General features: G+C 40.2%; 42 protein-coding genes and 1 pseudogene. 27 read left to right on the forward strand and 16 right to left on the reverse strand.

Annotated elements, in window-relative coordinates; genetic code table 11:
• Positions 1-544: 544 nt before the first annotated feature.
• From ABDV70_RS11815 to ABDV70_RS11835, 5 genes are all read left to right on the forward strand, one after another.
• Positions 545-1,828 carry an OprD family outer membrane porin gene (locus tag ABDV70_RS11815; protein ID WP_343597982.1) on the forward strand — a complete coding sequence of 428 codons (1,284 nt, stop codon included), beginning with the start codon at positions 545-547 and terminating at the stop codon, positions 1,826-1,828.
• 10 nt (positions 1,829-1,838) lie between these two features.
• Positions 1,839-2,177 carry a RidA family protein gene (locus tag ABDV70_RS11820; RefSeq protein WP_343597983.1) on the forward strand — a complete coding sequence of 113 codons (339 nt, stop codon included), beginning with the start codon at positions 1,839-1,841 and terminating at the stop codon, positions 2,175-2,177.
• A 3-nt stretch (positions 2,178-2,180) separates the two neighbouring features.
• Positions 2,181-3,431 carry an FAD-dependent oxidoreductase gene (locus tag ABDV70_RS11825; protein ID WP_343597985.1) on the forward strand — a complete coding sequence of 417 codons (1,251 nt, stop codon included), beginning with the start codon at positions 2,181-2,183 and terminating at the stop codon, positions 3,429-3,431.
• Positions 3,432-3,446: 15 nt separating this feature from the next.
• Positions 3,447-4,787, forward strand: a complete 1,341-nt coding sequence (dsdA, locus tag ABDV70_RS11830) for a D-serine ammonia-lyase (RefSeq protein WP_343597987.1) — start codon at positions 3,447-3,449, stop codon at positions 4,785-4,787.
• A 61-nt stretch (positions 4,788-4,848) separates the two neighbouring features.
• Positions 4,849-5,781, forward strand: a complete 933-nt coding sequence (locus ABDV70_RS11835; protein WP_343597988.1) for a LysR family transcriptional regulator — start codon at positions 4,849-4,851, stop codon at positions 5,779-5,781.
• Between the two features lie 83 nt (positions 5,782-5,864).
• Here ABDV70_RS11835 and ABDV70_RS11840 read toward each other — a convergent pair whose 3' ends face one another.
• Complete coding sequence (locus ABDV70_RS11840; RefSeq protein ID WP_343597990.1) at positions 5,865-7,391, reverse strand: amidase; 1,527 nt, start codon at positions 7,389-7,391, stop codon at positions 5,865-5,867.
• 317 nt (positions 7,392-7,708) lie between these two features.
• On the opposite strand from ABDV70_RS11840, the gene ABDV70_RS11845 reads away from it, so the two are divergent.
• From ABDV70_RS11845 to ABDV70_RS11890, 10 genes are all read left to right on the forward strand, one after another.
• Positions 7,709-8,929, forward strand: coding sequence for an MFS transporter (locus ABDV70_RS11845; RefSeq protein WP_343597991.1), 1,221 nt, complete (start codon positions 7,709-7,711; stop codon positions 8,927-8,929).
• Positions 8,930-9,077: 148 nt separating this feature from the next.
• The gene (locus ABDV70_RS11850) at positions 9,078-10,178 is read left to right on the forward strand and encodes a BMP family ABC transporter substrate-binding protein (RefSeq protein WP_343597992.1); all 1,101 of its coding nucleotides are present in this window, start codon (positions 9,078-9,080) and stop codon (positions 10,176-10,178) included.
• A 154-nt stretch (positions 10,179-10,332) separates the two neighbouring features.
• Complete coding sequence (locus ABDV70_RS11855) at positions 10,333-11,874, forward strand: ABC transporter ATP-binding protein (protein WP_343597994.1); 1,542 nt, start codon at positions 10,333-10,335, stop codon at positions 11,872-11,874.
• 10 nt (positions 11,875-11,884) lie between these two features.
• Complete coding sequence (locus ABDV70_RS11860; protein ID WP_343597996.1) at positions 11,885-12,976, forward strand: ABC transporter permease; 1,092 nt, start codon at positions 11,885-11,887, stop codon at positions 12,974-12,976.
• A 7-nt stretch (positions 12,977-12,983) separates the two neighbouring features.
• Entirely contained in the window at positions 12,984-13,904 is a 921-nt protein-coding gene (locus ABDV70_RS11865; RefSeq protein ID WP_343598039.1) for an ABC transporter permease, read from the forward strand.
• Between the two features lie 76 nt (positions 13,905-13,980).
• Positions 13,981-14,463: a nucleoside deaminase gene (locus ABDV70_RS11870; RefSeq protein ID WP_343597998.1), complete on the forward strand. Its 483-nt coding sequence runs from the start codon at positions 13,981-13,983 to the stop codon at positions 14,461-14,463.
• Positions 14,464-15,019: 556 nt separating this feature from the next.
• Positions 15,020-16,021, forward strand: a complete 1,002-nt coding sequence (locus ABDV70_RS11875) for a sulfonate ABC transporter substrate-binding protein (protein WP_343598000.1) — start codon at positions 15,020-15,022, stop codon at positions 16,019-16,021.
• A 102-nt stretch (positions 16,022-16,123) separates the two neighbouring features.
• Positions 16,124-17,296, forward strand: coding sequence for an FMNH2-dependent alkanesulfonate monooxygenase (ssuD, locus tag ABDV70_RS11880; protein WP_343598002.1), 1,173 nt, complete (start codon positions 16,124-16,126; stop codon positions 17,294-17,296).
• Positions 17,293-18,102: an aliphatic sulfonate ABC transporter permease SsuC gene (gene ssuC / locus ABDV70_RS11885; protein ID WP_343598003.1), complete on the forward strand. Its 810-nt coding sequence runs from the start codon at positions 17,293-17,295 to the stop codon at positions 18,100-18,102. Before ssuD ends, ssuC begins: the two co-directional genes overlap by 4 nt.
• Before the next feature lie 19 nt (positions 18,103-18,121).
• Entirely contained in the window at positions 18,122-18,922 is an 801-nt protein-coding gene (locus tag ABDV70_RS11890; RefSeq protein ID WP_343598004.1) for an ATP-binding cassette domain-containing protein, read from the forward strand.
• A gap of 301 nt (positions 18,923-19,223) precedes the next feature.
• Here ABDV70_RS11890 and ABDV70_RS11895 read toward each other — a convergent pair whose 3' ends face one another.
• Both ABDV70_RS11895 and ABDV70_RS11900 read right to left on the reverse strand, forming a co-directional pair.
• Positions 19,224-21,320, reverse strand: a complete 2,097-nt coding sequence (locus tag ABDV70_RS11895; protein WP_343598006.1) for a TonB-dependent receptor — start codon at positions 21,318-21,320, stop codon at positions 19,224-19,226.
• Between the two features lie 345 nt (positions 21,321-21,665).
• The gene (locus ABDV70_RS11900; RefSeq protein WP_343598007.1) at positions 21,666-22,529 is read right to left on the reverse strand and encodes a LysR family transcriptional regulator; all 864 of its coding nucleotides are present in this window, start codon (positions 22,527-22,529) and stop codon (positions 21,666-21,668) included.
• Between the two features lie 106 nt (positions 22,530-22,635).
• Here ABDV70_RS11900 and ABDV70_RS11905 point away from each other — a divergent pair, with 106 nt between their 5' ends.
• Positions 22,636-23,265, forward strand: coding sequence for a LysE family translocator (locus ABDV70_RS11905; RefSeq protein WP_343598008.1), 630 nt, complete (start codon positions 22,636-22,638; stop codon positions 23,263-23,265).
• A 145-nt stretch (positions 23,266-23,410) separates the two neighbouring features.
• On the forward strand, positions 23,411-24,835 hold the full coding sequence (locus tag ABDV70_RS11910) for a phosphate--AMP phosphotransferase (protein WP_343598009.1): 1,425 nt from the start codon (positions 23,411-23,413) through the stop codon (positions 24,833-24,835).
• Between the two features lie 29 nt (positions 24,836-24,864).
• On the opposite strand, the gene ABDV70_RS11915 is transcribed toward ABDV70_RS11910, so the two are convergent.
• Positions 24,865-25,383 (reverse strand): hypothetical protein, encoded by a 519-nt coding sequence (locus ABDV70_RS11915; protein WP_343598010.1) that lies wholly within the window; start codon positions 25,381-25,383, stop codon positions 24,865-24,867.
• Between the two features lie 144 nt (positions 25,384-25,527).
• Between ABDV70_RS11915 and ABDV70_RS11920 the strand changes: the two genes are divergently transcribed.
• The 7 genes from ABDV70_RS11920 (at position 25,528) to ABDV70_RS11950 (ending at position 40,562) form a co-directional block, all read left to right on the forward strand.
• Positions 25,528-29,199 (forward strand): exodeoxyribonuclease V subunit gamma, encoded by a 3,672-nt coding sequence (locus ABDV70_RS11920; protein ID WP_343598011.1) that lies wholly within the window; start codon positions 25,528-25,530, stop codon positions 29,197-29,199.
• Complete coding sequence (locus ABDV70_RS11925) at positions 29,196-32,906, forward strand: UvrD-helicase domain-containing protein (RefSeq protein ID WP_343598012.1); 3,711 nt, start codon at positions 29,196-29,198, stop codon at positions 32,904-32,906. The genes ABDV70_RS11920 and ABDV70_RS11925 overlap by 4 nt, the downstream gene beginning before the upstream one ends.
• Positions 32,907-33,071: 165 nt before the next feature.
• A complete protein-coding gene (recD, locus tag ABDV70_RS11930; RefSeq protein WP_343598040.1) occupies positions 33,072-34,754 on the forward strand; it encodes an exodeoxyribonuclease V subunit alpha in 1,683 nt (560 codons plus the stop codon).
• A 946-nt stretch (positions 34,755-35,700) separates the two neighbouring features.
• Positions 35,701-35,970 (forward strand): 30S ribosomal protein S15, encoded by a 270-nt coding sequence (rpsO, locus tag ABDV70_RS11935; RefSeq protein WP_343598014.1) that lies wholly within the window; start codon positions 35,701-35,703, stop codon positions 35,968-35,970.
• 241 nt (positions 35,971-36,211) lie between these two features.
• The gene (pnp, locus tag ABDV70_RS11940) at positions 36,212-38,299 is read left to right on the forward strand and encodes a polyribonucleotide nucleotidyltransferase (protein WP_343598042.1); all 2,088 of its coding nucleotides are present in this window, start codon (positions 36,212-36,214) and stop codon (positions 38,297-38,299) included.
• An 85-nt stretch (positions 38,300-38,384) separates the two neighbouring features.
• Positions 38,385-39,608: a magnesium transporter CorA family protein gene (locus ABDV70_RS11945; protein WP_343598016.1), complete on the forward strand. Its 1,224-nt coding sequence runs from the start codon at positions 38,385-38,387 to the stop codon at positions 39,606-39,608.
• 108 nt (positions 39,609-39,716) lie between these two features.
• Positions 39,717-40,562: a Cof-type HAD-IIB family hydrolase gene (locus ABDV70_RS11950; RefSeq protein ID WP_343598018.1), complete on the forward strand. Its 846-nt coding sequence runs from the start codon at positions 39,717-39,719 to the stop codon at positions 40,560-40,562.
• A 139-nt stretch (positions 40,563-40,701) separates the two neighbouring features.
• On the opposite strand, the gene ABDV70_RS11955 is transcribed toward ABDV70_RS11950, so the two are convergent.
• The 3 genes from ABDV70_RS11955 to ABDV70_RS11965 form a co-directional block, all read right to left on the reverse strand.
• The gene (locus ABDV70_RS11955) at positions 40,702-40,923 is read right to left on the reverse strand and encodes a DUF465 domain-containing protein (RefSeq protein ID WP_343598019.1); all 222 of its coding nucleotides are present in this window, start codon (positions 40,921-40,923) and stop codon (positions 40,702-40,704) included.
• A gap of 189 nt (positions 40,924-41,112) precedes the next feature.
• The gene (locus ABDV70_RS11960) at positions 41,113-41,442 is read right to left on the reverse strand and encodes a chaperone modulator CbpM (protein ID WP_343598020.1); all 330 of its coding nucleotides are present in this window, start codon (positions 41,440-41,442) and stop codon (positions 41,113-41,115) included.
• A gap of 11 nt (positions 41,443-41,453) precedes the next feature.
• On the reverse strand, positions 41,454-42,398 hold the full coding sequence (locus tag ABDV70_RS11965; protein ID WP_343598021.1) for a DnaJ C-terminal domain-containing protein: 945 nt from the start codon (positions 42,396-42,398) through the stop codon (positions 41,454-41,456).
• Between the two features lie 303 nt (positions 42,399-42,701).
• Between ABDV70_RS11965 and ABDV70_RS11970 the strand changes: the two genes are divergently transcribed.
• On the forward strand, positions 42,702-43,610 hold the full coding sequence (locus ABDV70_RS11970; protein WP_343598022.1) for a TIGR01777 family oxidoreductase: 909 nt from the start codon (positions 42,702-42,704) through the stop codon (positions 43,608-43,610).
• Between the two features lie 193 nt (positions 43,611-43,803).
• Here ABDV70_RS11970 and ABDV70_RS11975 read toward each other — a convergent pair whose 3' ends face one another.
• The 3 genes from ABDV70_RS11975 to ABDV70_RS11985 all read right to left on the reverse strand — a co-directional run bounded on the left by ABDV70_RS11975 (position 43,804) and on the right by ABDV70_RS11985 (position 49,032).
• Complete coding sequence (locus tag ABDV70_RS11975) at positions 43,804-44,679, reverse strand: Hsp33 family molecular chaperone HslO (protein ID WP_343598024.1); 876 nt, start codon at positions 44,677-44,679, stop codon at positions 43,804-43,806.
• Between the two features lie 50 nt (positions 44,680-44,729).
• Positions 44,730-46,589, reverse strand: a complete 1,860-nt coding sequence (locus ABDV70_RS11980; RefSeq protein WP_343598025.1) for a monovalent cation:proton antiporter-2 (CPA2) family protein — start codon at positions 46,587-46,589, stop codon at positions 44,730-44,732.
• 223 nt (positions 46,590-46,812) lie between these two features.
• Positions 46,813-49,032, reverse strand: coding sequence for a primosomal protein N' (locus ABDV70_RS11985; protein ID WP_343598026.1), 2,220 nt, complete (start codon positions 49,030-49,032; stop codon positions 46,813-46,815).
• Between the two features lie 390 nt (positions 49,033-49,422).
• On the opposite strand from ABDV70_RS11985, the gene ABDV70_RS11990 reads away from it, so the two are divergent.
• Complete coding sequence (locus ABDV70_RS11990) at positions 49,423-49,767, forward strand: hypothetical protein (RefSeq protein ID WP_343598027.1); 345 nt, start codon at positions 49,423-49,425, stop codon at positions 49,765-49,767.
• A 50-nt stretch (positions 49,768-49,817) separates the two neighbouring features.
• On the opposite strand, the pseudogene lnt reads toward ABDV70_RS11990, so the two are convergent.
• Together lnt and ABDV70_RS12000 are read right to left on the reverse strand one after the other, a co-directional pair.
• Positions 49,818-51,305: pseudogene (lnt, locus tag ABDV70_RS11995) on the reverse strand (apolipoprotein N-acyltransferase); the annotation flags it as partial.
• A 62-nt stretch (positions 51,306-51,367) separates the two neighbouring features.
• Positions 51,368-52,207 carry a CBS domain-containing protein gene (locus tag ABDV70_RS12000; RefSeq protein ID WP_343598028.1) on the reverse strand — a complete coding sequence of 280 codons (840 nt, stop codon included), beginning with the start codon at positions 52,205-52,207 and terminating at the stop codon, positions 51,368-51,370.
• A gap of 173 nt (positions 52,208-52,380) precedes the next feature.
• Here ABDV70_RS12000 and tusA point away from each other — a divergent pair, with 173 nt between their 5' ends.
• Positions 52,381-52,635 carry a sulfurtransferase TusA gene (gene tusA / locus ABDV70_RS12005; RefSeq protein WP_343598029.1) on the forward strand — a complete coding sequence of 85 codons (255 nt, stop codon included), beginning with the start codon at positions 52,381-52,383 and terminating at the stop codon, positions 52,633-52,635.
• Between the two features lie 48 nt (positions 52,636-52,683).
• Here tusA and ABDV70_RS12010 read toward each other — a convergent pair whose 3' ends face one another.
• The 4 genes from ABDV70_RS12010 to ABDV70_RS12025 all read right to left on the reverse strand — a co-directional run bounded on the left by ABDV70_RS12010 (position 52,684) and on the right by ABDV70_RS12025 (position 56,123).
• A complete protein-coding gene (locus tag ABDV70_RS12010; protein ID WP_343598031.1) occupies positions 52,684-53,649 on the reverse strand; it encodes a CsgG/HfaB family protein in 966 nt (321 codons plus the stop codon).
• A gap of 65 nt (positions 53,650-53,714) precedes the next feature.
• On the reverse strand, positions 53,715-54,314 hold the full coding sequence (gene lpoB / locus ABDV70_RS12015; protein WP_343598033.1) for a penicillin-binding protein activator LpoB: 600 nt from the start codon (positions 54,312-54,314) through the stop codon (positions 53,715-53,717).
• 13 nt (positions 54,315-54,327) lie between these two features.
• Positions 54,328-54,726 carry a DUF1425 domain-containing protein gene (locus ABDV70_RS12020; protein ID WP_343598035.1) on the reverse strand — a complete coding sequence of 133 codons (399 nt, stop codon included), beginning with the start codon at positions 54,724-54,726 and terminating at the stop codon, positions 54,328-54,330.
• Between the two features lie 20 nt (positions 54,727-54,746).
• A complete protein-coding gene (locus ABDV70_RS12025) occupies positions 54,747-56,123 on the reverse strand; it encodes a hypothetical protein (RefSeq protein WP_343598037.1) in 1,377 nt (458 codons plus the stop codon).
• Between the last annotated feature and the right edge of the window lie 88 nt (positions 56,124-56,211).

A 56,211-nucleotide genomic window follows, 5' to 3' on the forward strand; every position in this document is an offset into this window, starting at 1 on the left:
CCGCCGTAACGGCCCAGCAGGGCGTCGTGGCCCGGGGCACAGCGCTGCAGCAACGCAGCGAAATGGCGCAGTACCTGGTCGCCTGATTATAATGATTTCATAAATAAGTAATATATTTTCCAGATATATCCATTAAATTACCATCGTTTCTCTATTTTAATTATTTCAATATTTAAAAAACTTCCTTGAAAATTATATATTCATTGTTATGAAAATGGGAGAATAAATATATTGAGGTATATGATTTATAATATAGTTGAAGATTGTTTAAAAATTATTAGATGGTATTGCTCTTATAATCAAATATGATTTTTTTGATTTAATATTTCTTTTTATTAGAATAAGAACGGGGTTCTAGGAAAAAATTATTCACTTAAAATAATGAAATGAAAGATAGAGTGATATTTTTAAATATCTAGGACCATAAGAATAGCCTTGCCAAATCAGCAATGATTTCTTGCGAAAAAAGTGATTGTCGAGAAGGCATGATCCCCCCTATTTTAGTTATAGAAGATGTGAGTTCTAGACAAGTAGGTAATTGTGGATGAAAAAGCAACTGAGTATGACTGTCATGGGAGGTATGGGCGTTTTACTTTCTTCTTATGTACAAGCTGAGTTTTTTAAGGATTCAAGTTCCTCTCTGAAGTTACAGAACTATTATATGGATTCTGATTATCGTGATGAAAAAATAGCTCTACGTCCACAGCAGAGTAAAAAAGAAGAATGGGCTCAAGGGGCGACTTTTAAGTTTAATTCAGGTTTTACCGAGGGGGGAGTAGGTGTTGGTGTAGATGTTATAGCGATGTTAGGTGTTAAATTATATTCTGACCCTGAAACCAGTGGTACAGGTTTATTAGCCGTATCATCTGCCAATATTGCTGGAAAGCCATCCTATGAACATGATGCAAAAGATATTTACTCGAAAGTAGGTGCTGCTGCAAAAATTAAATATGAAAAGAATATTCTAAAATATGGGGCACTTATTCCTGAAGGTGTTCCAGTATTACTTCCTAACGACGCTCGTTTGTTTTCTCAAATATTTCGAGGATGGGATTTTCAATCAACCGAGATTGAAAATCTAAAACTTAAAGCAGGCTGGATAGATCGGGTAAAACAAAGAAACTCGGTAACTTTTGATGACTTAACGATTGATACGACCCGATATAAACAGAATCAGACGAGTGATCATTTCAGTTATGTAGGATTCGATTATCAGTTCAATCCCAATTTGATAGGGACATATTATTTTAGCCAATTAAAAGATAGCTATAATCAGCATTATTTGGGTTTAAAAGCGACTCAGAAATTGGGGGCAGGAAAATTCACGACAGATCTACGCTATTTTAATTCATCTGACTCTGGTGAAGCTTTGGCCGGAAAAATTAATAATCAGATGTATACCTTCAGTTTGAATTATAAATTGAATAGTCATTATTTTAATGCAGGCTATCAAAAAATAGATGGTGGTCAAGCATTACCTTATTTAAATGGCGCAGGGCCATATACACCAACACTTTCAATGGTTAGCTATTTTACGTTGGCGAATGAAAGTACATGGTGGGTCAAATATAGTTATGATTTTTCAAGTTTAGGTTTATCTGGATTATCATTTTCCAATAAATATTTACGTGGTGAAAATGCCAAAGTGAGCAACAGTACCAAGGAACAAAAAGAATGGGAATGGGATAAAGAATTGGCGTATACAGTACAGTCAGGTCGATTAAAAAATCTCTCATTACGCTTGCGCCATGCCACGTTCCGTTCTACGCTCGATCGAGGAATTGATCAAACCCGTGTCATTTTAGCGTATACCTTTCACTTAAAATAGGATGTTAAACATGAAACTCCCTTTTTCAAAAGCAATTGAAAATAATGGTTTTTTATTTCTTTCAGGCGAGGTTCCTATAGATGCTGAGGGTCAAATTCCCGAAGGCATCATGGCACAAACACAACAGGTATTTGAAAATATTAGTCAGACTTTAGCTCGGCATGGTGCACAACTTGCAGATGTTGTCAGTGTTACGGTGTATTTAACCGATAAAACGGACTTTGTCGCATTTAATGAAGCGTATAAAGCACATTTTGTTGAGCCTTATCCAGTACGAACTACAGTGATTGCTGATTTGGTCATTGACGCTAAAGTGGAAATTACTGTCATTGCAAAATTAAAAGGATAAGACATGTCTAAAGAAGTTGTCGTTCTCGGTGCAGGAATGGTGGGCATTTGTACCGCAGTACATTTAAGAAAAAATGGCTATGATGTGACAGTGATCGACCATTCAACGCCGGGGGCTGGAACTTCCTATGGTAATGCTGGAGTCATTCAGCGTGAGGCTGTAGAACCTTATGCTTTTCCACGACAGATACAAAGCCTGATTCGAGTAGGACTAAAACGGGATGCAGCAGTGAATTATCATTTAAGCGCACTGCCTTCTTATGCCTCACCTTTATTTAAATATTGGAAAAACTCCGAGCCTAAAAGTCATCAAGCAATTTCAAAAGATTATGCTGCTTTAATTAGTGTGGCATTGGATGAACATAAGGTACTTATTGCCGAGGCACAAGCCGAGGATTTAATTATTAAGGGAGGGATGGTTCATGCATATCGGACAGAACAGGCATTACAGCAGGGGATTGCCCATGCAGAACATGTTAAACAACGCTATGGTGTAGAAAGTGAGGTTATAAGTCCTCAACAATTTAATGTACTTGAGCCCAATTTAAAAGCGAACCATCCCATTATTGGAGCTGTTCATTGGACACAACCTTGGAGCGTGAATGAGCCGAGTGAATTGGTACAACGTTATGCTCAATTATTGCAAGACTTGGGCGGGCGTATCATTCAAGCAGAAATTTTAGCGTTACAACAGCAGCCATTTTCTTGGAAAGTTTGTACAAATACAGGTGATTTTGATGTGGCTGAAGTCGTAATTGCTTTAGGTCCGTGGTCATCCAAATTTATTTCAGCTTTGGGCTATGAAAATCCAATTCTGATTAAACGTGGTTATCATCAACATTTTACCGATGGTGCAATAATTCATCGCCCAATCTTTGATGCAGAGAGAGGTTATGTGCTTGCACCAATGAAACGAGGTACACGACTGACTACAGGTGCTGAATTTGCCCATTTTTCTGCACCTGCAACGCCAGTACAACTCGAAAAAACACAGCAAGCCGCCTACGACTGGCTTGATTTAGGTCAGGCATTGGATGAGCCAGCATGGTTGGGCGGACGACCATGTAGTGTAGATATGAAGCCTTATATTGGCGCAGCACCACGGCATAAAGGTTTATGGTTTAACTTTGGGCATGGACATCAAGGTTTTACTTTAGGGCCTGCCAGTGGTCGGCTCTTGGCGGAAATTATGATAGATCAGGTTAGATTACTCCCCGATGAGAAAATATTTTCACCTCAACGAATGATGGTTTAATGGAATGTGGATGCGATGCTAAATACTTTAGATAAGAATCAAAATTTAAAAAATGACCCACTGATTGCTGACTTGATTGCATTAAAAGAAACCCATTGGTTTAATCCGCAAAGTGGTTGCTTTGCTGAGGGGCTACCTTATGTTGGGCTGACTGAACAGGATGTTGCTGATGCACACGAACGGCTACAGCGCTTTGCACCTTATTTAATGACAGTATTCCCTGAATTACAGGCTACACAAGGGATTATTGAGTCTAAGTATAAAAATATTTCCGTGATGCAAGCTGTTTTAGAACAACAGTATCAAAGTACGATTTCTGGGCAATTATTAATTAAGTTAGATAGTCATTTGCCAATTTCTGGCTCGATTAAAGCCCGTGGTGGTATTTATGAAGTATTAGCACATGCTGAAAAATTGGCTTTACAAGCAGGTTTACTCAGTCTAGATGAGGATTATCGAAAATTAGCACAGCCTGAGTTATATCAGTTTTTTTCCAAATATAGTATTGCTGTAGGCTCAACTGGTAATTTGGGGCTTTCTATTGGCATCATGAGTGCCAAAATGGGCTTTAAGGTCACGGTTCACATGTCTGCCGATGCACGTCAATGGAAAAAGGACAAACTCCGCGCTAATGGTGTGACAGTCGTAGAATATGCCGAAGATTACGGTGTTGCTGTTGCACAGGGACGGGCATTGGCTGAGCAAGATCCAGATTGTTTCTTTGTTGATGATGAAAATTCAAAAACTTTATTTTTGGGCTATGCAGTTGCAGGGCAGCGCTTAAAACAGCAATTTGAACAAGATGGTGTGATTGTTGATGCGGATCATCCTTTATTTGTCTATTTACCTTGTGGTGTTGGTGGTGGGCCGGGTGGTGTCGCTTTTGGACTCAAGTTGGCTTTTGGTGATGCGGTACATTGTATTTTTGCCGAGCCGACGCATTCGCCATGTATGTTATTAGGCGTATATACAGGATTACATGACGAGATTTGTGTACAAGACTTAGGTATTGATAATTTGACTGCTGCGGATGGCTTGGCTGTTGGTCGGGCCTCGGGCTTTGTTGGTCGGGCGATGCAACGCTTAATAGATGGTTATTACACATTGGATGATCAGCATTTGTATGACATGTTGCGTTGGTTAAATGATGCTGAAGATATTCAATTAGAACCTTCGGCATTAGCAGGAATGTATGGTGCGGTCCTAACATCATCGAATCGGGATTATCATCAGATGCAGGGGCTAACGGAAAAAATGATGAGTCATGCAATCCATTTGGTTTGGGCAACAGGTGGCGGTATGGTTCCTGTAGCAGAATTAGTTCAATACCTTACAAAAGGTACAGTGCAGCAATAGTGTTTACTCTGGGTTGATGAATCACTTATGATGCAAATGAATAGGATTGCTAGAACTTACCATGACTGCCAAAATTCTTCAGGAAACGTCGTTGCGCTACTTTTTAGAGGTGGTTCGTTGTGGTTCTATTGCAGAGGCTTCGGTAAAATTGAATGTTGCATCATCGGCGATTAGTCGGCAGATTGCTCATTTGGAGTCGAATTTAAATGTTTTATTATTTGAACGAAAAACCCGAGGTATGAAACCTACGTCTGCAGGGGAAATTCTGGCAGCCTATGCTTTAAAATTACAACTCGATAGTGAACGTGTTTACAATGAAATTAATGCATTAAAAGGATTAGATAAAGGTAATATTAAAATTTCCTGTTCCACAGGGTTTTCTCTAGATTTTTTACCGACTGTGATTGCTAAATTTCAGAATGACTATTCTGGTATTCAAGTTCTTTTGCATGCAGATAGTGGTAAAAATGTCATTCAGCAACTCAAAGATGGTGTAGCTGATATTGGAGTGACATTTAACCATGTCCCTCAGTCCGATATTTCAGTACTACATCGTTTAAATGCCCCTATTTATTTGATTGTACCTCCACAGCATGAATTGGCTGAAAGAAAGAGTGTTTCCTTACCAATTCTATCAACCATCCGACTGGCTCTACCTCCAAAAGGCATTGTTTTACGTGATGTTTTTGATGTGCGATGTAGTCATCAAGGAGGAGTGATAGAGCCTATCTTTAATTCAAATGCCATGAGTGCCATTTTGTCTTATGTTCTTTCGGGTGGGGCAACACTTTCAACAGAACTGGTTTTAAAGTCGTATTTAAATCGGGGTATTCTCAAGGCAGTGCCATTAAAAGACAATATTCTAAACAATGCTTTGTCAATTGAAGTCTGCAAATTGAGTGGTCGGATCTTACCAGATGCATCTCGTGTATTTTTAGAATATTTATATGATGCCTTGACTGCTGATGATTCTACGATAACAGAACAGTCTTGATGGATATTTCAATATTTTTTGTAAAATAATAATTATAAATAAGTGCTTACATGTTTAAAGGTAAGCACTGTGATGTCTGGAATTTAAACAGCAGAAGCGGTTATCGTATGTGTTTCCTTCGCCAATACACTGTCATTCACAATCCCTGTTTTAAAGTCAGTTGAGGTTTTTAATAGGGCTTCAATATCGACTTTGGGCTGTGCCAAATCATGGTCATATTGGCATTGTTTTTCTAATGCATGGGCGATGCGTAAGAGCTGACAGTCCTGTCTGAAGCCTGCAATCATTTGTAATCCAAAAGGCATATTTAAATGATCTTGCCCTAGTGGAAAGGACAATGCGGGATTGGTCATTAAGGTAACCACATAAGTGAGCGATAACCAGCGATAGTAATTTTCCAGTGGCCGACCATTTACTTCGGTTAGATATAAATCTTTCCATGAAAATGGGCTGACAGGTGTCACGGGGGATAAAATTAGGTCGTATTTTTCATATAATTTTTGGAAGTTTTTAAAATATTGAGTCTGAATTTTATGTGCCCAAACACAATCTGTTAATTTTAGATTTGCACCCATTTCATAATTCATTCGTGGGTTTGGCCCAAGTAAGTTTGGGTCTTTTTCATAAGTGCTCTGTAGACCTGCAACAAATGCTTCTGCACGCAGGACATCAAAACAGCCATGTGCATCAGGTAAATCAAATTGAATTTCTTCGCAGGCGGCAAACATTGGGCCAATTTTTTTAATTTTGTTACGGAACACTTGGCGAATATGATCATCTACTTCGCAGCAGCCAAAATCTTCAGTATAGCCAATACGTAATTGAGATAAATCGATAGGTGGAAGCTGATGGATGTCAGTCGGCATTTGACTGTCATAACTTAGCGGGTCAGTCTTAGAAAGCCCAATTGTCGCAGCCAATTGTAGCCATGTATCCGCTACGGTTCTTCCCATTGGCCCAACAACAGATAGAGCGGTCCAGCCCAATGGCTTACGCTGGCTTGGCACTAATCCAGCAGAAGGGCGCAGACCATAAATTCCACACAGTGCAGCAGGAATTCGTAATGACCCACCAGTATCTGAACCTGTACATAGTGGTGCAAGATCGGCTGCCAATGCAGCAGCAGACCCGCCAGATGAGCCGCCTGCATTTAGTAATGGGTTAAATGGATTACCTGTTGCTCCCCAGACAGGGTTTCGAGTATTGGCACCTGCTCCCATATCAGGCACATTGGTTTTTCCTAAAATAATTGCACCTGCTTGTTTCACTCGTTGCACCAGCTCATTGTCCTGAGTTGGAATGTAATGTTTAAAAGCAAGTGAACCGTAGGTTGTATTTAAGCCTTGAGTATCTTCCAAGTCCTTAATGCCAATCGGTAAGCCGAATAGTAAACCTTGTACTTTTCCTTGCATCATTTGCCGTTCTTGGGTCTTGGCATCTAAAAGTGCTTGCTCATAATTTTTGGCGCAGAACGCATTAATTTTAGGATCAATAGTGATAATTCTATCGATATAGGCCTGTGTAAGTTCAACAGGGGAAATATCTTTATTGGCGATCAGTTGTTTTAGATGGACAGCACTTTGTGTGACCAGTTCACTCATGTTAGCCATGTATGTATCCTAGATTTTACTTAGTTGTTATCTCAGATATTAGTCATTTTATAAATTCTCACAATTAGAATAAATAGAACTTAATGTTGCCAGTTTGGCAATAATTCGGCATGACATTTGCTCTATGAAAAGGTCTATATACAACGGAGTCGTATCTCATGAATTTCTGGAATAAGTACAGAACGGACAGAAATCTGAATTGCCATTTTGGCAATGATATATTGCAGAAAAGACGCTTGAGCAAATAACGAAGCCTACTTATTTTGATGATAGAGAATACAAATTTCACATGAAAAATTGAGTCAATGGAGGTGGGTATGTCGTGGATGAAATCATTAGGTAAACAAAAATATCTGGTTTTTTTACTGCTTTATTTAGGTTGGTGTATTTCGTTTATTGACCGAACTGCCATTAGTATTGGCGCAACGCATATTATTAAGGATTTAAGTATTTCACCTATACAAATTGGTGCCGTGCTCAGTATGTTCTATATCGGTTATACCATCATGCAGATACCTGGTGGTTGGTTGGCAGATAAATTTGGTTCAAAAATTGTGATTTTGATAGCTGTTATTTTATGGTCAGGTTTTACGATGATGACTGGTATGGCTGAATCATTGATGGCACTTTTGATAATTCGTCTGTTGTTTGGTTTAGGCGAAGGAAGTTTTCCACCAGCATCATTTAAAAGTGTTGCAGAAAATTTTGAAGGTAATGGTCGTGCAACGGCATCCAGTGCGATGGTTTCATCCAACTATATTGGCAGTATGATTGCTCCCTTGATTGTTGCTCCGCTCATCATTGCATTTGACTGGCGTAATACCTTTTATATTATTGGTGCAGCTGGGGTGGTTTATGCTGTTTTGTATGCATTATTTACACCATCGACCAAAGCGTTACAACAAAAAGTAGATGTGAGTAAAACAGCCTCTAGTTTAGTGCTCAAAAATAGATATTTATGGACAATCTGTATCATGTGGTTTGGGATCAGTATTGTGAATAAAGGCTTGGATACATGGATGCCAATATATTTAATTCAGGAACGTGGTTTAAACTTAAAAGCTGTAGGTTGGTTATTACCTATACCATTTTTGATAGCAGGTTTAACAACGGCAGCAGGCGGCTGGTTTGTCAATAAGTTCTTTGATGGCAAAGAAAAACGTCTGATTATTCCTTGTTGTATCTTTATGTGTATCGGTCTTTATGAGATGTATTCTGCAACTAGCATTGCTCAAGTAGTGATCGCTCAAGGATTTGTTTACTTCTTTAAATCACTCATTTTTGCTTTGGTGATTGTTTTACCTGCGAAATATTTAGCAAAAGAACAAATGGGGCGAGGTTTGGGAATTATTAATACAGGTGGTATGGCTGCAGGTTTTGTTGCCCCTGTTGTCATTGGTGGATTGGTTAGTTGGTCTGGCTATCAGGCAGTGTTTACCTTCCTCATTTTTGCAGTGTTGTTTTCTCTGGTGATGAGTCTATTTATTAAAAGTCAGGAAAAATTAAATATTACGAGAGAAGTGTTATCTAAAGCATAAAAATACTGAGATATATAAAGTGCTGTCCTTACTAGGCAGCATTTTTATTGGCAGCTGTATGCAAAATTCATTCAGTTTGGAATAGATTTTGCTTTTCTCCTATTCAGCACATCTGATCAAGATGAATTGAGTCCTATAGGAGAAAATAATGCAAAATTGGCGATATACATCAAATAAATTAAAACACCTTGCTCAAGCATGTTTCGCAATTGGAACATTATCTTTGGGCGCAACTCAAGTCAGTCTGGCAGCCGAAAAAGCCGCATTTGTTTATATCGGGCCAACAGGAGATCATGGTTGGACCTATTCGCATGATCAGGGACGAATTAAGGCTGAAAAAGCCCTTGCAGGTAAATTTACCACCTCACATATTGAAAATGTGCCTGAAACTGCCGATGCAGAACGTGTATTTCGTAATTTAGCACAACAAGGAAATAAGGTTATTTTCGGGACATCCTTTGGTTATATGAACCAGATGGAAAAAGTATCACGTCAGTTTCCAAATACGATTTTTATGCATGCAACAGGTTATAAAATCGGTAAAAATTTAGGGACTTATGACGTTCGTACCTATGAAGGTGCATATTTGCTTGGTGTTGTTGCAGGCAGTAAAACGACTAAAAATACATTGGGTGTTGTCGGTTCTTTCCCAATTCCCGAAGTTGTGCGCAATATCAATGCGTTTACTTTAGGGGCGCAAAGTGTTAATCCCAAAATCAGAACTAAAGTGATCTGGGTCAATTCTTGGTTTAATCCTGGCAAAGAACGTGATGCGGCTTTAGCGTTGATTTCACAAGGTGCAGATGTGTTGATGCAAAATACAGACTCTCCCGCAGTGGTTCAGGCAGCACAACAAAAAGGAATTTATGCCTTTGGGTGGGACTCTGATATGAGCAAGTTTGGTGCAAAAGCCCAATTGGCTGCATCAGTGATTCATTGGGAAAAAATCTATGTTCCGTTATTGAATCAGGTTGCCAATAAAACATGGAAACCAAGCAAAATTTGGTGGGGTGTACCACAAGGTGCAATTAATATTGAAAACTTTGGCCCTGCTGTTCCTGCACCGTTAAAAGCGAAAGCACTGGCTGTGCGTGATGCTATTCAAAAAGGTCAGAAACATCCATTTGATGGCCCAATCTATAATCAGTCTGGTACGGTTGTGGTGCCTAAAGGCAAGCGTTTAACCGATGATGTACTCAGTAAAATGAATTTTTATGTAAAAGGTGTTGATGGCGCATTACCAAAATAATCGGCGCGTAATCACTTTTTGAATGCACTCAGAACGCAATGTTTGAGTGCATTTTTTGTGTTTAAAAAAGATGCAATGTGGCACAGAGCTTGCAGTAACAACCCTGAAACAAGATGCATTAAAAAATGTAAAGCAGGTGAGGAGAGGCTGTGTCATGGTCGAAATTCCACGTCTAGAATTAGTTGGAATCAGTAAAAGCTATAACTCATTAAAGGCGAATGATCGTATTAGCCTAACCGTCATGCCGGGTCAAATTCATGCCATTTTGGGTGAAAATGGAGCGGGGAAAAGCACCTTGATGAAGATCATTTATGGCGCAGTAAAAGCGGATCAGGGTGCTTTAATTTGGAATGGAAAAGAGGTTCAGATTGACCGTCCTGCATCTGCCCGAAAGTTGGGCATTGGTATGGTGTATCAGCATTTTTCCTTATTTGAAACACTGACAGTCACTGAAAATATTGCTTTGGGTTTAGATGAGTCGGTGGAACTGAAACAGTTAAGTGAACGAATCAAAACTGTTTCACAGCAATACGGTTTACCGATTGATCCGCGTCGGGAAGTGCATACTTTGTCGGTTGGGGAACGGCAACGGGTTGAAATTATTCGATGTTTATTACAAAACCCATCGCTGCTTATTTTGGATGAGCCGACCTCTGTACTTACACCGCAAGCAGTCAAGCAACTGTTTAAGACTCTCAAACAATTGGCAGCTCGTGGGGTTTCAATTCTTTATATCAGTCATAAATTGCATGAAATTCAGGAACTGTGTGACGAGGCCACGATTATTCGCTCTGGACGTGTCACAGGGACAGTCAATCCAAAAGAAAAAACCACCAATGAGTTGGCAAGTCTGATGATTGGGCGTGCATTACCGACTTATAGTCGTGCGGCATTCACTGGCGAAGCATCTTGTATCTTTCAGGTTGAAGGGTTGAATTTTCATTCTGATGATCCTTTTGCTATGCCTTTAAGTGATATTCGCTTAGCACTGAATCGGGGCGAGATTTTAGGAATTGCGGGGATTTCTGGAAATGGACAAGCGGAATTACTCAGCCTGCTTTCAGGTGAAACCCTGAATAAACATGGCAAAATTATTTTAAAAGGAAAAAATATTGGACAGCTCAATGCAGGGAAACGCCGTGATTTGGGCTTAGGTTTTGTTCCCGAAGAGCGTTTAGGGCGTGGTGCTGTCCCGAATATGACATTGTCGCAAAATGCATTACTTACCGCCTATCGTAAAGGATTAACACATTTCAAACTAATTGATTTTAAAAAAGTAAAAGCATTTACCGAGCAATGTATTGAGCGTTTTAGTGTCAAGGCCAGTGGCGCAGAAGCACAAGCACGGTCACTTTCAGGGGGGAACTTGCAAAAATTTATTGTTGGACGTGAAATTTTGCAACAACCTGAAGTGCTGATTATTTCCCAGCCAACATGGGGTGTTGATATTGGGGCATCCATGTTTATTCGGCAAACTTTAATTGATCTTTCTCGGCAAGGGGTTGCAATTTTAGTGATCTCTGAAGAGTTAGAAGAGTTGTTTGAAATGAGTGACCGTATTGCAGTTTTAGCAGAAGGGAAATTATCAGCACCGATGCGTACAACAGACACCAATGCAGAGCAAATCGGGCTATTAATGTCTGGCCTGAACCATCAGGAAAATACAGTCCACACAACACGAGATGGAAATAGTTAAGGAGTTCGTAATGCATTTATTACAACCACGAGAGCATCCTTCGCGTTTAATGAAATGGCTTTCTCCTGTTATTGCGATTGGTTTGACCTTGATTGCAGGGCTAATTTTGTTTCGCTGTTTAGGATACGCACCGCTTAAAACACTTTATTTATTTTTTATTTCTCCACTCACCAGTATGTATGGCTGGAGTGAACTTGTCGTCAAAGCCAGTCCTCTGATTTTAATTGCGTTGGGGTTATCCATCGGCTTTCGTGCCAAGCTGTTTAACATTGGTGCTGAAGGGCAGTTGACCATGGGTGCTATTTTTGGTGGTGGGGTTGCTGTTTTGTGTTATGGGCACGAAGGCCTGTGGACATTGCCTTTGATGCTGGTGATGGGAGCATTGGGTGGCGCAGTTTGGGGGGCAATTCCTGCTTTACTCAAAACTGTTTTTAATGCAGAAGAAACACTGACTACTTTAATGCTGAATTATGTGGCGAGTTTTGTGCTGTTATATTTGATTAATGGCCCTTGGCGTGACCCAAATGGCATGAACTTCCCACAGTCGGTGATGTTTAGCGATCAAAGTTTATTACCCCTGATGAATGATGCGACACGGATCAATGTTTCCGTTTTTTTAACGCTGTTTCTCGTTATTGTTTTCTGGCTATTTATTAAAAAAAGTATGCAGGCATTCAAATTAGAAGTCAGCGGACAAGCGCCTGATGCAGCAAAATATGCTGGATTTTCCGCAAAAAAAACCGTCTGGTTTAGTTTGGTGTTGTCTGGAATGATGGCGGGGTTGGCTGGTATTTGTGAAGTGGCTGGCCCGATTGGACAGCTCAATCCGAACCTTTCACCGGGATATGGCTATGCAGCGATTATTGTGGCGTATTTGGGGCGGTTAAACCCAATAGGTATTGTTTTATCTGCATTTTTAATGGCACTAATTTATTTAGGTGGTGAAATGGCACAAATGCAGTTGCAACTTCCTGTAGCCATTGCAGGGGTATTTCAGGGTTTATTGCTGATGTTTTTACTGGCGGCAGATGCCTTTATTGAAAACCAGTATCGCTTCAAAAAGAAAAAATCACCCGCTTCTATATTATCCATGCAAGGCTAAGGGGAAAATCATGTTAGAAGTTACCGCAATATTGGCGACCACTGTAGCCGCAGCAACCCCACTTATTTTTGCAGGTTTAGGCGAGTTGGTCGCAGAGCGCACAGGTGTGATTAACCTTGGCGTTGAAGGCATGATGCTGGTTGGGGCGATTGCAGGTTTCGCCTTTTCTACCCAGTTTGAGCTAAGCGTGTTCAGTGCTTTAGGGATAGGTGCTGTTGCAGGCATGTTGATGGCGCTGATTTTTGCGTTTTTTAGTTTATCGCTAAGTACCAATCAGTCTGCCTGTGGTTTGGCACTGACTATTTTTGGAATGGGGATTTCGTCATTTATTGGGCAAAACTATGTCAGTCAGGCTCTACCAGGTTTGGGGGCGATGAATATTCCTGTACTGTCGCAAATTCCTGTTATTGGCCCGATTTTGTTTCAGCAAAACTATGTGGTGTATTTGTCTTTTCTTGCTTTTGTGTTGGTATGGTGGGTGTTGGCCAAAACACGTTTAGGGTTGTTGTTAAAAGCTGTTGGCGAGTCACCAGAAAGCGCACATGCAATGGGCTATAACGTATTGGCAATTCGCTATGCTGCGGTGCTGTTCGGTGGGGCAATGGCAGGTATCGCAGGTGCTTTTTTATCGACGGTTTATACCCCAATGTGGATTGAAAACATGGTGGCAGGGCGCGGCTGGATTGCCATTGCACTGGTGGTTTTTGCGACATGGAAACCTGTACGTTTAATGTTAGGTGCTTATCTGTTTGGTGGCGTTACTATTTTGCAGTTACATGCACAGGCATTGGGTTTAAAAGTGCCGACTGAGTTGTTAGCTGCTTTGCCATATCTCGCAACGATTTTGGTTTTAGTGATGATTTCCCGTGATAAGAAAGTGTTAAAAATGAACTTACCTGCATCGTTAGGGAAAACGTTTTTGCCTTAAGGTTTTCCATTTCGATTTTCTTTGATCTGACGAGAATTAAATAAAAAGTGGTTTTTTGATTAGAAAGGACAATGTGATGAGCAAGCCATCTCAAAAACAAATACTTCATTTTTTGACCAAAGCCAATGATCTTGCAAAACAAACCATGCTTGATGGACATCATCCTTTTGCCGCAATTTTGGTTGCCCCAGACCATGAAACGGTTCTTTTAACCCAAGGGAATATCGATACAGTCAACCATGCCGAAGCGACATTGGCACGTCTTGCTGCAAGCCAATATCCCCCTGAATATTTATGGCAATGCACACTCTATACAACCGTTGAACCGTGTTGCATGTGTTCGGGAACCATTTACTGGGCAAATATTGGCTGTGTGGTCTATGGCATGAGTGAAGCTGCATTGCTTACTTGTACGGGAAACCATGTCGAAAATCCTACGTTGGATATTCCTGCGGCATACGTTTTTGCACACGGTCAAAAATCTGTGGAATTGATTGGCCCTGTAGCAGAGGCTGAATCGGACATTTTAAACGTACATCAACAGTTCTGGAAAATTTAGGATGTGTTGATGTTTCTTTATGGTTTGTGTCGTTGGCTAAAATGACTGAATAAGGAAATTTTAGTCATAATTTTTAAAAATAATGGTTAAAGTTTTATCTAACCCAAACCTTATATACATCCAGCAAGAAAAATATAAGCGACCTTAATAGAATTTTTAGAAAAGTTTAGCCTGAAATTTCAGGATGAATTCAAAGAAAAGAGAAAAATAAGCAAAAATAAATTTTTAAAATATATTTAAATTCAAATTGTTAGATTTTTTCTTATATCAATTTATTGGATAAGTTATCCAGAAAAAGTTTTATCTCTAATTTTCATAATTATTCAAGATTTTCTTGGTTTTGATTGGAATAGAAGTTCTCTATGTTATGGAACACACCTTGTTCAATTTTGTAGAGAGCAGTTTTGTATGAAACATTCTATTTTCTTTTCTTTGTTCGACGCCTTGCCGCAACCAGCTTTTCAAGGCATGGCTCATTTTATGTTTCGTCCTCAACTGATGTGTCGTGCATTCTTTTTCAAAAAAAATTCATTAAAAAATAATTGAGGATGATGGCATGAATACAATTCAACAATGGTCAATTGGAGCTGCAATCGCTTTAAGCTTGGGGTTAAGTGGCTGTGCGAAACAACAATCGACAACGACAACCACAAGTGACACCAAACCTACAAGCAGTAGTTCTGCAAAACTCACGACACTTTCGATTGGGTTTCAGAAGTATGGATTGCTGCCGATTGTTAAAGCCCGTGGTGATTTAGATCAGGCATTAAAAGCGCAGGGAATTCAGGTGAAATGGGTGGAATTTCCTGCAGGGCCTCAATTACTGGAAGGTCTTAATGTTGGTAGTGTTGTTTTTGGCGAGGCTGGTGAAGCACCACCTATTTTTGCACAGGCAGCAAGCCCAAATCTTATTTATGTTGCGAATCAGCCCGCAGCGCCAAAAGCGGAAGCATTGTTGGTTCGTCAGGATTCATCCATTCATTCGGTAAAAGATTTAAAAGGTAAGCGAGTTGTGCTCAATAAAGGCTCAAATGTGCATTATCTTTTATTGAAATTATTACGAGCGAATCATCTATCTTTAAGTGAGATTCATGTCGTTTATTTACCACCAGCCGATGCCCGTGCTGCATTTGAAAAAGGCGCTGTCGATGCTTGGGTTATTTGGGATCCTTTCTTTGCCTCAGCAGAACAACAACTTCACGCCCGTGTTTTAGCAACAGGTCAGAATTTGGTGAGCAACCATCAATTCTATTTATCTGACCGCAATTTTGCACAAAATAACCCACAGGTTTTAAACACGTTAGTCACCGAGTTGAATAAAACGACTGACTGGGTCAAGACCCATCAGGATGATGCCGCCAAACTCTTGGAAAAACAAACAGGATTGGATCTTAATATTCTAAAAACCTCTATTTCTCGGATGGGATTTGGCGTAACACCAATTACCGCACAGGTGGCTCAGGAACAACAAAATGTAGCGGATGCTTTTTATCAGGAAAAGCTGATTCCAAAACAGATCCATATTCAAGACGCCATTTTAAACAACACTGTGAAGTAGCACCAATAAAGCAATCCTGAAAAAGGGAACGTATTCATTACGAAATCTGTTTGGTTAGGCATTCAGGTTTAGACATGATTTAAGAATGAAAGGTAGAACAACATGAAAATTTTTTGGTTTATTCCGACACATGGTGACAGTCGTTATTTGGGAACAAGCAAAGGCGCACGTCAGGTTGATCATGCATATATGAAACAGATTGCGGTTGCAGTTGATAATTTGGGCTATGAAGGCGTACTGATTCCGACAGGGCGTTCATGTGAAGATCCGTGGATCACGGCTGCAAGTCTGATTGATGTGACCAAACACCTAAAATTTTTGGTTGCACTTCGCCCAGGTGTTACAACACCAGCAGTAACAGCACGTATGGCGGCAACCTTTGACCGTTTATCGAATGGTCGTGTATTACTCAACCTTGTGACAGGTGGCGATGAAGATGAGTTACGTGGGGACGGTTTATACGAAGACCATAAAACACGTTATGAAACAGCAAATGAATACGTCACCATTTGGCGGGAGATTTTAAAACGCTCCCATACAGGTGAATCTTTTACCTTTCATGGCAACCGTTTACAGGTGGATGATGCCAAATTGCTTTATCCACCCGTACAAACACCGCATCCGCCACTTTGGTTTGGTGGTTCGTCAGATGTGGCAATTGATTTGGCAGCATCACAAGTCGATACCTATCTGACATGGGGCGAACCACCTGCTGCGGTAAAAGAAAAAATTGAACAAGTCAAAGCAAAAGCAGCAGAAAAAGGTCGGACGCTGAATTATGGGATTCGCTTACATGTGATTGTTCGTGAAACTAATGAAGAAGCATGGGCGGCAGCAAATGCCCTAATTCAACATCTTGATGATGCAACAATTGCAGCAGCACAGAAAAAATTTGCACAAATGGACTCGGTTGGACAGCAGCGCATGGCTGCTTTACATGGTGGGAAACGCGATAAATTAGAAGTTTCACCTAACCTATGGGCGGGTATTGGTCTGGTTCGTGGTGGTGCTGGTACGGCATTGGTTGGTGACCCTGAAACCGTTGCAGCACGTATTCAGGAATACGCTGACCTAGGCATTGGCACTTTTATTTTCTCGGGATATCCGCATCTGGAAGAGTCGATTCGTTTTGCTGAATTGGTATTTCCATTGTTACCACTTGAAACCCGAAAAAAATTGGCACAGCCCAACTTAACAGGGCCTTTTGGAGAAATCATCGCCAATAACTATGTTCCTTCGGATGAAAAAAAAGCATCGCTAGAGGAGGTGGTATGAGTGAAATTGTATTGAAGTCAGCGAGTCGAATCACCCAAGTTTTGAGTGTGATTCGTCAAAGGTTGTTACCGTGGTTAGTGCCGTTGGTGCTCATTGCTGGCTGGCAGTTGGCATCGGTTAGTGGGTTGCTCCAAAGTCGTATTTTACCTGCACCTACTGCTGTAATGAGTGCATTCTGGCATCTGTTGCTCAGTGGTGAGCTTTGGAATGATGTTAAAGTCAGTGCTGGACGGGCTTTGCTTGGTTTACTGGTTGGTGGTGGTTTAGGATTGTTGCTTGGGCTACTTAATGGTTCTTCTAAAGTGGCATCAACGCTATTAGATACGACATTGCAAATGGTGCGTAATATTCCTGCTTTGGCTTTGATTCCACTGGTGATTTTATGGTTTGGAATTGATGAAAGTGCCAAACTTTTTTTGGTGGCGGTTGGGGTGTTTTTCCCGATTTATATCAACACTTACCACGGGATTCGTTCAGTCGATCCGCAGTTGATTGAAATGGGGCAAAGTTATGGGCTAACACGTTGGGAACTATATAAAAATATTATTTTACCGGGTGCAATGCCTTCAATTTTGGTGGGTTTACGCTTTGCATTAGGTCTGGTCTGGGTGCTGCTTATTGTGGCTGAAACGATTTCTGCCCAATCTGGAATTGGTTATATGACCATGAATGCACGTGAATTTTTACAGACAGATGTGGTACTGGTCGGGATATTGCTTTACGCCTTACTTGGAAAACTTGCAGATGTCTTGGCACAACTTTTAGAACGCTATTTATTACGTTGGCATGCAGGCTATCAACAATAATCCGAACAGGAGATTCGCCATGACAAATTTACATATTGCAGCATTGACCCAAGAAAACGAGCAAGCACTTCATTTTTCGCCAGTGCCAGATCAGGAAATACCGCCACAAGGCGCTGAGATTCTGATTCAACAACTGCATAAATATTATGGCAATGTCAGTGTTTTGGAAAACTTAAACTTAAAGATTGCAGCAGGGGAATTTGTTGCTATTGTTGGGCGAAGTGGTTGTGGTAAAAGTACCTTATTACGCCTTATTGCGGGCTTAGAAGAAAGCACACAAGGGCGGGTTGGTTTTCAGGGAACGCACACTTCTCCTATCCAAAACAGTGATATCAGAGTCATGTTTCAAGACCCTCGATTATTACCGTGGAAAAGCATTTTGGACAATGTGCAATTGGGTTTGAAAAAAGACCAGTTGGCTCAGGCAAGTGCATTACTTGAAAAAGTTGGTCTCAAAGAAAAAGCACCGTTATGGCCGAGTCAGCTTTCAGGTGGGCAGCGTCAGCGAACTGCCTTGGCGCGGGCACTCTCGCATCAACCCCGAATATTATTGCTTGATGAGCCTTTAGGTGCGTTAGATGCTTTAACTCGTCTGGATATGCAAAACCTGATTGAAAAATTATGGCGGGAGCAGGGCTTTACAGCATTACTAGTAACCCATGATGTCAGTGAAGCCGTTCAATTGGCAGATCGGATTATTTTGTTGGATAAGGGACATATTGCTGAACAGTTTCAGGTCAACTTACCACGACCAAGACAAAAAGGTGTCGCATTTGCAGCCTTAGAACAACAAGTCCTCTCAGCCGTTTTAGCAACCTGAACAAAAAATTGAACGTGAATAAAATTTGAAAAATAAGTTTGGATAAGCCATGTGATGGTTCTTATTTTTGAAGTACAACGCACGGTTTATTTGTAAGCCAAAACGTACAGTAATTAGAGAAATTGTCGGCTATGCCTGTGTGTTGATCTGACCTAATATGAACTCATCAGGAACAGGAAGTTCCAGAACATAAAACAAAAACGATAAGTTCTTGCATCAGGACGTGAGGGATGACAGGAGTTGACCCTAGTAACCAAATCTAAAGAAGCTCGACAGGATGTCGGGCTTCTTTATTTTCATATTAGAAACGGTATGTAGCGCCAAACTGGAAAGTACGTGGCTCACCCGGATAAGAAAACAACATATAACTGCTTTCATCATAGCGTTTGTTGAAAATATTCTTCACATCCAGATTAAAGCGCAGTTGATCATTGACTTTGTAATACGCTAAAGCATCGGTCACGCTATAGCTTTTGAGTTTAAAGTAATACGTTCCATTTTGCCCATAACGCTGCCCGATATAACGCTGATTGACTCCGAGTCCTAAACCAGAGAATGTCCCGCTTTTAAACTCGTAAACACTTAATACATTGAAACTGTTTTTTGGAATATTCTGCAAAGGGCGACCTTTTAATTGTGGATCTTTGGTCACTTTTGCATCGGTATAACTATAACCGCCTAAGACTTTCCATGAAGGTGTGAATTGACCTGCAAGGTTCAGTTCAAAACCTTTGCTTTCAGCCTCGCCAATGGTTTGATATGAATATCCTAATGCACTGTTGTCTACGACTTGAGATAAAACATCCTTTTTCTTGGTGTAGTAAACTGCACTTTGTAGAGACAATTGATCATCGAACAACTGCCATTTAGAGCCTAATTCATAGACAATGCCTTTTTCAGGATTATTTGCCTGATCCTGACTAAATTCACCCGGAATTGGCAGGAACGAAGTACTGATATTGCCATATACCGACCAATCAGGTGTCATTGCATAACTTAAGCCAAAACGAGGTAAAACAGCATCGGTATTCTTTTTCCAGAACTTTGCGTTTGTCGTATTATCTTGTTTATAGTGCTCAACACGTAAACTCATCAGTGCTTTTAATCGACTGGTTAAATCAACTTGGTCTTGCACAAAAGCCGCATAGCTGGTGAGGTTTTCTCGACCTGTATAGAACGGATTTAGTGTTGGTAATGTCTGGTTCGATGCTGGATTAAAAGGGTTCACCGAAAGATTGGCGTTACCAGCATTACGGTTGATCACGGCCTTATAGTCGTAGTCTTCGTATTCAATTCCTGTCAGTAAAGTATGCTCAAGTCCCCACAGATTAAAATGACCTGTGATATTGGCTTGAATATCTTTATCGATCCAAGATAATTTTCGCCAGCTATACCCCATCGGAATATTGCTGTTACCATCCACATCACTACCACGAGGTTCTAAGGCATAACCATGAACATCGCCATTGATGTATTGCGCCCCAACATTTAACTTCCAGTCATCATTAAGTTGATGTTCGACTCTAAATTGATAGGCATCATTAGCACTATATAAACGATTACGTTCTTTGCCTGTTTGCCAAAAATAGGTTTTTGCATCGAACTGCGGATAATTTTGGTGTGGATAATGGGTAAAACCTTTGTCATAAGGTTGCTGGTTACGTAAAAGATCCGCTTCAAAAGTAATTTTGGTTTGGTCTGTTGGCTGCCATTGCAACACAGGGGCAATGTCATAGCGTTTGACATGAACATCATCACGGAAAGTTTCACCACCTTCGCCCGCCACATTTAAACGATAAGTCAGTGTTTTATCTTGATTGATTGCACCTGTGGTATCGAGTGTCCCGCGATAAGTACCATAATTATTTCCCTGCAAACCGATAGTGGTTTGACGTTCCTTTTCAGGTTGCTTGGTGACGATATTAAAGGTACCACTTGGGTCACTTCGACCATACATGGCAGAAGATGGTCCACGTATCACATCAATACGCTCAATGTTACTGCTGTCGGGAATCGCAGGATATCCACGATTGATCGGGAATCCATTTCTGAAAAATTCACCACTGGAAAAACCACGAGAGGTATATTTTGCTAAGCCTTGTGCACCAAAGTTATTGGATATGCCGACACCCCCCGCCACATTTAAGGCATCCAGTACACGAGAGGCTCCGATATCCTCTAATACGCCTTGACTCACCACTGAAACAGATTGAGGCGTGTCCTGAATGGCAGTTTGAGTCCGTGTTGCCGAGCTTGAGTTTTTTTGTAAATAGGCCTCAGGATTATTCTTTTGTTCAGCAGAGATGGTAATGCTTGGCAGCGTAATCGTATCTTCTGCAACGGCATATTGAGAAAGGACGACTGACAATATGCTCATGGTCAATAAATTGAGTTTCACACAAAAAATCCTTTGTGATGTGATAATGTTTCTCAATATTATTATTGTTTGCATAAAAGATAAATCAATTTATAGTCGTAGATGGATTCATTTTTACCAGTGTGAGGGGATTGCGTAAGCCAAAACGTACATTAATTAGAGAAATTGTCGGCTATGCCTGTGTGTTGATCTGACCTAATATGAATTCATCAGGAACAGGAAGTTCCAGAATATAAAACAAAAACGATAAGTTCTTGCATCAGGACGTGAGGGATGACAGGAGTTGACCCTAGCAACCAAATCTAAAGAAGCTCGACAGGATGTCGGGCTTCTTTGTTTAATAGGAAAACTACTACATATTGAAGATTAAATAGATTGCCTAAAGCACTGCTCCAAAAGCTTATGGATTTTTAAGTCTTTATTAACATGGTGTTGGGAAACAATAATTTCTCTAAATAAATTTTCATCTTCTAAACTGAAATATTTTATATTCTTCTGGTTTTTTAGCCATAAACCAGCTTTGGGAATAATGGATACACCCAAGCCTAATTCAACCATTTTGACAATTGCATCAATTTCGTCTAATTCAAAGGTGATATCGACATTTATTCCCTTTCTAAGCAAAAACTGAAATACTTTCCTACCATCTAGTGAGTTCTGGTCATAACCAATTAATTTGTTATTTAAAAGGCATTCAATGTAATTTTGATAATGAAATTGAGATGAGTAAATAAGTACGAAAGGTTCCTGATATAAGGGATAAGAATAAATCTCTTTGGGCAACAAGAAATTAGGCTTAACTGTGATAGTAAGATCAAGTTCTTTATCTATTAATGATGAAAGTAAAAGTGTTGAAACACCAGGTATAACTTTGATTTCACCATTTTTGTTATACTTTTGGAATAATGAAAATGCTGTAGGAAGTAAGCCAATTTGAATGGTATTAATCACACCTAATTTAACTTTTCCAAAATTAAGTTCTAAATTTGATGAGCCTCTTAGATTGTCATACATTGCAATGATTTTCTTACTTTCATCTACAATATTTTTTCCTGAATCCGTTAGCGTAACGGAATGGGCTGATCGATTGAATAATTTGATATTTAGGTTTTCTTCTAAATTTTTAATTTGTGAACTAACAGCAGAAGTTGTAACTCCAAGATGAATAGCTGCCCGAGCAAAGGAGCCTTGTTTCACAATAAGAATAAAAGTCTTTAGTTCTTTAATCATAGTTTTAGGTTAGAAAAAATTTAATCTAAGATTGGTAATTTTATATCAAGAGTATAAAAAAATTAATCTAAAATTTGTGTTCATATTTTGATTTCTGGAATAAGGCATGGAACATTTATATTCATTTATTACAATTTGCATTGTTCTTGTGATATCACCTGGACCAAATACATTCCTGATTTTTAATACTGCTGCCTCAATTGGAAAAATAGATGCAATAACTAAGATTTTGGGTTTAATTACAGCAACCTATATACATGGTTTGTTATCTTTATTTGGTATATCATTGATTATACTAAAATCATTTTTACTATTTAATATCGTTAAGTTGATAGGCGCATCTTATTTGTTATATCTAGGTATTAGATTTATTCGTTCTATTTTTATCACCAATAATGAAATAATAAGACCTAGCATACTCAAAAAAACAATTTATAAGAATTTTCAGGAAGGTTTTTTGACTCAGATTTTAAATCCCAAAGTATCTATGTTCTATTTAGCTGCTTTTCCACAATTTATTAATTTTAAAAATAAAGATTACATTGATGATGGATTAATACTGATTTCAGTTCATGCAATCACTATCGTAATATGGTTTGTATTCATGACATTTTTTATTGGAATTTTTTTGAGGAAAAAAGGTGATCTGAAATTGATGAAGTCCATAACATTAATGTCTGGATTATTCCTGATGTACTTTTCCTTTTTACTAGTCATGCAGCCATTACCTCACTGAGTAGATTCTAGAGTTATAGGTAGGGTGTTATCTAAAGAAGCTCGACAGGATGTCAGGCTTCTTTGTTTTAGGTAAAACATTGGCAGAAGATACGGATTGTTCTACACTTTAAAAATATATAACTTCGAGAACAATAGGAAAGTGTATGAATGCACAACAAAGAAAGCAAAAAATGAGAAGTGAAGAAGATCAATTATCGCTGGATTTAATTGAAGCTCAGTATGATTTAAAAGACAGTCGAGGAACAGACCACGCCAAAAGCTTATTGATTATTGTCAGTGGAATTGAATTGGCAGGGAAAGGCGAGGCGGTGAAACAATTAAGAGGCTGGGTAGATCCACGACATTTACATGTAAAAGCAAAACCAGCACAACTTCTGGATATGAAACAAACCTTTTGGGAACCCTATGCCAAAGCCATTCCAAGTGAAGGTGAAATGTTTGTCCTGTTTGGAAACTGGTACAACGACCTACTTAAAACAGCAATGCATGTGGCAAAACCCTTAGATGAGACCTTGTTTGAATCTTATATTCAACAGATGCGCCAATACGAACAGGATTTAAAACAAAACGATGTTCATGTGGTCAAAATCTGGTTTGATTTGTCGTGGAAATCGCTACAAAAGCGTTTAGATAATATGAATGCCTCTGAACAACAGTGGCATAAACTGCATGGACTAGATTGGCGCAATAAAAAAGAATATGACACGATTCAAAAACTTCGTCAGCATTTTACTGACGACTGGATTATTATCGATGGTGAAGACCAAAAAGAAAGTAATAAGCAGTTTGCACGGCATGTTTTAGCAGCGTTAAAAGATTTGCCAAAACACAATGGCACCGTTGAACATGAATGGCGACAAGCCGCAATTCCTGAACAACTTTTAAATATTCAAGACATGCCACTAGAGAAGTCAGCATATAAAAAAGAACTTAAAAAACTAACGATTAAAGTTGCCAATGCGATGTTGCAGAACCAGCGCCGTGTCGTTATTGCCTTTGAAGGAATGGATGCTGCGGGGAAAGGTGGGGCAATCAAACGGATTGTTAAAAAATTAGACCCTCGAGAGTATGAAATTAACAGTATTGCCGCACCTGAACCCTTTGAATTACGTCATCCGTATTTATGGCGTTTTTGGACAAAACTTGAGGACAATACCAACTTTATTAATATTTTTGACCGCTCATGGTATGGGCGGGTTCTGGTCGAAAGAATAGAAGGTTTTGCCAAACCTTATGAGTGGCAACGTGCATACGATGAAATCAATCGCTTTGAAAAAGATTTAGTCGACACTCAAACGGTTGTTATTAAAATCTGGCTGGCGATTAGTAAGGATGAACAGGAAAAACGCTTTAAAGCCCGAGAAGAAACACCTCGTAAGCAATATAAAATTACCGATGAGGACTGGCGTAATCGGGCGAAGTGGGATGACTATCTAAATGCCGCAGCAGATATGTTTGAACGAACCAGTACGTCATATGCACCGTGGTATATCATCGCAACAGATAATAAACGCCAAGCACGACTTGAAATTTTACGGGCTATTTTAAAACAGTTAAAAGCCGATTAACTGTTTTAGAGCAGCCCGAGGGTTGATGTTTAGGCTTCTTGAACATCAACCACATGTGCTTTTTGTTTAAGCTGAATTCGTTTTGCCAGTTGATAGCAATCATCCACATGGGCTGCTGCAATCTTTTTAAAGACCACATACCCCAGACCTGCGGCAATGAGTTGTCCACCAAGCGGAATAAATTTAGTGACTTGCTTGGTGAGCATTTTACTAATAAAACCATTGAGCGATTTTTTAACCCCTGTACGTGCCACCATTAAACCTGAAAATTGAATTCCACGTTTGCGAAGTTCGTGCCAATGGATCTCTTTGGTTTTTGGATCAAATACACTGACATGGGCCTCATCAAGGCCAAATTGTTGATTAATTTCGGGAATAAGCTGAGTTAAGATGCCAACATCCACCACAACATCAAAAAAAGGAATAGGTACAATGGCCGCACCTGCTGAAAAATAGGCCCGTTTTTGAATGAGCGCTAAACAGTCACGACGTGCTTGTTCTAGATTAAGATTTGGATCGATAGAATCTGGTATATTATCAATTTTCATTCAGTCAAACCTGAGTCTTGTAATGAGTTGTATTTAAACCTAAAAAATAGGCGCTGTGCAGCATTTCATGTTTTAAAATGTCAATAAATTTGAATCTTAAAAAGATGTTATAAGGTTTGTGCTTAAAAATCACAAGGGAATACTATGGGAATTCATGTTTGTCAAAGTCAACGCCTTGAAATTTTGGCACAGGAATTATTAAATCAATCGAAAATAAATACCGATCATCCTTTTGAGATATTTGAACGTCAGCATTTGATTGTACCTAGTCTTGCGGTAGAGCAATGGCTAAAACAATATATTGCAAAAGATCAGGGCATTAGTGCAAATACCTTATTTCATCAACGCATACAGACTTTTCAATGGTTTGTTTATCAGCAGGTTCTGGAAAACAAGGAGCGGGTTCGTCAAGCCAATATTCCACGGTTGGTGATGAAGTGGCGGATTTATGCTGCATTAGAAGAATATATTCAAGCGCCTCAATTTGAATTAGATACACAACATCCTTTATTTGCCATTGTGCAACGCATTTATGCCAGTGCCGAGCATGTATCGGTTCAAGATCGGCAGCAGAAAAAACAGAGTATGTTGTACTGGGTTGCCGAACAGGTGTCACGATTGTTTAGCCAATATATGGTGTATCGTGGCTATTGCGCACATCGTTTTGAGGAAAATTGTCAATGTCCACAAAACTGGCTGAAACAATGGGGCAAAAATCAGCCGTTAGAGATTGAACAATTACAACCGATTCAGACCACTCACTTTTCAGCAGAACAGCTTTCACAGCTAGAACAATTAGAAGCATGGCAACGCTGGTTATGGCTGGAAATTTTCAATGACGATTTTATTGAAATGCAGCGCATTGATGCGGACTTCTGGAAAATTCTGGATGATCCCGAGCAGCGTGTGGCTGCTTTACGCCACTTACCACAACAGATTTTTATTTTTACCCTTTTAGAACTGGCGCCAAGTCAGCTTAATTTTCTAAGACGACTCGCTCAATATGTGGAGATTCATTTATTCCACTTTAACCCTTCGCAGGAGTACTGGGCGGACAGTGTCGATCCAAACTGGAAAAAACAATACGATGTAAAAGTCAAAGAACGCTTTATCGAAAGCCATCAACGACAAGGTAAAACCGTCACCGATGCTGAAATTGATCAGTTTTTTGAACAGTTTAATTTAAACTTTAATGCACTGGCACGAGAGTCACGACATCCGATTTTAACCCGTTTTGGTAAACAGGCACGTGACCACTTTTCATTATTGGCCAGTTTGTCATCGGGGGAAGAAGGCGAGTGGTTTGACCTGTTCGATGAAGATTATCCTGATACTTTATTAGGTAAAGTCCAGTCAGACATTTTGTACTTGATGGAACCTGAACTGCATCAATATCCATTGGCTGCCGATGACCATTCGATTCAGGTTCATATTTGCCATTCGGCATTGCGTCAGCTTGAAGTGTTAAAAGAGCAGATTTTGCATTGGTTGGCAGATGAAAATAGCCCATCGCCACACCGTTTAGATGACATTCTAATTCTCACACCCGATTTAAAATCACTCGAACCCCATATTCGTACCGTGTTCGCGCCACCGCCACAGTTTCAGGGCAATCAACAGGTCTATTTGCCAATTAAAATTGGGGGTGTTCCACAACTGGATATTTTGCAGGCATGGCAAGCGGTGACGGGGCGATTGTCACTGGTGAGTGGTCGTTTTCAGTTTGAGGATTTTGCAGATTGGTTAAGTTTGCTGGCAACACAGCAGCGTTATGCTTTAGATGTCGATGCTGTTGCACGAATATTGACGCTATTGGCTGAGGCAGGTTTTAAGCGTGGGTTTGATGATGCGCATCTTGCTCGAACGCTGAATCCTGAAGATCAGGATTATCGTTATAGCTTTAAATTTGCACTGGATCGCTTGGCGTTAGGCATCGCAATCCCTGAACATGCGGTATTTGAAAAGACTTTAAGTTTTGCCGATGTTTTCCCCGAAGATTTTAGTTTAATTGCCACTTTAATTCAGATTTATCAGGATATAAAACAGCGTAGCGAATGGCTGCTGGTTGATCAGAACGTGACACATAAAACCATTGAACAATGGCTGTTTTTGCTTAAACAAGAAGTGGTTGAGTTTCAGCAGACAGGTGTGGTGGCGTTGGATAGTGTTGCTGAGTTACTGCAAAAATATATTCGAATGTTGACGCTTTCTGTTTTTACGAAAAAACAGCAGCAACGTGAAGATATCCGATTGGAACGTCTGAGTTTGCCTTTGACGTATTTACTACAGGAAATTCAGCAGCAGCTTGAAAATACGATAGATCAGGCTGAACCAAGCGGGCAAATTACCTTTAGCCAGATTGGTCAGATCCGCCCAATTCCATATAAATTGGTGGTGATGCTGAATTTGGATAGCGGTACATTCCCAAGTCGGCAAACACAAACGCCTTTTGACTTAATTAGGCAGTTACGTCCACAACTTGGAGATCGTTCTCGTATAGAGGATGATCAAGGCGCATTTTTAGATGCTTTATTACTGGCTAAAGAACAACTGTGGTTGTTTTACAATGGTTTTGATGTCAATGATGGCATGGTTCGTCAGCCGTCGAGTGTGTTGCAGGAACTGGTTGATCATTTGGACTATATTGTATTGTCAGAAAACCCTGAACAATTCATGTCCGAACAGGTTCAGATTGAGGGGATTGAACTACCGCAACATTTACAGTCGTTGTTTTCAATTCATCCGTTACAGCCTTTTGACCCGAAAGGTTTTCAGCAAGCACAGATTTCACGTTTTCATGACCAATGGTTTACTGTAGCCCAGCATATTTGGCAAAGTGAAGGCAAACGACAGGGATGGCGTGATGCAGAAATTCCGTTAGAAAATACCAACTCGATGGTACTCAATGGGTCACAGTGGATTAACCAAATGGTGTTCCCTGCACAGCTTTATTTAAAAACATTAGGCGTAGATAACGTCCGTATTGATGTCGATGAAATTGATACTGAGCCATTGTTACTCGATGGTTTGGGACGTTACGCCATTCGTGAGTTTTTGCAGCAGCATCAACAACTACAGCCTGAACTTTTAGCAGATCGCTTGCCTGTCGGTAAAGTGAGCCATGCAGCATGGCAAATGAGCGTTGCCGAATATGAGCTACTGCTAAATCAAGTTCATCAATATGCTGCTGAACCGACCAAAACCACTCAGCAAAGTTTAACGCTAAAAGCCGATTTAAACCTTCGTATCGATGTGCCAGAACAACTTGAACAACAAGACTGGGTGAGTTTAAATCCATCGAGTGCCAGTGCTGAACGTCGTGTGAAAGTCTGGCTTGAATATATACTGTGGCTGGCATATTTAAATCGGGCTGATACCGAAAAAAATCGACGCATTGTGGTGTTTAGTGACTGTACAATTATTTATTCAGGGATTGATTCGGCACAGGCGTGGCACGATGTACAGGCATGGATGGCAGCATGGGATTATGGGCGACAGTACCCATTGGTTTTGCCCGCAGCCTTGTTATTGCATCCTTTGGTCAAAGACAACAAAACACTGACTTGGCAAAGTGATGAATTGGGTCAAATGCAGATTGAAAATATCGAATTGTTGTTGAAACAGTGGCAAGCCGAAAATAATTATAACCGTAGTTTTTCAGTCAAAGATGACCGTTCTACCAAACAACATGCCGACTGGCAGTTTATTTTGCAGGAACAAGATGCCACACAGGCATTACTCAACAGTTGTGCCCAGTTTGCATATGCATTGTATGCGCCAATTTACCAATATCAACAGATGGATAAACATATATGACTGCTGCTGTTTCCCTCTCATATCACCCCATCACCGATATTCACTTTGAAGGGTTACACTGGATTGAGGCATCGGCAGGTTCAGGGAAAACCTATACGCTTTCAAGTTTGATGGTACGGATTTTATTAGAAAAATATTTACCCCGTCAGGTTATCGCAACCACATTTACCCGTGCGGCAGCAGCCGAATTAAAAGGGCGGATCCGTTCACGCTTGGTTGAAACTTATCGTTTTTTTGACGCTCGTCGTAAGGCGACACAACAGGAAAATCAACAATACGCACAACAACTGAAAGACCAAGACCCGCTACAGGCAAAGGTCTTAGAAACATATGCAGGGCAGGTGGCTTATGCCTGTTCTCGGTTAAAACTGGTGATTGATCAGCTCGATGAATTATTTGTCGGCACACTCGACAGTTTTAGCCAAAAGTTATTACGCGAGTTCGCCTTTGAAAGTGGACGAATTGAACGGAGCGACATCACTGACAATGCCAAACAATATACACGGCAACTGATTCATGATGTGTTACGTGAATGGATTCAGGCACAGCCTCAGACCTCAATTGACTGGATGTATGCCAGTGGTGAACTTGAACCTGTTGAAAATTATATTGATGTGGTTGAGTCCAGTTTAAACTTTGGCAATGCGCATCTAGAAGCTGTTGAGCCGCAAGCTTTACAACTTGATGAACTGCTTCAGCAGCGAACACAGATTACAACATTAGATTTAAATCACCTGACTGCTTTTTATTTGCCAACAGGTGAATATTTTAAAGGTGTCAGTGGGACTTATTTTAAAAAAGACAGTTTCACGGTGTTGTTTTGCGACATCATTCCTTGTGCAGTGACGCTGATTTTAAATGACAATGGTCAGGCTTTTTTTGGTAAAAATTTTGCAGGGCAGCGAGCCAAATTATTTAAATTTTTAGAATTATTTGAGCAGCAGAAGATTTTTTCAAAAAAATGTCCAGCCGATGCCGCAGAACAATTTTATCAGGATACTCAGCTCAAGGCATTGTTGGCGGTACTACAGCATTTGTTGACAATGCAGCAGACCCTAGCAGATATGGGCACATTTTTGAAATTTTACCTGTGCCAACAAGTGAAAACTCGTTTGCCGCAACAACTCCAACAAGCAGGCGAAACCACATTTTCACAGCAAATCCGAACTTTAAGTGAAGCCTTACAAGGCACGCAAGGACAACACTTTTCTGCCTTTGTGCATCAGACCTATCCATTAATTTTGGTGGATGAATTTCAGGACACCAACCAAGATCAGGACAACATGCTGGCAAGCATTTGGCGGCACCCAAAGCGTTATGCACGTGGTTGCATGATTATGGTGGGGGATCGTAAACAGGCGATTTATGGTTTTCGTGGCGGTGATATGCTGACCTTTATTCAGGCATATCAGGATGTTATTCAGAAGTCTGGACAGTTTTATCAGTTGCAATATAACCACCGTTCCGTTGCGCCATTGGTGGAAGTGGTTGATGCCTTATTTCAAAAACAACCAGACTTTGGCGAGCAGGTGATTTATCACCCTGTTTTTGCAGGGACACGACCGCATCCCGCTTTGGTCGATCAATCGCAGCAAAACCCATTGCCGTTACGTTGGTTTCATATCGAAGATAAAAGCGAACATCCACAACAAGTGGCATGGAAAATCAGAACATTGCTGAATCAGTCCGCTTTAGGGCAGCTTTATTTTGCAACAGAACCAACCCCTCAAGCATTGGTTGAAGATGATATTGCCGTGTTATCCAAAAATCATGATGGACTGGACAAAGTACAATTTGCCTTGGAACACATGGGCATTCGGGTCAACCGACCTGCCAAGCGTAGCGTGTTTGATCATGTCATTGCTAAAGATATTGGTGCTGTACTCACCGCGATTTTAAATCCATACGATGAAACAAAACTACGTCGGGCATTGCTTAGTCGGTTGTTTAATTTTAATTTACGCCAATTGCTACAACTACAGGCGCAGCCACAGGGTTTTTCTGACTATATTGATGCCTTTAACCATGTTCGTGAATTATGGTTCGAACGTAATTTTTTAAGTGCATGGCAATACTGTTTGCAGCGTTTTGATGTGTGGCAAACGCTGGTTGCCACCCCAAGTCAGGACAACGAGCGGGTTGTGGTTAATGTACGGCATTTAACTGAACTGTTAAGTGAACATAGCCGTTACCATGCAGGGCCACAGCATTTGTACCAGTGGTATTTCAAACAGCTTAATTCACCCAGTAAACGAGAATGGGAATTGGAACGTCAGTTGTCGAATGCGACTGGTGTGAAGTTGATGACCATTCACCAGTCGAAAGGCTTAGAGTTTAAAGTGGTTTTTTTACTCAATGCCGATGGCAGTTTTAAAGAACAAAACAAAAGCCTTAATTTTTCGATGGTGGAACAACTCAATCCCATCACTGCACAGCCTGAACGAAAGCGGGTGATCGCCATTCATCATCAACACTTGTCTGCTGCCCAGATTGAACAACATGAGCAACGTGCCGAAGCTGAGCAGCATCGGCTGTGGTATGTAGCATTGACCCGTGCGAGTCATCGGGTTTATGCCGTGGTTTCAAGCACCAAAGTGATCATGAATGGTTTAGGGTTCTGGAAAAATCAGCAGCCTGAATTTAGCCATCCTTATAGTGGTATCGAACCTGTTTTAACCAGTCGCCCACATATCGAAAAACAGGTGGTTGAAGTACAACAGTCGACACCGTTAATCGCAAAACCATTGCCCGAAAAACGATTTTATCCAAGTTCACGCACCAGTTTTACAGGTCTGGCACAGCATTTAACACGTGCGCAAATGCAGGATATGCTAGCTTCATTGCCTGAAGTAACATTGGCAGCCGCTGATGAAGTTGTTAGCGTAACTATCCCACAAACGACCCAAGGGCAAAAACTGACATGGGTTCGGCAGGCTTTTCCGCAAGGGACACAAGCAGGGACATTTTTACATACCATTTTGGAAAATCTAGACTTTCAGGATCAAACTTTATGGGCGCAAGAACTGCATCGACGGTTTAAAAATGCAGATCAGGGCTTATGGCAGCAGCTACAGGAACGCTATGCACAAGAATATGCTTTGCAAAATCTGGAGACGACGCATACCGACCATGTGATGGCATTATTGCAACAATGGTTGGATGAAATTTTACATACCCCATTGCACCCAAATTTAACGCTGGCACAGCTTCAGCCCAACCAGTATTTGGCAGAGTTTCCATTTTTTATGGCATTGTCAGATCGGGTCTTTGCAACGCAGCGTATTCAGGCTTTATTTTTAGAATATGGCTATCACATGCCGAACCTGAATCATGCTGAATCTGCGCGGTTTTTAAATGGAGCTATTGACCTTGTTTACCAACATGACGGTCAATTCTATATTGCAGACTATAAAAGTAACCATTTGGGCATGATGTTTGAAGACTATACAGAGACTGCACTCAAACAAAATATGTCGATGAGTAGTTACTGGTTACAGGCGGCAATTTATTTGGTGGCATTGCATCGTTACTTAAAAGTGAGATTGAAAAACTATTCAATTGAACAGCATTTAGGTGGTGCAAGTTATTTATATTTAAGAGGAATGCAGCCTGACGCATCTTATGGTGTAGTGCACTGGAAACCTGAGCTTGAATTGATCTTGCGTTTGGATGCAATTTTGGGATATCCACCCCGAGAAAATGGATGAAAACTGTCTATAAGTTATCTAAAGTTAAATTTTTCAATAGGTTAATTTGTGGATAAAATTGAGTATAACTTTGTTGATAACTCTGTGAATAACTATGAGGATAACTCTGTGGGTAAGCCCGAAAATCAGGTATTAAATGAACAACCGCTTTGGGTTGAATCGTGGATCAACTATCTAACACAGATGATACCTTCTGAACATGCGCATCAAATCGAGATACAACAGTTAGTTTCTCGGCTGTTTACAGCACAGGCACGTGGCGACAGTTGTCTGGATGCCTCTTTTGAAGAGGTCGAAATTCTAGATAAATTATTGACAGATGTACAGCAAAATTTACTCAAACCCTTTGTATATGATGGAAAATCACTCTATTTGTACCGTTATTTTCAATTGGAACAACGAATCGCAACACAAATCGAGCGTTTACAGCAGTCTCCACCTGACATTGTAGAAACAGCAGCCTATCAACATTTACTCACAGATGAATACCAACGTCAGGCACTTTTAAATGTCGGGAAGTTTGCTCTTAATATCATTACAGGTGGGCCGGGAACAGGCAAAACCTATACGCTAGCAAGAATCGTTGCTGTACTTAAAACGCTCGTTCCACAATTACGCATTGCAATGGCAGCGCCGACAGGAAAAGCTGCCCAGCGAATGCAAGAAGCCCTACAAGCCTCTTTTCGGGATGAAAGTTTAACTGAACAAAATGTACTGCATGATGATTTATTCAATTTGCAACCTGTGACATTGCATCGACTGCTTGGTATTGGTTTGTATGGGAAACCGAAATTTAATCTCCAATTTCCATTACCTTATGACCTGATTGTGGTGGATGAAGCTTCCATGCTGGATTTAAATCTGGCAAGTCAGTTATTTGAAGCAATTCCAAATCATGCGCGTCTAATTTTATTGGGGGATGCTCAACAATTGGCCTCGGTTGATGTCGGGGCCGTATTGGCAGATTTGCAACAAGTGCCGAGTCTGCAAGCAAACCGTACACATTTAGTAAATAGTCGCCGTTTTAGTGACAGTGCTGCTATTGGCAAAATGGCGCGGTTTATTCAACAGGTTGGTCGGCAAAACCTGACACCGAATCAGGTTTTAGCAGCATTTGAACAACAAGTGGTGCAAGCAGGCGCGTTACAACCTGTTCAGTTGTCTGAAATAGAAATTGATCAGGTTCAATTACAATATTTACAGGCTGAAAAAGCACAACCCCATCCAGCATTAGAACTACTGTGGCAAGGGTTTCAACACTATGCAGATTGTCTTTTGGACTATGCTAAAGCGCCAGATCCTGTCTGGGTGGAAAAAATTATTCAATGTTTTGATGAATATCGCATTTTAACGGCTATTCATTATGGTGCATTGGGTTTGACCCAAATCAATCAATTTATGGAACAGCAACTTTTAGCACACTTAGCCCCTGTTACCGTAAAACAAGGCAGTTGGTATGTGGGACGTCCCGTGATGATGACCGAAAATGATTATCAACTGGGGCTGTCAAACGGAGATATTGGAATCTGTTTTTATCATAGACAAAACCCAGACTTATTTGAGGTTTATTTTCCAAGTCTGGATAAATGGGTCAATGCAACCCGATTGCCGCAGCATATTCAAACCGCATTTGCTCTGACGATTCACAAATCACAAGGTTCGGAATTTGCCCATGTTGCAGTTGTTCTTGATCAGGATTCACAAAAATTGCTTAGCCAAGAGCTGATTTATACAGCCATTACTCGTGCGAAAAAGGCGGTTTCTTTACTCGTTGATCCAGATGCATTTGTCCAATCGTTAATAAAACGGACAACAAGACAAAGTGGACTGAGTAGAAAAATCAAATAAATCAGTATAAAAAGTATACATATTGGTCAAATGTAGGAAATGGCTTACATAAAATCGAGAAATTGTCGAATAGTACTACTAAATTCATTCTGCCAAGATAGCGTCACCAAAAATACTTGGTATGGATGACCAAGTCATAATCGGATGATGATAAGAAAAAAAGTCTTTAAGACACGACCCTACAGAATGGATGTAGGTAAAAGAGGATGTTTACAGCCGCTAAACCTTGTAGTTTTGGGAGAGACTACAAGGTTTTTTTCTATATCATCTTTTTTTGACAGAAGGCGTTATTGTCAGAACCTGATTAAAAATTGATTTAGAACGACTTAATTTTACGCTTGTATTTTTTACAGTATTTCTAATCGAGAACAAGGGCGGATGGACTAGAGATGCTCCTGATTTTCTTGCATCTTAGACGGTGTGGCAGCACATGTTTCTACTTGGGAAAAATATTGAAATATGAAAAACATATAAGTTAAGTAATGAGATTATTTTTATAAATGGTAAAAAACAAAGTAGAGCAGTTGACTTTTTAAATGTAAGCAATTACCTACAGAGAGTGGAGAAAAAACGGCTATATCCGAATCCATTCGCATGACAAGATAACGGACATAGGAGAAAGAAAACAAAATTTGGAATAAGAACAAGAGGTGAGAAAATCACTCACACAACAATAAGAAACTACAGCAACAAAAGCTCAGTTCACAAGACTGAGCTTTTGTTTTTTTGGGCAGGCTAAATATTCAATTTACTCTTGTTTTTGAACAAAAGTAGATACTTTCTGATTTATTTATCAAAATTGATGGGCTTTTTTTGCAATCACCAACAAATTCACTTAAAATGGTTGCTTGCTGTAGTGATGCACGGCAGTCAACAACACTTTAAATTAAAGTTTGTTGGTTTTATATCAAGTTTTTTAATAAATTAAGCATCTCGGAGTAATCGAATGGCTTTAACTAACCAAGACCGCGCAGAAATCATTGCTAAATTTGCTCGCGCAGAAAACGACACTGGTTCTCCAGAAGTACAAGTAGCTTTATTGACTGCTCAAATCAATGATTTGCAAGGTCACTTCAAAGCACACAAACACGACCATCATAGCCGTCGCGGTTTGATCCGTATGGTTAACCAACGTCGTAAATTACTTGACTACTTAAATGGTAAAGACCACGGTCGTTACACAGCTTTAATTGGCGCTTTAGGTTTACGTCGTTAATTCGATTCAAGCTGAAATTTTCGGTATATCGAATGTTATTTAACTTCGTCACTGAAAAACAAGCGGAGCTTAGTCCGAACTAAGCTATTGGGAAGGGGCGAATATTCGCTCCTTCTTTGTGTCTAACATCTAGTGAGGTCGGCTTCTAAGCTTTGTCATTTATATTGCCACTTAGGTTGTGAATGCCAAACCTTAGGGGTCTCCACTAGAATAAAATTTTAGGAAATTACACTACATGTCGATGTTTAATGTTGTTCGTAAAGAATTCCAATATGGTCAGTATCAGGTTGTTTTAGAAACTGGTCGTGTTGCACGTCAGGCAAACTCTGTATTGATTACAATGGGTGGCGTAACTGTATTGGTTGCTGTTGTGGCTCAACCAACAGCGAAAGCGGGTCAAGATTTCTTCCCACTTACAGTAAATTACCAAGAAAAACAATATGCTGCTGGACGTATTCCTGGTGGTTACGGTAAGCGTGAAGGTCGTGCATCTGAAGCTGAAACTTTAATTTCTCGCTTGATTGACCGTCCAATTCGTCCGTTGTTCCCAGAAGGTTACTACAACGAAATCCAAGTTACAGCAACAGTTGTATCTTCTGACAAAACGATGGATGCTGACATTGCTGCAATGTTAGGAACATCGGCTGCACTTTCAATTGCAGGCACACCATTCCGTGGTCCAATTGGTGCGGCACGTGTTGGTTTAGTCAATGGCGAATACATTTTAAACCCAAGCTATGAACAAATGGCTCAATCTGACCTTGACCTTGTGGTTGCAGGTACAGAATCAGCAGTATTGATGGTTGAATCTGAAGCGAAAGAACTTTCAGAAGACCAAATGCTAGGTGCAGTATTGTTCGGTCATGACGAACAACAAATTGCCATTCAAGCGATTAAAGAATTTGCAGCAGCAGTGGGTGCGAAGGCATCTGACTGGGTTGCACCTGCACATAACGAAGAATTACGTGCAAAATTAAAAGATGCATTTGAAGCGAAAATCTCAGAAGCATATACGATTGCTGTTAAGCAAGACCGTTATGCAGCATTAGATGCACTTTATGCAGAAGCAGTTGCTCAGTTTGTACCAGAAGAAGATGTTGATGGTATTGCTGATGAAGTGAACTATTTGTTTGAAGATCTTAAATACCGTACAGTACGTGACAATATCTTGTCTGGTAAGCCACGTATTGATGGTCGTGACACAAAAACTGTACGTCAATTAGAAGTACAAGTGGGTGTACTTGACCGTACTCACGGTTCAGCATTATTCACTCGTGGTGAAACACAAGCGTTGGTGACTGCAACTTTGGGTAACACACGTGATGCCTTGATGGTAGATACACTTTCAGGTACTAAAACTGATAGCTTCATGTTGCACTATAACTTCCCTGCATACTCAGTAGGTGAAACAGGTCGTGAATCTGGTCCTAAACGTCGTGAAATTGGTCATGGCCGTTTAGCACGTCGTGGTGTACAAGCGGTACTTCCACCAGTAGATCGTTTCCCATATGTATTACGTGTGGTATCTGATATTACTGAATCAAACGGTTCGTCTTCTATGGCATCTGTCTGTGGTGCGTCTCTTGCATTAATGGATGCAGGTGTTCCATTGAAAGCACCAGTTGCAGGTATTGCAATGGGCTTGGTTAAAGAAGATGAGCGTTTCGCTGTACTTTCTGACATCTTGGGTGATGAAGACCACCTTGGCGATATGGACTTTAAAGTAGCGGGTTCTGCAACTGGTATTACTGCACTTCAAATGGATATCAAGATTGAAGGTATCACTGAAGAAATTATGGAAGTTGCATTGAATCAAGCGTATACAGGTCGTATGCATATCTTGAACGAAATGAACAAAGTGATTTCTCGTGCACGTCCTGAAATCAACATGTTCGCGCCAACATTCCAAGTAATTAACATCAACCCAGACAAAATCCGTGACGTGATTGGTAAAGGCGGTGCAACAATCCGTTCAATCACTGAAGAAACTGGTGCTGCGATTGATATCGAAGACAACGGTACTGTACGCGTATTTGGTGAATCTAAATCATCTGCAAGTGCTGCGATTGCAAAAATTCAGGCGTTAACTGCTGAAGTTGAACCGGGTAAAATCTATGCGGGTAAAGTTATCCGTATCGTTGAATTCGGTGCATTCGTAAACATTATGCCGGGTACTGATGGCTTACTTCATATTTCGCAAATTTCAAATGAACGTATTGCGAATGTGACAGATGTCTTGAAAGAAGGTCAAGAAGTAAAAGTTCAGGTTGCAGATGTTGACAACCGTGGACGTATCAAATTGACAATGAAAGATGTTGATCAAGCATAAGTCATATTGATGATGTAAAAAATCCGCTTCGGCGGATTTTTTTATGGCATCATAAAAAAAATTCAAACCAAAGTTGATTGGGTTTATGCAAGTCTATTATTTCTATCGTCATCCTGATGAGGATTATGCTTTTATCCGAAAAGAACCTTCGGATCTTTATATTTTAGATTATGTATGGGTCGATTGCGTACGTCAGGATGTTGTAGGACATGTGGAGTCATGGCAGGAAAAAATACAGGGTCTCATTGACGTACAAATCAATGAGTTTCATCTTCAGGATATTTTAAATATCGAACATCCTTGTTCATTCGATACGATGGAAGATTATGACTTTCTGATTTTCCGTAAACTCATTACCCCTGATGATCATCTGCATTTGGATGAAAAAAATGCAGAGCCGCATCAGAGTGAATTTGGTCTAATGACGACACCTGTTGCTTTTACACTGTCACCCCGTGCGATTGTAACGGTACGGGAGAAGGGTAATCGGGCAATTGAGTCATATATTGAACGTTTACATGCACTGATGTTAAAGCCTGAAGAGGAACAAAATAAAACCCGAAAATTACCTTCGACCCCGCTTAATTTAGCGCTGCGTATTTTAAATAGCATGATTGATGACTATTTACAGTTACGCGCCCCTTTGACGAAAAGGGTCGAATATTGGCAACAAGAACTTTTGCAAGGGCATCGTTTTTTTCGTCAGTGGCGACAGTTATTACAAGAAAGTATGGCATTTCAACAGGTTGAAAATTTATGTGAAGAACAAATTGAAACCTTACAGGAATTGCGTGATGAAATTGTTGAAAACTACCATCATTTGGTTGGGGAGCAACGCACGGAAGGTTTGGACATCATGTTGGTTCGGCTCAATGACTTAGTGAGCCATATTGAACGGATTCAAAAACATACTGCAAGACTACGCAATTCCATTCAGGCAGCGATTGATTTGCACTTTTCAGCAATTTCTAATCAGACTAATGAAAATATGCGAATTTTAGCAATTATCACCGCAATTTTTGCACCGTTGACGTTATTGACCGGAATTTATGGGATGAACTTTGAGTTTATTCCTGGAGTGAAGTCACCTCAAGGTTTTTGGTTAATGCTGGTGGTGATGTTGTTGTGTACACTGTTCTTGATCATTTATTTTTATCGACGTCATCTGGTTGGTCGTGGTGAGAAAAGCGTCATTGATATGTTGGCGCAGCAGCATCATCAAAAAGGGGTAAATTTATTTTGGTTTCTGGAAATAGAACCGATTAAACAGACCATTAAAAGTGTTGAGAAAATGGCAAAGTTAAAATAAGAAATGGTGAATTTGAGTTGGAGGAATGACTTGGATTCACCAAAACTTCATAATGAGCTGATATAGTTTAAACAGTAAAATGAGATAAAGATGATCACAGGGATGTAAATGACTGTAAAAATGATTGTGGTTGATATGGATGGTACTTTTTTAAATAATGATAAAAAATACAATAAAGCACGCTTTTTAAAACAATATGAGCAACTCAAGCAAAGAAATATTCATTTTGTGGTTGCAAGCGGCAATCAGCTCTATACCTTACAAAACTATTTTCCTGAAATAAAAGATGAAATTGCCTTTATTGCTGAAAATGGTGCTTATGTAGTTGCGGCTGGTCATGAACTCGCGTTTGCCTATTTTTCACCAGATTTGGTAAAAGTCATGCAGGATGCGCTTATTGTTGATTATAAACATGCCATGATTGTGTGCGGGAAAAAAAGTGCTTATATCTTAAATACGGTTCCCGAAAAAAAATTAGCCAAGCTTGGTCAATATTTTAAGAAACTAGAACATGTTGCTACTTTTTCAGATATAGATGATCAGATTTGTAAAATAACGCTCGATACAACAGGGGATGAGTTTTCACAGATATATCCAGCATTGCAGCAACTTCCATTTATTCGCAATGGCGTTGCAAAAATGGTTTCAAGCGGTTTTGGTTTTATCGATCTGCTTGTGTCAAATCAACATAAGGCACATGGTTTGGCATTGTTACAGCAGAAAATGCGTATTCCTGCATCTGACGTGTTGGCAATTGGCGATAACTTAAATGATCTGGAAATGATCCAACAGGTAGGTTTTGGCTTTGCGATTGCCAATGCTGTTGATGAACTAAAACATGTGGCGCATTTTGTGACTGAAAAAAATAATGAACAAGAAGCGGTGTTAGATTTGATTGATCAAGTGTTGCTAGAAGAAACACCATTTGATGGTTTGCATCATAAAACGGCTTGAGCTTTTCAAGTGGGATAGTACCCAGGTTGGGTGGAATGACCGAATGGAACGATTGTCACATTTTCTGTAAATTTAGAAGATTAATATTTGAAAAAGGATGGGTATTCCCATCCTTTTAATAAAAGATGGTTAAGTCAAATTAAGTTTCTGAATCGGCACGTTTTAGAATGTCGTATAACTCCTCTTTTAATTTGAGTTTTTTACGTTTTAGGACTTCAATTTCATCTAAACCAGATGTTACAGGATCTTTTTCCAGACGGATAATTTCATGGTCAATGTCATTATGCTCTTCAAAAATTTTAGAAAAGTGAGCATCTTCCTGTTTTAATTTACTAATTAGATTACGGTATTCTGGGAACATGATGATCCTCTCGGTTATTTTTCAGTATTAGCGGGTTATGCCATTCAAGAACATAACCCTTTGTCATTATTTAAAACACTGACTTTGTGATGAGTGTTTTATTTATTCCATATAAATAGTAAGGGATTTTAGGGCGCTTTTATAGGTGTTTTTTGTTTATAAATGCCATAAACGTGATCTGTTCAGCCATCATTCAAAATTTGCATGCCGCATTTGACGACGCAACTTTTGTACTTCATCAATCAAATCCATCATCATGGCAACGGCAGACAGTGATGCATCAAAGTCCCGTTGTAGACGATAAGCACGTCTTGCACGAGAAACATCTTCACCAATGAAGGTATAACTGTGTGTAGAGCGAGTCGGTAAAATATCAAATTCAAGAAGTTGTAAAACCCACTCTTGTGACTGCCCGCAGGCATGGGCAAAATGAGTTAGGTCAAAGCTGAGCTGTTCATCAAGGATTTCAGCTTCTGTATTTCCATCATAGGTAATTTCTCGATAATGAATGGTGCTCATGGATGATCTCCTTAGTCTTGTCGAGGGTTAAAGTTTTTAAAATGTTCTGCAAATGCTTGATATGCGTGTTGTTGTTCCTCCGTATTGGCAGGAGGAGCCACAATATTCAAAATGAGGTAGAGGTGTCCTGGGGTTTTATTGGGAATTCCTTTGTCTTTTAGGCGTAATTGCTGACCTTGTTTGGCATTTTTAGGCACATTGACCTGTAAATGTCCCGCAGGTGTATTGACCGTGATCTGCTGACCCAATGCCGCCTCCCACGGTGTAATTGCGACATTTAAATAAACATCACTGCCTTCAACATGAATTTGGTCGGTATCTTGGTAGATAATTTCAAGGTACAGGTCACCATTTTCACCTCCATTGATGCCTGCCTGACCTTGACCTGTAAGGCGAATTTGTTGACCTTCTTTCATGCCTTTCGGAATTTTGACCTGTAAGGTTTTTCGCTGAACCTCGGGTTCACCATAAGCATTGTAGGTCGGAATTTGTAAGGTGATTTGTTGTGTTGAGCCCTGATACGCGATATCGACAGGGACTTCTATGCTGGCATGTTGATCTTCACCTTTGAAACTTTGTTGTTGATAGCGTTGTTGTCGTGATTGTCCACCTCCAAACCCCGTACCAAAACGCCCAAAAAGATCTTCAAATCCGCTAAAGTCAGCATTGGAACCGCCTTGTTGATAAAACTGGGCATTGTCAAATCCACCTTGTCCAGCACCCCCAAAGCCAGAAAAGCCTTGAGGGTGATCAAGCATCTGGTCATATTCGGCTTTTTTTTCTGCATTGCTTAGTGTGTCATAGGCGACATTGATGGCTTGCATCTTTTGTTCAGCATCTGCTTCTTTGCTTATATCGGGGTGATATTTCCGAGCCAGTTTACGGTAGGCTTTTTTGATTTCATCTGGAGTTGCGGAGCGGGTTACCCCTAATTCTTCATAGTAATTTTTAGCCATGATCTTCTGTAGTCACTGATTTATTATGTTTTATTTATTATGGAACGATTTTGACTGATTGCAAGTAAGGCTTTGTTACGCTTGGTGATGAGGCTGGGAGCGTTCGATTGTGTTGTGTATTTTATTGTGCATGGTTGATTTTGGCAATAATCAAAGTTAGGACTGAATATCAATCATTTAATCTAGGATCGGGTAAATATAAAAAGCGAGAACAGCTTAGCATGTCTTTGGAGGCAATTGACCACATGGGGGTTGTTGGTTATAACAGAGGAAAGATGAAGAAGAAAATTAATAGGAAGCACGATGGCGAAAACAATATTAATGACAGGCGCATCTGGCTTGATTGGTCAACATTTGGCGGCCTATTTTTTAGAGCAAGGCTATTTTATTTATGCCTTAACCCGTCAGATTAATAAAATTTCTACGCATCCAAAACTGAATTGGGTCAATGAGTTTATTGAAATTCCAGAGGTTCCGTTGCAATACGTGATTAATTTGGCGGGCGAGAGTATCGGGCAAAAGCGTTGGTCGGCGGAACGTAAACAACAGTTGATAGAAAGTCGGGTGGAAACAACACGCGCACTTTATGTTTTTTTAAAGCAGCGCAAACTTAAACCTGAAAAAATTATTTCAGGTTCTGCAATTGGTTATTACGGCATTGATCCTGAAGAGCATTGGACAGCATTATGTTCGGAAACTTCTCCTGCACAGGCGGTTTTTGTGTCTGAACTCTGTCAGCGTTGGGAAAATGAGGCATTGTCAGATACTGAACAGAATACGGTTATTATTCGTTTAGGCGTGGTTCTGGCAAAGAATGCACCTGTATTAAAACAAATGCTGTTTCCAATTAAGTTAAATTTATTTGGAAAATTGGGGCATGGCGCGCAGCCTTTTGTATGGATTCATATTCAGGATGTATTGGCAGCTATCGACTTTATTTTACAGTTGGATCATCCCGAACGTATTTATAATGTGGTTGCCCCAAGTCATGACACTCAGGCAACATTTGTGCATGTCGCCTCGCAAATTTTAGGGAAAACCCCATTTTTTAATTTTCCAAGTAGTATTTTGAATATGATTTTGGGAGAGCAGGCGCAACTGGTTCTAAATGGACAATATGTGGTACCCAAAGCCTTATTGGCGCAGAATTTTGAGTTTAAGTTTAATACCTTAAATGCAGCATTAACGAATTTGCTAATTGAATCGGTTTAGATTAAAAATATAATAATATCAATTGTATAAAGAGTTTTATGTGAGCAGATTTAGGTTTTATGAACAAAAGATTGATGTTAAAAATGACTCATTAACGAAATGAAGTGATCACGAAAAGGTGATCAAACTCAAGTAGCTGGATTCAGATATCATCATGAATCGCACGCTACTTAAATTTGAACGATGGCTAAGCTTAGCTTAAGTGCTCACCAAATAATGCCAAGGCTTCTTCTGCTGTAAATTGGTATTTGCTATTGCAGAACTGACAATCCATGTGGATTGGGTTTTGGAATTCTAAAGTTTCTTTTACGGCATCAACCCCAATTTGAATAAGAGCATTGGCACATTTTTCTTTAGAACAGGTGCAACCAAATTTTAAGTGTTCAATTTCAGGCAGACGAACTTCTTCTTCGTTATATAAACGATAGAGAATTTCATTGGCATCTAAATCGGTTAGCTCTGCTGGTTTGAGTGTTTCAGTCAGCAATACCAGACGTGGCCAAATATCTTCATCGACAAATTGCTGTTCTTCTTCACTGGTGCGAGGTAATAACTGAATCAGCAAACCGCCTGCGCGTTTTGTATTTGCTGCTAATGCAATTTGTGTTGGAATTTGGGCAGAAAGGGCATAATACTGCATTAAACACCCTGCAAGCGTTGGTTTGTCTAGAGGGACGATCCCTTGATAACGCTCACCAAATTCAGGTTCAATGTTAATAAATAGAACAGGTTGAACCAATGTAGCAAGAACGGTACTACTGTCAGTCGCTTCTACAAAACGAGGGTCTTCTTCGAAGTCAGCTAAACCTCGAATTTCGCCTAAATGGTTACATTCTGCCATGCCCCATTTAAAGGTACCTTGAGCCTGAATTTGTAGGCTGATACGTCCTTTAATTTTGAGGGTACTTGCCAGTAGTGCCGTTGCACTGAGCATTTCACCCAACAGAACCTGAATGGCCTGAGGATAGTGACGTTGTGCCAAAATTGTTTGTAGTGCATCTTCAAGATGAACAACTTCACCACGAACTGGGCAATTTTCAATATAAAAACGTTGACGTAGGTTCGACATATATTTCTCCATGACCCGCCTTTAATGGTGACAATTTAGAAAAACTCAAGTTATTCATTCCGATCTCGAGAGACATCGATGCGTTCATGATCAAGTCCACGACGTAGGTTTACATCGGGTTTGGTGGCTTGTTCAACTTGGGCATCACTTTCAAACAAGTGTTCTAATTCTGCCAGTGCATTACGGTGGGTTTCATAAATTTTCTGCTCATCATTATAAATACTTTGCTGTTTCAAGAGTAGTTTTTCATCATAATCACGGAAAATCTCGATTTTTTGATAAGCCACATCATCATCCACGCCCAGCTCTTTCATTACACGATAAGCCATGCCCAAAGAGGACAGATAGGTTTCCCGCCATACATAGTGAACGCCTAAATCTCGGAGTAAATGAACATGATAGCGGTCTCGGGCACGAGCCAGTAATTTTACATGCGGGTAATTGAGTGTGATATGACGTGCAACATTTAATGAATCTTCGACATCATCAATGGCCAAAACAAAAACTTTGGCATGTTCGATACCCGCCGAGCGTAAAATTTCAGGATGTGTGACGTCGCCATAGTAGATTTTACCACCATAATTACGCACGAAGTCTACACGTTTTAAGCTGTGATCAATCGCTGTAAATTTTAGATGCTGCAAACGTGCAACACGAGCAATGATTTGTCCAAAACGTCCAAATCCCGCAATAATCATTGGGTTGTGTTCGGTATTTGGAATTTGATCATATTGTGGTTGTTCTTTGCCTTGTCGATCAAATAAAGGAACAATCCAACGACTCACGAACCAATAAAGTAGAGGCGTGAGCACCATCGATAAAGTGACAATTAATGTAACGGGTTCAGACAGTTGTTGTGCAAGGATTTTTTCGCCGTTGGCAACATTGAGTACCACAAATGCAAATTCGCCCCCTTGGGCTAAACAAGCGCCTAAAAGTAAACTATTTTTCCAGCTACTTTTATAAAAAATGCGGCTAATCAGCATCATCACCAAAGATTTTACCAGCAACAGCGCACAGGCACCTCCAATGATAAGCCATGGCATATTGACCAATAGGCTAAGGTGAGTGGTCATACCAACGGTCATAAAGAATAGACCGAGTAATAAACCTTTAAAGGGTGCGATACTGGCTTCGAGTTCATGACGAAATTCAGAGTCTGCTAACAACACGCCTGTTAAAAATGCGCCAAGCGTTGTGCTAATGCCTAATGTTTCCATAAGCAATACAACGGCCAGAACAATGAATAATGCAACCGCAGTGATTAATTCGCTTGCGCCACTGGTGGCTACGAAGCGAAAGAAGGGGCGCATGACAAAACGGCTAAAGAGGAACAGCCCACTAAAGGTGGCAATAATTGCAGCAAAATAGGCGATACCGTGGTGAGAGCCGCCATTTGACCCAGACAGAATCGGAATGATGGCAAGAAGTGGAATTGCCGCAATATCTTGAAAGAGTAAGACAGAAAAAGCTTGTTGCCCATAGGTGGTGTTGAGTTGTTGTTTTTCCCCGAGCAATTGCAACACAAAAGCGGTAGATGAGAGTGCCAATGCAAAACCAATCACAAAACTTGCTTTGATTGAAGCGTGAAAACCAAGCAAAATGAATAACATCAGCGTGCCACCCGTCACTAAGACTTGTAAGCTCCCCATGCCAAAAATTGCTTGGCGCATTTGCCATAAGCGTTGTGGACGTAGTTCTAACCCAATCAAAAACATCAATAAAATAACGCCAAATTCAGCCATTTCCATAATGGCTTCAGCGTCACTGGCAATATTAAAAACACTTGGACCTAAAATAATTCCCGTGAACAGGTAACCTAAAACGGTGGCGATTCCAAAGCGTTTTCCAAGTGGAACCAGTAATAGTGCAGCGCCCAGAAAAATTGTTGCTTGCAGTAATAATGACATTGAGTCACCTTAATTCATTAGAAGAATAACCAAGCGTAAAACCCCCTTAGGGGTGTCACTCAAAGTTTTAAGACCATTATAAACAGTCACTTTTTATGGTGGATAGAGTGAAGCGTAGAGAAATGTTATTGAACAAAATAATTTGCATACATTGGAGTCTATTGATATTTCACTGACGTTACGGATGAGGTCGTTTTTTAGACAAAACAACGTATATTGAGGGTTAACTCAACTCTTGTGGGTCGACATCAATCGAAAGTTTTAAACCAGAAGGTAACTGTTGTACCGCCTGTGCCCACCAGCTTCGCACATAATAATGCAAACGTGCACGATCCTGAGCCAGAAGCAGTAAATGGGCATGATGCTTACCTGCTTTACGTTCCATTGGTGCAGGAATTGGCCCCCAAATATCAATTTCGGCATTGGCCATTTGTCGAAGTTGTTGGGCAATATTTTGTAGATATTCCTTATTTTGTTCGGCAGAACGAGCTTCACAGCGCAATAAAATGCCGTAACGAAAAGGAGGGAGTTGTGCGATTTTCCGTTCTTTTAAGGTTTGCATCGCAAAGGCACGATAATCTTTATCGATTAAGGTATTCAGTAAAGGATGGTCGGGTCTAAGCGTTTGTAAATAAACCTCACCTTTATGTTCACCGCGCCCTGCACGTCCTGAAACTTGGACAATCATTTGGGCGGTACGCTCAGTCGCCCGAAAATCGACACTCAGCAAACCTGAGTCAATATCTAAAATGGCAACCAGTGTTACATAAGGAAAATGATGCCCTTTGGCAAGCATTTGCGTTCCCAGTAAAATCAGTGGTTGGCTATGCTGGATTTGATCATAGATTTTTTGCCAGCTTCCGACACGACTGGTACTGTCCCGATCCACGCGTATGACAGGAAATTTTGGAAAGAGTTGTTGTAAGGTTTCTTCAATCTTGGCTGTCCCCATGCCCAGTGGTTTTAACTGAGTATGGTTGCACTGTGGACAATGATCGGGAATGCGTTGAATCAAACCGCAATGATGGCAATGCAAATGCTGATATGGCTGTAAGTGTAAGGTGAAATGCGCATCACATCGTGGGCAATTGGCTTGCCATGCACATTGTTCGCAGATTAAAACAGGTGCATAACCACGTCGATTGAGAAAAATCAGAACTTGTTCTTTCTTTTCAAGATGCTGCTGAATTTGTTGAATTAATACCTGACTGAGACCTTGCTGTTTTTGTGGTGTTTTTAAATCAAGCAAGTGAATTTTGGGCAAATGTGCATTGCCCGCCCGTTGGTTGAGTTCCAAATGTGTAAGTTTCGCTTGCTCAACTAACGCATAGCTGTCGATACTTGGGGTTGCGGAACCTAAAATAATCGGGCAGTTTTGTAGGTATGCCCGATACAGTGCAACATCTCGGGCATGGTAACGAAAGCCTTCTTGTTGCTTAAAAGAAAGGTCGTGTTCTTCGTCTAAAATAATTAACCCAAGGTTTGGTAACGGTGTATAAATCGCAGAGCGAGTGCCTAAAATAATGGAGGCTTTTCCTGTTTGGGCATGCTGCCAAGCCTGTAGGCGTTTAGTGTCATTTAAGCCCGAATGCAGTAAAGCCACATGCACATGAAAACGAGACTGAAAACGGGAAATGGTTTGTGGAGTGAGTCCAATTTCAGGTACTAGCACCAAAACCTGTTTCCCTTTTTTTAGCACTTCATGCATGACATGTAGATAGACTTCGGTTTTGCCGCTACCTGTGACGCCATCCAGTAAAAAGCCTTGAAACTTGTGTTCTGCCTTTAAAATTTTTTGAATGGCTTTTTGTTGGTCTTCGTTTGGTTTAAGGGGCATTTGTGCCAATTGAACGGGTTCAGGGGAAAAATCCAGTTGTTCAAGTGTGCATTGGGCAATGCCTTTTTTTTCCAAAGCTTTTAAAGTACTGCTTTCAATACCACTTAAATTTAGAATATTTTCTAAGGTGCCTTGTGCCTTGAGTTTTAAGATTTTATAGGCTTCTTGTTGTTTAGGTGAACGGCTAATTTTAGCCTCTGCTTGTAAGTCGGTCAGTTGCCATGTTCGTGCCAATAAATCGTAAGGTTTTCCCTGACGAAGCAGTGTTGGCAAGGCACTTTGCATTACTTCACCTAACGGAAAAAGATAATACTGTGCTGACCATGTTAGTAATTTTAAAATATTAGCATCGAGTAGCGTGTGTTCATCCAATAATGCATCAATTGATTTGAGTTGAAAACGAGGGTCAACAGGTGTATCTGCTGCTAATTTTTCAACAATAATACCAATTAAATGTTGTCTCCCAAAAGAAACTGCAACACGCGCGCCTAAAGTTGCCTGCTGATATTGTGTCTCGGTTACGACATAGTCAAAACAGTCGTAAAGATGAACAGGAACAGCAACACGGACGCGAAGCGGCAAGGATGTCGATGGGGTCATTGGCATAGAAACAGAGATTTATAAAATCAAATAAGTAAGTTGCAATATGCGGGATAACAGTGAAAAAAGGCAAGTCTTCTTTTATAAAAAACCGTGGAAGAAGATATGATTTGATCTTTGAAATTTCCCTTTTTTAAAAGTCGAATGAGGAATTTCTAATGGGGTGTTATCAGACAATAAGTCACCTGATTGATGAGAATAAATAGAAACTTTTGCATAGAGAGATAATATAAAAATACGAAGATTGTCTCATTTAAGAACTGAATTTATAACGAGAATAATTCTCAAATCCAGTCGTTACAAGAATAATAAATGATGAAGGGAAAAGGGGCTATTTTACGGATTAAAAAATAGCATAATGGTCAGATACAAGCATTTTTGTCGGAGATGACGAAGATGAATACTGAAATCTTCAAGGAGCCAATCAATCAATTGCATTGGCGTGTTCTCAAAACAGTCACCTTGATTTTGGGGCTGTTACCTGTACAGGAAGTTTATGTGCAGTTATGGAAAATCAGTCAGGAATCTAGCCAAATTATATTTGGTTTTTTTGCAGTCAGTTTATTTTATTCATGGTTAAGCATAGGTTTTATTTGTGCGTTACAAATGTCACATATGTCATTATCTTTGGCACGGTCAGATGTCGAACAACGCTTGATTCAATATTATAAACAGGTGCCAATGTTATTTTTTGTGCTGCTTGTGGCGTATATTGGCTCAAATTATATATGGGAATTTTAAAGGGCAGGGAACGTTTCTAGCCAGCACAAGGCTGACTAGAAATTGTCAAATTATCGGCGTGATTTAAACGAAACATCGACTTTACGAGGGCGATAACGTAGCCCAAGCAATAACAATAAACCACTGAAAATTAGCACAGGCCAGTCGCCAATACGGTTATACAGCGTTTCACCTGTATACGCAGGCAAGTCACCACGCAAGACATATTCATGGTCTAAAGGTGCTTGTTTAATAATATGACCATTTTGATCAATAAACGCAGTCACCCCTGTATTGGTGGCACGAATGAACCAGCGTCCATTTTCTTTGGCGCGCATTTGTACCATTTGTAAATGCTGCCAAGGGCCAGCCGTATCTGTGAACCATGCATCGTTAGAAACCGTAACCATGAAGTCACTTTGTTCAGCATTATGACGGGTCAGATTTGGATAAGCGACTTCATAACAAATTGCAGCGCCAAGAGGATGATCTTTTACCTTTAATGGCGGTTGACCTGCTGCACCCGCAGTAAAGCCTCCTGCACTGGCATCATTTTGTAAAGCAGGAAGTACCCATTTCAACAAGCCAGCCAACGGAATATATTCACCAAATGGCACTAAACGCTGTTTTTGGTACAGTCCCGATGTTTGTTCGCCCGAAGCCATCAGACTATTATAAAACAAAGGTTTTTTTGCTTTTACTGAACCCTGTTCATCAAAATAGGGAATTCCTGTGACCCATGCTGAATGGTGAGTTGTCGCAGTTTGGGCAAGATCGTTCAGGAAAGGTTCAATTGCAGTTTGAGCCATTGGAATAGATGACTCAGGCCAAACAATTAAATCGCGTCCCCATTCGGTTGCACTGAGGTTTTTATAAATTTCCAGTGTTTGATCTTGATAACTCGTCAGCCATTTTAAATCTTGTGGGATATTGCCCTGAATCAGAGAAACGGTGAGTGGTCGTTGAGCTTTAGGCTGAACGAAAACGATATTGGATACGCCCCATGCACCTAACAGTACAATGGCAATAGGCACCGCCCAAAACACACGTTTTTTGATGATTTCCACACAACCTGTTGCGATCAGGATGGCAACAAATGAAATTCCAAACACCCCAAACAATGGCGCGTAATGATCAAGGAATCGCTCTGTAAATGCATAGCCGACAAACAGCCACGGAAAACCAGTAAACACCCAAGTTTTTGCCCATTCAAAAATTACCCATAGCGGTGCAAAGGTCAACGGTGTTTCAGGGAAGAAACGGCGGTATGTCCAAGTCTGAACTGCCGTAAATAACCCCATGATGAGTGCCATGAGGGCAATCAGCAGAACACTGACCGTAGCACTGGTATTGCCATACACATGAATGGAGGTGTAAAGCCAGAATGCACCGACAAACCAAAGACCAAAGCCAAAACTCCAGCCAATGAAAAATGCCTGAGGCGCACTACGCTGTTGTAAACATGCATAGAGTAATGCTGGGCTAAGTAGCGCAAGCCACCAGTAATAATAAGGGGCAAGGGCGAAACTGAAAATTCCCCCAGCGATGAGTGCAATCACACTCATCAGCCAAGTTGGGAATTGAGTAACGGAAGAAAAGTTTAAGTTTTTTGACATAACGATTATTTACGCACTGCACGTATTAAATGAATACTTCGTGCGTCTGCTTCTATAATAGTAAATTTCCAACAATCGAGTTCAACGGTTTGACCTTGAAGATCATTCACTAGCCCGATTTCTTGCAATAACAGTCCACCAACGGTTTCAACTTCATCATCCGAAAAATCGGCATTTAACATCTCGTTGAAATATTCAATAGGTGTGAGTGCCTGCACTAACCATGCATTTGAAGTGTCATGTTTGGGATCAGGGATGATGAGTGGTGTGTCTTCATCAATATGATCATGTTCATCTTCAATTTCACCGACAATTTCTTCTAGAATATCTTCTAGCGTAACCAGCCCAGAGGTTGCACCATGTTCATCTATCACAATAGCAATATGGGTTTGGGTGTTTTTGAGCATCCGCAATACTTGATCTGAACGCGCACTTTCAGGCACAAATAAAGGGTGGCGCATGAGCGCACGAATATCAACTTTGACACTCGGTTCAGTGAGGCAAGGCAATAGATCTTTTACTAGCAAAATTCCAACCACATTTTCTGGTTGATCGGCAGAAAAAATAGGAAAGCGTGAATGTGCTGATTCAATCAAAACATGTAAAATATCAAGGAGTTGATCGTCTTCTTGCAAGCTGATCATTGCGGTGCGAGGGGTCATGACTTCACGAATTTTCGTTGCGGGCAAGTCGAGCACACCTTCTAACATGGCAACTGTATCTGGCTCTAAAAAGCGGCGTGAGTCTTGAACCAGTTTTAATAGTTCATCTCGAGTTTCAGGTGCGATACCCAACCACTTTCGTAAGCCCAGCATACCCCACGATGGGCTTGATTCGTCTTGCATGATTTTTCCTAAATCGGTCTTTAAATTCACAATGAAATTTTATCATACCGAAGAAAAATTGCTTGTGCATCTAGTAAACGGTATCAAAATCGCTAACGTTTAAAATAAAGCGTGACACGATGAAAATGGCTTTATGTTAAAATTAAGCCATACTTTTTTATGTTGAGCGATTCATGTCTGAACAAACCGCACCTGTCACAGAATTAAATACACGTGGTTTATATTGTCCCGACCCAATCATGATGCTGCGTCAGGCATTACGCAAACTACAATCGGGCGATGTTGTTGAGGTGTTTGCGACAGATCCATCAACCTCATGGGATATTCCACGTTTTTGTGTACACATGGGGCATGAATTGGTCTTACAAGAAGAAGTTTTGGATGATAAAAACCAGAAGGAATATCATTACCTTGTGAAAAAAGGGTAGTGTATTAATGAAAAAATACGACTCTTGTAAGTCGTATTTTTATAACAATTACCACTGGATTGGTTTATCACTTGATCCAGGTGTCATGGCATAGCCAGGTGCAGTGTCAACGCTTTCTTGCGCGACTTCACCTCGAGCTTTGAGTTTTAAGCCCACCATAATGTCTTGATAAACAGATTGTGCAACCATGTCTGCTGCCGTATTGGATGCGCCTGTAATTAAGTTTTGACCTGAAAATTGCGATACCGTTTTATTGACGGCTCCGGCAGCAACTGTTTTGCTGGTATTGGCTTCAATCACGCGCCAAGTTAGACGGACTTGTTGGGCATTTTTATTGAGTCCATACATCGATGAACCTGAAGCAGGCGCAAGCTGGGTGATTTTCCCAACAACGAGATAATCTACACCCGCTTTTTGTCCAATTCGGGCAAGTTCCTGTGGTGCACCATCCCAGTTGAGTACATCATTTTCATATTGCATTTCAGCAAGGTATTGACGGTCTAATACACTAAGTTGTCCAGATTGTGCCATGTACGTGCCGATGAGATCGGTCAGTTCCACGCTAAAGTCATCTGAGTTTTCGGTGTTGTTGGTGAGTCGAAAAGGCAAGACTGCAATTCGTTTTAAATGTTGGTCATGTACGGAAGATTCAAATTTGTTGACATATGCACGTACACGGGCACGATAATGGTCTTTTGAACCTGTTAGGCTTAAAACCTGAAAGCGGCTTACTGATCCAGAACCTGAAGTATCAACACTAAAAACAGGAGAGGTTTTGCTGCTATAGTTCCATTGATTACGGCTGATGGACATTGAAACAGTTTCTTCGTAGTCGACACGTGAAGAAACACCAGTTCCGTTTACAGCTTGTACAGCAATGAGTAGTGCCTCAGCAACTGCTTGTTGTTGTGTCGGCCCGCTGCCTGTAGCTTCCTTAACGACTTCCTTTACGCCTGCAAAAGAGGTTGTGATACACCCGAATAAAATGGATAAAGCAAATATAATTTTTTTCATCGTTTTCTGCTAAACATTTGTCAACCAGCATGACAAAGAGGAATACTGGTTGACATAAAAATCAATTACAAACCAAAAGTTGAACGCTTGCCTGACTTACGAATTTCTTTTTCGCTGGTCCATTCAACAATACCCGTTTGAATATTTTGCAGTTTTAAAGTGAATTTATAATACACATCACTTTTTCCACCCGCATTTTTGACGATGCTTGACAGGTTTCCGTTGAGCATGTATTCAGCACCTACATGCCCACCTGCACGTACAGAAGTTGCTTTATTCACCATACCACTTTGCTTTTGGTAAGCAATTTGATCTGCCATCGCACCCGCAGATGTCATATCAACAAAACGGAATTTTCCTGAATTGATTAATTTAGTTTGAATCGTATCTGTGATGGACTCGGTATCGATATGTTCCTGAGTTTTGTTTTTAATACGATCTACAAACATGACAGGTCTGCGAGATTGTGTCATTTGTACAACCGGTGGAAAGCTCAACATGTCATCGACCATTTTGGTTGCGATCATTTGCAAGTCGGTTGAACCGAAATCGGTGGTGAGGGTTTCAACTGCCTGTGCGTCGCCATAGCTAACGTTGCCTGTTGTTGCACATCCGCTTAATAATGCTGTACCTGCAAAAAGCGCTGTAACCAGTTTTAATTTCATGGGTAAATCTCTCTTATTTCTTTAAATAAACAACAACATCAACAGCCGAAGGATTGGGTGCAAGAGATTGCACGGTTTTGATTTCTCGACCAGTTAAATCAATAGGTTTCCAGATTGAGCCTTCAGGGTTAACTTCCATGCCCTGAGCGTCGACCCAGACAATCTTGTAAGAAAAGTGTTTGTTATTAAAACGTTGATTTTTAATCCCCAAGGCGACTTTTTTAAGACTGCCTACATCCACCATACTCACACGGTCAATGCCAATTTCGGTGAATAAAACCGCATTGTTGGTACGTTTTTGAATGGTCATATCGCCATTGGGTTGTGTTTGGGTTGTTAATGCATTGGGTGCTGTACAAGCTGTTAAAGCAGCACCAAGAGTACAGATCAGGCTAAGCGTTAAAAACTTCATAAAATTTGATGTCCAACGGGTTAGGGTTTTGAGAAAAGGCTGCTACTGACAGAAATTTTATTATTAACATCATAGGCATAGATAAAAACAGTTTGATTGGCTACTGCATCAATGGTTAATGGCGCACTGTATTTTCCAGAATTGGCAAGTTGTAGTTGGTATTTGCCTGGACTTAAGTTGAGTCGAGCAACTTGCGTATTACTCGGTAATGTTGACCAAGAACGTAGGTCGGCATGGTCTGTTGCTGTATTCATTAAATTACCTGCAATTTGTCCAAGTACCCCAAGTTGCTGCCCTAATTGTTGTTGCGCAACGTATTTGGTTGTTGTACGCATAATCTGGCGGGCCACTGTTGCTGTGGTTTGTTCCTTCAATTGTTTTACAGCAAGTGCACCAATATCATTTAATACATAGCTATTCTGAATTTTTTTATTGTTGAGTAAAATTTGCGTGGGTTGTGGTATTTGATAAGTTCTTGGTTCATATGTTGCAAATGAAATATTGAGCAAGCCGTTAGGTGCAGGCAAAACCAATTTGTTCTCAACTTTTTGTGGTACTAACCCTTGTTCAATAAAAATAATGACAGGTACATTACTTTGATTTTTCTGTAGATTTAGTTTATCGACACGTTGAATATCGGTTGCGATTTGAGGATCGGGTTGTAATTCATACGCTTTTTTATAGTCGACAAGCGCATCGTTATATTCACCTAAAACTTCCCATAAGCTTGCTGCCATATAAAAAGCATAGCTATTTTGATAGGTATTTTTGATTTTGCTCGCAATAGGGTCTAAGCCAGCAAAGGCCTCATCGAGTTGAGGGGTTTCAGAAGCAGTATTTAGATTTTTCTTTTTCTCTTTTTCAGTTTTTTTGGCCAGTTCTTGTTCATGACTGAGTTCGATTTCACGTTGTAACTGCTGGGCAACACGCATTTCGACGGATGCTGCTTCCATATCTTTTAGATAGATATAGTTTTTTGCTTGTGAAATATGGGCAAGTACCTGTTCATAAGGTGGAACAAGATAGGGAACAACTGAATCATTACTCATCATGGATAATGCTTGAAATCCAATACGGGAAGCACTGATTTTGGCGCGACTTTTTTGTTTGTCTAAGAGTGCAAAAGCCTTTTTATAAGTGTCTAAACTGGCTTGATAGTTTTGGTTGACCTGTTGAATACGTGCCTGTTCTAGTAAATAGAGCGCACCATCTTTTTTTGTTGCATTATCTGCAAATTTTTTAGCAAGATGACTATCGTCATTTTGGTTCAAAGTCTCTCTAAACTGGTCGCTGTCCTCTTTATATGTTTTAAATGTACCTGCATTTAAGTTACCTGATGTAACAAAAAAACATGCACCTGCCCCAAGCATATAAATACTTTTTTTTAAAAAAATCATTTTATTCAATTTCTTATACTGAAAATTTATGTAATTTTAATTGTATATATTATTTTTTCAAGTGTTAACTTTTGTAATTTAATATAAT

This window comes from Acinetobacter sp. (genome assembly GCF_039596015.1).
Lineage (GTDB): Bacteria > Pseudomonadota > Gammaproteobacteria > Pseudomonadales > Moraxellaceae > Acinetobacter.

Bases quoted from the DNA above. Each gene is read 5' to 3' on its own strand.
- ABDV70_RS11860 (WP_343597996.1), top strand. From the start codon at position 11,885: ATGCATTTATTACAACCACGAGAGCATCCTTCGCGTTTAATGAAATGG.
- lpoB (WP_343598033.1), bottom strand. From the start codon at position 54,314: ATGAAATTAAAACTGGTTACAGCGCTTTTTGCAGGTACAGCATTATTA.
- ABDV70_RS11890 (WP_343598004.1), top strand. From the start codon at position 18,122: ATGACAAATTTACATATTGCAGCATTGACCCAAGAAAACGAGCAAGCA.
- ABDV70_RS11965 (WP_343598021.1), bottom strand. From the start codon at position 42,398: ATGGCTAAAAATTACTATGAAGAATTAGGGGTAACCCGCTCCGCAACT.
- ABDV70_RS11855 (WP_343597994.1), top strand. From the start codon at position 10,333: ATGGTCGAAATTCCACGTCTAGAATTAGTTGGAATCAGTAAAAGCTAT.
- ABDV70_RS12010 (WP_343598031.1), bottom strand. From the start codon at position 53,649: ATGAAAAAAATTATATTTGCTTTATCCATTTTATTCGGGTGTATCACA.
- ssuC (WP_343598003.1), top strand. From the start codon at position 17,293: ATGAGTGAAATTGTATTGAAGTCAGCGAGTCGAATCACCCAAGTTTTG.
- ABDV70_RS11990 (WP_343598027.1), top strand. From the start codon at position 49,423: ATGAATACTGAAATCTTCAAGGAGCCAATCAATCAATTGCATTGGCGT.
- ABDV70_RS11970 (WP_343598022.1), top strand. From the start codon at position 42,702: ATGGCGAAAACAATATTAATGACAGGCGCATCTGGCTTGATTGGTCAA.
- ABDV70_RS11975 (WP_343598024.1), bottom strand. From the start codon at position 44,679: ATGTCGAACCTACGTCAACGTTTTTATATTGAAAATTGCCCAGTTCGT.
- ABDV70_RS11840 (WP_343597990.1), bottom strand. From the start codon at position 7,391: ATGGCTAACATGAGTGAACTGGTCACACAAAGTGCTGTCCATCTAAAA.
- ABDV70_RS11925 (WP_343598012.1), top strand. From the start codon at position 29,196: ATGACTGCTGCTGTTTCCCTCTCATATCACCCCATCACCGATATTCAC.
- rpsO (WP_343598014.1), top strand. From the start codon at position 35,701: ATGGCTTTAACTAACCAAGACCGCGCAGAAATCATTGCTAAATTTGCT.
- ABDV70_RS11815 (WP_343597982.1), top strand. From the start codon at position 545: ATGAAAAAGCAACTGAGTATGACTGTCATGGGAGGTATGGGCGTTTTA.
- ABDV70_RS11945 (WP_343598016.1), top strand. From the start codon at position 38,385: ATGCAAGTCTATTATTTCTATCGTCATCCTGATGAGGATTATGCTTTT.
- tusA (WP_343598029.1), top strand. From the start codon at position 52,381: ATGTCTGAACAAACCGCACCTGTCACAGAATTAAATACACGTGGTTTA.
- ABDV70_RS11955 (WP_343598019.1), bottom strand. From the start codon at position 40,923: ATGTTCCCAGAATACCGTAATCTAATTAGTAAATTAAAACAGGAAGAT.
- ABDV70_RS11825 (WP_343597985.1), top strand. From the start codon at position 2,181: ATGTCTAAAGAAGTTGTCGTTCTCGGTGCAGGAATGGTGGGCATTTGT.
- ssuD (WP_343598002.1), top strand. From the start codon at position 16,124: ATGAAAATTTTTTGGTTTATTCCGACACATGGTGACAGTCGTTATTTG.
- ABDV70_RS11845 (WP_343597991.1), top strand. From the start codon at position 7,709: ATGTCGTGGATGAAATCATTAGGTAAACAAAAATATCTGGTTTTTTTA.
- ABDV70_RS11870 (WP_343597998.1), top strand. From the start codon at position 13,981: ATGAGCAAGCCATCTCAAAAACAAATACTTCATTTTTTGACCAAAGCC.
- ABDV70_RS11850 (WP_343597992.1), top strand. From the start codon at position 9,078: ATGCAAAATTGGCGATATACATCAAATAAATTAAAACACCTTGCTCAA.
- ABDV70_RS11910 (WP_343598009.1), top strand. From the start codon at position 23,411: ATGAATGCACAACAAAGAAAGCAAAAAATGAGAAGTGAAGAAGATCAA.
- ABDV70_RS11835 (WP_343597988.1), top strand. From the start codon at position 4,849: ATGACTGCCAAAATTCTTCAGGAAACGTCGTTGCGCTACTTTTTAGAG.
- ABDV70_RS12020 (WP_343598035.1), bottom strand. From the start codon at position 54,726: ATGAAGTTTTTAACGCTTAGCCTGATCTGTACTCTTGGTGCTGCTTTA.
- ABDV70_RS12025 (WP_343598037.1), bottom strand. From the start codon at position 56,123: ATGATTTTTTTAAAAAAAAGTATTTATATGCTTGGGGCAGGTGCATGT.
- ABDV70_RS11985 (WP_343598026.1), bottom strand. From the start codon at position 49,032: ATGCCAATGACCCCATCGACATCCTTGCCGCTTCGCGTCCGTGTTGCT.
- ABDV70_RS11875 (WP_343598000.1), top strand. From the start codon at position 15,020: ATGAATACAATTCAACAATGGTCAATTGGAGCTGCAATCGCTTTAAGC.
- ABDV70_RS12000 (WP_343598028.1), bottom strand. From the start codon at position 52,207: ATGCAAGACGAATCAAGCCCATCGTGGGGTATGCTGGGCTTACGAAAG.
- ABDV70_RS11905 (WP_343598008.1), top strand. From the start codon at position 22,636: ATGGAACATTTATATTCATTTATTACAATTTGCATTGTTCTTGTGATA.
- ABDV70_RS11960 (WP_343598020.1), bottom strand. From the start codon at position 41,442: ATGAGCACCATTCATTATCGAGAAATTACCTATGATGGAAATACAGAA.
- ABDV70_RS11915 (WP_343598010.1), bottom strand. From the start codon at position 25,383: ATGAAAATTGATAATATACCAGATTCTATCGATCCAAATCTTAATCTA.
- ABDV70_RS11980 (WP_343598025.1), bottom strand. From the start codon at position 46,589: ATGTCATTATTACTGCAAGCAACAATTTTTCTGGGCGCTGCACTATTA.
- pnp (WP_343598042.1), top strand. From the start codon at position 36,212: ATGTTTAATGTTGTTCGTAAAGAATTCCAATATGGTCAGTATCAGGTT.
- ABDV70_RS11920 (WP_343598011.1), top strand. From the start codon at position 25,528: ATGGGAATTCATGTTTGTCAAAGTCAACGCCTTGAAATTTTGGCACAG.
- dsdA (WP_343597987.1), top strand. From the start codon at position 3,447: ATGCTAAATACTTTAGATAAGAATCAAAATTTAAAAAATGACCCACTG.
- ABDV70_RS11900 (WP_343598007.1), bottom strand. From the start codon at position 22,529: ATGATTAAAGAACTAAAGACTTTTATTCTTATTGTGAAACAAGGCTCC.
- ABDV70_RS11950 (WP_343598018.1), top strand. From the start codon at position 39,717: ATGACTGTAAAAATGATTGTGGTTGATATGGATGGTACTTTTTTAAAT.
- ABDV70_RS11820 (WP_343597983.1), top strand. From the start codon at position 1,839: ATGAAACTCCCTTTTTCAAAAGCAATTGAAAATAATGGTTTTTTATTT.